This is a genomic window from Breznakiella homolactica (genome assembly GCF_016616095.2).
In the GTDB taxonomy this organism is placed as follows: domain Bacteria; phylum Spirochaetota; class Spirochaetia; order Treponematales; family Breznakiellaceae; genus Breznakiella; species Breznakiella homolactica.
The window spans coordinates 2877622-2935292 of record NZ_CP067089.2; the positions used below are offsets into that span (position 1 = coordinate 2877622).

Sequence of the window (57671 nt, forward strand, 5' to 3'; positions counted from 1 at the left end):
CGGAAATACGTGCGGGATCAACATTATAATTTTCAATTATTCTGCTTCGGCTGAATTGGGAAACAGTAATAACATGCCTGGCTCTTCTCGCAATTACCCCGTACATAAAACAGTCAAAAAGCCGGATCAGTTTATCCCGCCGTGACTTAAAATCTTCAGGACAGTCTTTAGCGTAAATATCATGCAGAAAGGCGATTCCCGGTTTAAAAACCGGACAAGTATTTGAAAAACTAAGGGGAATAAGTTTATGCAGCAGAACGAAACACTGAAACGGCCCCTGCACCCAAAGGGGAAATATAGTACACTTCATGCGGCTTCGGATAACGGAAATATTAGAGTATTCAGGAATTACTGGGGCATTTTCCGGGATAAATATCCCAATTTCACCAGTGGGAACTAACTTGTCCAGCCGTGCGCAGATTTCATAGGCGAAGCGTTCCATCCCTGTCCTGCTTCGGCACAGAAAATCACCGTTAATCAGATACCGCATCACCATTCCTATGGAAATAAAAGTAAAGATTTCTCACACTGGTATTTTCTATCTTCCTGTTTTGGAAAAGAACAAAATTGACAAAGGCAGGCTTATTATACTGAGGATTGATTTTTTCTGCTAAGACAGTTCCCGGACGAAAAAGCCCCTCAAGATCATATGTTTTTTCCGCAAAAGATATCATTGGATCCCATATCCAGGTTAACCTGTCCGCATCCATGGAAATGATCATCAGTATACTGCAAAACGAACTTTTCATATTATAAAGATTTTTCATTCTTTATCTCAAAGAAACCAAAGTACTATTGAGCAGAATGCATTTTATTATATTCGCCAATCCACATGACAAAAATATTCCAGGCTTTCGCAGATAAACAGATAAGGGTTCCCGGGAATTGCGGGTATATTCGACGGAAAAATCATTCTCTGTCAGAGTGTCATGGAGGGCATCACTAACGACGAAAATATGGTGGGTATGCTGATGGCTGTCAATGTGAAGAGGAAGATGAACCAGACCACTGTCAAGAAGCCGCCAGATCTGCGCGTAAATTTCCATTGACAGTTTTTTCTGAGATGTTTCCGTTTTTTGATGGTAAAGAAATATAAAAAGAGGGAAATCCAGGTTGTTTTAAACAAGTCCTGTCCATCAGCGAGATCAGGAAGTAATTCCGGAGAAACGATGGAGGTACCTTCCAAAAGATTTAAATGGACTGAAATTTTTATTGTATGGGGAAAGGATGATTCGGCATTTCGTAGTTTTTCCGCACAGGTTCCGAAGCACGGCAAATTCGGGATTACACTGATGCTGTCCAGCAGCCCTTCCGAACACAGATCCAATATATCCTGTGACGCATGTTCGGAAACCGCAAAATCATCGGCGTGTATAAAAATCTCTCCCATATTTCTATTCAATCCGCCGGTCAATAATATACGGAGGCTTTGAGGCCTGAAAAAAGAACCGTTTCCTTAAGAATCGCCGATACGGAAGACTGTTTGTAGTTGGAATTCCCCAGAAACAGAAAAAGGCAAACTGCCTAAAGCGCTGCGATTTCGTCAAGGAACCTCTCCGTTATGGCCTTCCACTCCCGGCCTTCAAGGTTAAAGGAATAGTTTTTTGTATGCTCTGCGGCGGCTACTTTTACAGCGGCAATAAAATCATCGTATGAATACGTTACACAAACCCCGGATTCTGCCAGCTTCGGAGTATCGTGATACGCTACAATCGGTTTCCCCGCGGCCATTGCCTGATAATACTTGGCTGTGATTCCCAGCGGCCGGTCCTCATAGAATCCGGTTTCATACGGAACCATCACAACGGAACAATTTGTAATCCACGCGGGAACCTCCGCAGGTGGGATACCCGGAACGTACAGCAAATTCTTATATTGAAGCGATTTCTTTTTTATTTGTTTCGGCGGATAGTTCGGACACACTACAATATAATTAAAATCAGGGGTTGCATCGGCGGCTCTGAAAAGGAGCTCCCATTCGACACCCCAGGCGCCTACATACAGAATGGTATTATTCCGCCGCAAGATGTCAGGGACGGGATAACTTTTTTTGTAGGATTCGATATCAATTCCATTTGAAAGAATCTTATAGGAAACGCGGCAGTCGAATTCAGGTAGTTCCTTCCGGTACGCCGAGAGCCCTTCCTCATTTACAAGCAGTACCAAATCGGCCGCGAAGAGCATGATTCTTTCCAGTTTTTTTACCCTCTCGGGCACTCCGCCGTATACCATTGGATCCGAAGGGCGGTAGACAATCTTCGCGCCGGGAAACCGTTTTTTAATTTTGTCAATTAAAGCAATGCCCTCACAGGATTCGAACACAAAACAATCCGTACCGGCTAAGAACTTCCGAGAGAAGCGGTTGAACGACTGGAGAGAAGTACGGAGGAAGAAATTCATTAAAAAATCGGGAAGCAGTTTTCCTGCGGCATCGGGAAGCCTGAAGGTTGGCAGTGTTATATTCAGTATGGAAGCTGTGGAGGCCGTATCCGTGGTTGATTTTGTATCAACTGAATAATTATCCTGTGACTGGATAATTTTATAAGACACACCTTTTTTTAATTTTTTAATTATGCCGGGATTTATCTGCTCCCGGTTCATCAAATATCCGTAATATGGCCGGGGAAAACTGAAAAATACAGTTTCAATTCCATGAAGCGCTGAGGACTCGGCGAATTTATGAAACCCGCCCTGCCGCTTCGTGTCCCAGTTATGAGCTGTCACAAAAGTGATTTTCCGCATAAAATATTAATCCCTTTTGTATATATCCCGGGAATAGACTTTCTCTTTTACATCCATAATTTCTTCTGTAATCCTGTTCGCGAGGATCACATCGGATTGCCGCTTAAACTCAGCAATATCATCAATAATGGGAATATCACTAAAGCTGGTTCCGCCGGCGGAGGGTTCATAAATCATGATTGATACTCCGGCTTTTTTCAGCCGGTCAATAATACCCTGAATAGCCGACGCCCTGAAATTATCGGAACTCGCTTTCATGGTCAGACGGTAAATTCCAACCGTATGCGGCTGCCGGCTAAGTACCATCTCGGAGATATGATCTTTTCTGGTTTCGTTTGATTCGACAATTGCGGTGATAAGATCATTGGGAATATCCGCATAGTTTGCCCGGAGCTGTTTTGTGTCCTTCGGAAGACAATATCCGCCATATCCGAATGAGGGATTGTTATAGTAATCACCGATCCGGGGATCGAGACAGACGCCGCTGATTATTGAATGGGTATCAAGCCCTCTGAGTTCAGCATAGGTATCCAGTTCATTAAAATACGCCACCCGGAGCGCGAGAAAAGTATTGGCGAATAGCTTTACAGCTTCGGCGTCGGTTGGGGCCATAAACAAAGTCGGGATATTTTCTTTTTTCGCACCCTGCTGCAGAAGAGAAGCAAAAGTTTTCGCTTCCTCCGTGGTATCACCGACAATTATGCGTGAAGGGTACAAATTGTCGTACAGCGCCTTTCCTTCCCGCAAAAATTCCGGTGAAAAAAGAATACACAGCCCGGGATGTTCTTTGCGCATCCGTTCTGTAAACCCGACGGGAACGGTTGATTTTATAACAACTACCGATTGCGAGGATATAGTTTCTATATCACTTATTACCGATTCTACACTGACAGTATTAAAGAAATCTTTATCAGGATCATAGTCGGTTGGAGTTGATATGATTATGTAATCAGCGTTGGTATACGCTTCATTTTTATCAGTAACTCCACGAAAATCAATCTTTCCGGAAGACAAGAATGCCTCTATGTCGCTGTCCGCAATCGGCGAATGGCCTTTATTAAGCATGGAAATTTTTTCTTTAGAAATATCATAGGCAGTTACACGGTTATGCTGAGCAAGAAGCATTGCATTCGCAAGGCCGACATATCCGGTACCGACAATGGTTATATTCATATTTTGAACTCCTACACAAACATATTAAATAATTTATTATAAAGTGAGGCAATTACCTCAATTGAATTTTTTTCTTTAACAATCAGAAAAGCTTCTTCACCTTTTTGTTCCAAAAGGCTAGGATCTGTTAAATAGTCATTCAGCACATGCAGTATTTCTTCTGTAAGTTTATCTTTATGATCTTCTGGTGAATTATATTCGTAAGAGTAAAAAAAGTCATGGGATTCATACTCTTTCAAAGTTCCGATTAATGGACTGATAACTGTTTTTTTATTACTGAATGCAAGAAAGATAGTTCCAGAATTCAAACTGCTTTCAATGTCATACGGAAGAACAACGACATCATTTTGAGAGAGTAAATTGCAAATCTCATTATCAGGTATAAAATTAAAAAGACATTTTATTTTTTCATTTTTTACGGATTTAAGCAATTGTGATCTATAAGCCGGATCAGTACAGTTACCTGCAATTAACAATTCAATTGGCTTATCTTTTAAAGGATTAATAATATCTATTAACAAGTCTACATTTTTGTACTGATTAATATGACCAATATATAAGAGCTGTAAATTCCCACGTGGCAATTCTTTGTTAATTATTTTACAAGAAGGGTATGCCTCAATATAATTGGGATGAGGAATTTTATAAATTTTTTTCTCAAGGAAGCTTGTTTTTGGATAAATATTCATTAATACCTGTTTCGTTTCGTCTGACAAAATAATAATTTTATCAGAAAAAAAAAGCAGTATTTTCATTATAATTAATGATAATTTTGCACTGTTATCTTTTTTACTTTTTATATGCGGCTTTTTGTTATGTACTACCCAAAATATTTTTTTTTTAAAGAGTTTTATTAAAGATAATTTTAATAATTTCTTAAAAAACTCTGAAATTTTATTTTTACCTAAAGTTTCGAACCAGTTAAGAAGGAAAAAATCTGTTGAAAGAAATTCCCTGAGGGAATGTGCTATACAGACACCAGCAATTTCTATTGCTTTTTTCTGTATATTAATGTACTGGTTTTCAGAATTGTCAGGTGGATAAATATATATTTTTTTCATATAACAAAGGTTTTTATTTTGCGAACCCATTAAGTCGATTTAAAATTTTATATTCATTTTCAATATACATATCTTTATTAAAAGAGTTATTATTTACCAAATTAAACAAGGCTAATAATTTTCGAAATTTATATACTATTAGTTGTTTTCCGCGATACTTGTGAGTTATCTTAAGATTGTGCCATTTTGTTTTTCTGAGAAAATAAAACCAGATGTTTTTCAGAGGATAAAGGCATTCACAATGCCAGGGTTTTTCATAACCGGTAAAGTGAAGAAGACAAGGATTTAAAACCGCTTCATCAATATCCGGATGGTATTTTTCATGAATAAACATAAGGTTTTTATCACCAAAATATTTAAATTGAACATTATAGCGGGGATGTATATATTTCGTTTTTCCATTAAGGATAACATTAAGGGCATCTTGGTCATGTGCTATACACCGATCTGGATATTCAGCAATAAAATCAAGTGTCTTTCTTTCAATATTATGAGTTCTCCAATATTCAAGATTAATAAGCATAACACCAGCATTAAAATACCCTGAATTTATTGGGATTTTCAGGCGGTTGTTGATGCGGATATCATCATTGTAAATATCAGGAACAACACCCGCCGCAGAATCAGATATATCTATATTCCAAAGATCCAGAATTTTGTCTATGCAGATTATATCACCGTCAAGATACAGGATTTTATTAATTGATTGGGGTAGAATCGTAGGGAATACGATTCTAAAATAGGTTGCAATTGTTATATGGTCATGGACACGGATAGGGCAATGTTCCAGTGTTTTTTTATTAACAATATAATAAAATACTTGAGAATACTTTTTAATCAGACATTTATTTAAATCTTCTTTACTTTTATTAGAAAGTTCTTCAGAAACAACATGAAAGGTAATATTAATATTGGGATTTGTATATAATAAAGAAGTGATAAGAACTCCTGTCGGAATAATATAATTATTATCCGTACAAAGCACTATATCGACTGTTTGCATGAATGAGTTGCTCTCCTTTTTTGAGTTTCTCAGAAAATATTTTTACATTAATAACTGTTTCAGTATATTGTTGCTCTGTTATAGTGTTTATTTTTTCCTGTAATTCAAAAAGACTATCTATGACAAACCCTAACTTCTTCTCAAGAATGAAACCCGCAAGAGCACTTTTAGCCCATAAAATCACAGGAATACCACTTACAATATAAAGGGAAACCTTATGGGGTGAGTTTAATTTTAAATATTCACCTATAGCCCCACTACATGTTTCCAATGATTCACCATCCCATACAAGACCAAAGCCACCGATAATTACAGCAGGCAATTCATCCGGACGAAAGGATCCATTATAGAAAACATTTTCCCTGTTGGGAATTTTTTTATTAAAATCACCATACAAATTAAATTTAATATCATTACCCAACTCAGGAATTTTATTAATAAAACCAGCTTTTGCTAAATTTCCAGCAAATGCGATTCCATCTGATTTTTTATGTTCTCCGGCCTTATTATCAAAAAGATAGTCAAACAAAAATACAGGCGTCAGCTTCTTAAGCTCAAATCCATTTCCAACATAATATTGCACCATTCCCTGATTATGGACAATCAAATGACTACCAAGTTTCAAGAAAGACAAATCATTTTTTTCCTTTATTGGATCTTTATATCTAACGCCATCTATATCATGAATTATAAATGTTATTTCAATTTTTTTATTTTGCATCAGATATTCAAATATTTTTATTTGCCATGCAATTTTTAACTGAACCCGTTCAAATGGATATTGAATAAAAAGGGAAGAACCCATAGTGAGGCATGAGAAAAAACGTCGAAATGCAAAATAGGATTTAATATTCGCTAAAATTTTACTGAAAAAAGTCAGCAGAGGCCCATGCGGTTTTCTAACGAACTCAGGAATTCTCACTTTTAATGAAACCGGAATGTATCCACAGGAAAGCAGGATATCAAGTACATCATTTCTAGCTTTCGGGCCAGCGTGGTTTTTTTCCGCATGGGGTTCAACCATAATATAGCGGCTAGAATATTTTTTCTGTATCATTTAGAACCTTTTCAATCACATCATCCATGTCATAATACTTGTAATCTGCCAGTCTTCCTCCGAAAAAAACATCTTTTTCGTGACAAGCTAATTCTTTATACTTATTATAAATAGCATTATTAGTATAATCGTTAACCGGATAAAAGGGATCTGCATTTTCAGTCCAGTCACTAGAGTATTCTTTTGAGATCACAGTTTTGTTTTGAGCAAAAAAGGGTGATTCTGGCTCAAAGTGTTTATGTTCAATAATTCGTGTATACGGTTCATTCATCGATGTATAATTTATTACAGCATTGCCTTGATAGTTCGAGCAATTCAGTATTTCTGTTTCAAAACTTACTGTTCGGTATTCAAGTTTTCCAAATTGACAGTTATAAAATTCATCTATTCTGCCGGTAAAAACAATTTTATCAGACACAGTTGACCAATAATCTCTGTCGTTAAAAAAATCCGTATTTGTCCTCACTTCAATATCTTTAAGTAAATCATCTATAAGTTTATTATACCCACCAATGGGAATCCCCTGATAAGTATCATTAAAGTAATTATTGTCAAAAGTAAATCGTACGGGAAGACGCTTTATGATGAAAGCCGGCAGCTCATTACATGGATGTCCCCATTGCTTTTCTGTATATTCCTTAATCAGAATTTCATAAATATCTTTCCCCACAAGGGATAATGCCTGCTCTTCAAGATTAAGCGGTTCTATAATACCGGAATCTTTACGCTGTCTATCTATTACAGCCATCGCTTCATCGGGAGTTCTGGTACCCCATAGTGAATAAAAAGTATTCATATTAAATGGCAAATTAAAAAGCTTCCCATGGTAACTGGCTAAAGGACAATTGGTATAACGATTAAACGAAACAAAATTATTTACAAAATCCCATACCATTTTATTTGATGTATGGAAAATATGTGCGCCGTACTTATGAATATTAATATTCTCTATCTTTTCACAAAAAAGATTGCCCCCATTGTGGGGGCGTTTATCTATAACAAGAACACGTTTCCCAGATTGTTTTGCTTTATAGGCAAAAACACAGCCGTAAAGGCCGGAGCCTACAATCAAAAAATCATATTTCAACACTGACTCCATCCTCAAATAATAAATGTCAGTTTTCAAGATAGGAATACTGAACATTATTTCTGATTAACATTCTTTTAAATTGTTTCATTCTTTCTTTGGAGACGGAAGGGAAAGTGGGCATTTTTTTTTCTAACATCAAATACTTCTTCTCTGCCATGCGGTGTAATTCAAAATATTCAACTTTTATTGGTTTGTATTTCTGTAAGATTTTTTCAATCAGATTAATATTTTCTTCTGTTGCTGTTATTCCTTCTACTAAAGCGATTCTGAATATAATATCTTTTTTATGGGAAAAAAGCAGATCCAAATTTTGGAGAAACTGCTCTATCTCTCCTCCAAGAATCTTAAAACAAATTTCTGGATTTAATATTTTCAAATCAACAAAATATAAATCTATTTCTTCATAGACAGGAATTATTAATTCCATTGGTACAAAGAGTGAAGTTTCAGCACAAAGATGAATGTTCTGCTTACGAAGATTTCTAAGAACATCGGTAATAAGATATAATTGGTAAAATGGTTCTCCACCCGAAAAAGTTACACCGCCACCATTGTGGTAGTATAATTCATCAGACATCAACTCTTCAAACAATTCTTCAGATGTAAAAACTGTTCCAACAGGCATAATAGCATTAGCGGAACAAGCTTTTTTGAATCCGCTACTTTTTTTAAGAATAGGGCAGTTTATATCAAGCAAACATTTATTATTTTCCTTAATACAGATGGACTCATTATAGAAAAACTCTATATTAAAAGAGATATTTTCCGGATTGGCGCACCAAGGGCATCGTAAGGAACATCCTTTAAAAAAAACGGTAGTCCTGACTCCAGGACCATCATGGAAAGATGAACGTTGGATATTAGTTATGAGAATACTCATAATTTAAGGCTCGTTCGATTAATACCTCTTTATATATTTCCGGAAGGTCATTAAAATAGGCACTGAATCCCCAAACACGGACAATCAAATTTGGAAATTTATCCGGGCTATTCTTCGCTTCAATTAATGTTGAAGCAGATAAAACATTAAACTGCATTTGAAAAACACCTTGTAAAAAAGCGGCCCTCACCATTTGATGAAATGATTCATAATTATTCTGTATAAATTTTGGTGCGACCATTACATCAACAACATTTCCATTAAATCTATTTCCACTATAATCAAGTTTTGAGGCAAATGAAAACAGCGATGTATAATCAGAGGAGTTTTCACTTGAAATATGTACAGAAAAAGGATCATTCTTCCTTCTTCCATCAGGAGTCGCAGGAAAACCAATTGATTCTGAAAGATAATTTGGAGAACTGACTCCGATTTTTATTTTTCGCTTTTTATTTTCAGGGATTGATGTTAATGTTGTTTCTGATGCAAAAATGAATATATCATTTACAAGTTTAATAACATCTGGATTATCTGAACCATAATAGTTGGCATTATTTTGTAATAATTTTCTTATACTCTCTTTGTCAATAAAATCATTAATTAATATAGTGTTCAATTCTGATAATGTTATCACTTTCTCATCATATACATATTTTTTTATATTAAACAATGAATTTATTGTATTTGGCAATGCAACTGTGGTAAACCCATAATTATTATAGACAGCTCCACCATCAGCGATATCAAGACGATTCTCTAAACAATTTCCGGTAAAAAGTGAAAGCAATGGGGCTTTTTCCCATTCCATGGAAAATGCTTCTTGTACTAATTTTTCACAATAAAGAGCAAGTGTATTTTTATATACATCAATAAAATCAGAAAAAGTTTCTAGTGAAGGATAAGAATTCAAAACATCCACCAATGGCCGAGCAAAATTGATGGATTTTAAATTATTGGCATCCGAAGATTTACCAATAATGAACGGTTCCCAGCAAGCCGAAGTCCCATATTCAAAACAATCAGAATAATCATATCCAAATTCTTGTAACAACGGAATGATAATATCATCATTGGAAAATAGTGGATATCCTATACCAGTCTGAATACATCCCATGCAATCATTTGAAAGTGCCATTGGCCAATTCTTTGATATTCGGACCAATAACTTAGGATCAGGAAGGTGTAATTCTTTCGTCGCCTGTATAAAAAAGTGGGTTATATCGTTACAAATATATGTACCGTCTTCCTGAAGGCCACCCAAAATAACTATTTGACCAGTGTCTCCTAAAAAAGAACTGCTTTTATAAATATAGTCGCGGTGCAAAACTTTAATAAAATCTTTTATCAAAAGAAAAGCCTTATCAGAACTGAGTGATCCACTACTTAAATCATGATAATAATATGGTGAAAGGATTTTATCTAAATGGCCCAAACCTATTAATCTATGCCCTTCCTGCCACATAAATTGGTTTATTAATAATATTCTTTGTAATGCTTCAAAGAAGGTTTCAGCTTTATTCGTTTTAATGCGCTTCAATGCTGATATTTTTTCTTCATTTTCTCTGGATTTCTTGATTAAAAGAGCTAAACATCGGTCGATATATTTCTCGATATCATTCAGTACAACAACCATTTTATCGCTAAGGTTTTTCTTTTTAAGGTCCTGTATGGAATTATGCAACAACATTGTGTAATCTGGTGTTAAATTGCCAAATACAGAGTGCTCATAAAGTATGATGGTTTTTGTATCAATAGAGTAAAAGAAAGGCGTTCCTGTATTTTCAATAATCCGGATCTTCCTTAATAATTTACTAGTACGCTTATATTCGTCACGGCTTGATATGAAAGTGTATGAAAAGTATGTTTTAAGAAAAAAAATAATTTTATTTATTCTCAAAGTGGTATTACTTAAAGTCTTGCTTTTTTCATTTATAAAATAGTAAACCGCATTTTTATAAAAAGCAAAACTTCTTAAAAAGGGAAGAGACTTTAACCATGATTTAAATCTTAAATTCATCTTATATCTTTTTTCAAGGCTTTATTCAAAGTGGATAAAACAAATTCGTCTCTTAAAACGAATAAGAAAATAACATAGAATACAACCCCGGAAATAATCATAATAGCCAATCCAGCTATATTCAAAGGAAGCAAACTATTCAACAGCTTCAAAATCACTAATATAAAGAATGATGCAGCAAAATACTTCCATGATCCTTTTATTAATTTCTTAAAACTGAATATTTTTCGAATATAAATAAATTGCATGATGGTAATAACGCTTTCTGCGATTACAGAAGCGATTGCAGCTCCCATGGCCTTAAACCTAGGAATTAAAAAGAAATTAAATAAAATGTTAATTATCGCTCCGGAAGTTACAGTTATAGTAAAAATATTCTCCTTTTTTAAAGGAATAAGATACTGTATGCCAGTAACATTATTTAGACCAATTATTAAGAAAAGACAACTTAATATTTGAAGCAATATTATTGAATTTTCATAACCTTCTCCAAAAAATATCGGTACAAAACGTGATGCAATATTCTGTATCCCGATCATCATTGGAAGTGATACTAAAAGTACAAAAGAAAAAGATCTGATAAGATATGCCCGGATTTCTTCATGCTTATTATTAGCGTTTAAATTCGAAATACGAGGGGTCATGACTGTACCTAATGATGTTACAATCACCATCAAGAGTCGGATAATTTTTATTGCCTGTTCATAATAACCATTCTCTAAAGAAGATTTTGTAATAAAACCTATCATAGTTTTATCGAGTACAGTATAAATTTGCATTGCAATCTGAGGAACGAATAGGTACAGTATTTTTCTTAAATGCTTGAATGGTTTAATCTTTTTTAGATTAATGTTTTGTTTAAAAATATCTTTAATTACAGAAGGAAATAAAAAGAAACTAGTAAGAAAACTGCACCCGACGATAATCCAAATATATTTATAAAGGTCATGTGAATTCTTAACAAAGAGGAATACTAAAACAATCCCTAACAAACGGATAGATATGTTTCTTATAGAAAGAATTTTAAATTTTTCTTGTCCTTGGTAATACCAGGCTATATCAAAAATTACAGAAATAATTTCTAGACTTTGAATTAATAAAAATACTTTATATTCAGGTAACAACTGAATAAAAAGAAAAAAAAGAAGAACACTGATCGATACGGTAACTAAACGAAGTAAAATTATCTCACAAGCTACTTCTGCTTTTTTCTTTTGATCATCCCGATGATAAGCTATTTCCCGTTGTCCATATAAATTACTCCCCAATAATCCAAATAAAATAAAATACGAAGCAATAGATGCAGTAAAACTGTAAATTCCAATTCCTTCAGGTGTAAGAATCCTCGATACGTATGGGACTGTAATTATTGGTGCAATTATTAATAGTATTTGATAACTGAGATTATAAAAATAATTTTTCTTAATAGATATTGCGGACACGGCCTTTCCTAATTAAAAGGAATATTTAACTCTCGCGGAAAAAGAGCAGTTAAATCTATGGGTTGAATCCCCATTTGATTTCCCATTATATAATGGATTATGTTCATCTTCAAAAACAAACTGTCCGAAAACGGATAAATTCTCAGTGATGTAATACAAACCGGAAATTCCAAAATCAAGAAGCAGTCTAATATTCCGTTCAGCAACAAATATATTATTTTTAAAGTCCTCAGGATAAGCTTTTGAATCAATAAACATTGTGTAATCGAGGTCAGGATTCCTTCGCTGGAAGAATATCTGGCCATATCCTTTTGGGTAATACAGCTTAAATCCAATATACTGGCTGTTTCCACCCGTTCCGATACCGGCTCCCAGCCATTGTCCACGATTGGTATGACCTTGTGTTATTATGTGATGTGCATAAAAAGTTGAGGACCAGCTTATCAACCTATCATAATCTTGGGAACATTCCAGACTGGTAACTTCTAAAAGGATCTCACCTTTAAAACGATCGGAAATGTTCAGGGATTTTTTTATTCCAATGGTATAACCTGCTGTATGAAAAGGGTATCGGAGTACATAGTCTAAACTCGGGCTGAAATCATTCCGCCCCCATTCAAGATAAATATTTAATCCTGCAGCAGGTAAAAGATAATCCAGAACAATCGATGCCCTCTGGTCACTTTCATCCGACCCTGCACCCGTATCCATAAACGGCCACAGCAGGGTAAAGATATCAGATGCATCCATATTATCCCACTTTGAAAGCATAATCCGGTTTAATCCGATAGTTAGCCCGGGAAGGAAAGGCACTCCATAAGCAATTGAGAAACCAGTAATCAAATTATGGTCATTCGAGGAATCGTTATCAAAATAATCGGACTCACTGAGATATCCCCACCACGCGCGGGTTTCAATATCACCCCAATGGATCCCTAAGAAATCTATGGATTGTTTTCTCAACCCGATATCCAATTTGGGATATGAAGCGGCGTTATTTGAGTGTATAATAGGATTGATCTGCGCAGGGCCAAGCCAAATCGGCTGGGTTCCGAATCCGACCGTAAGTGTTTTCCAAGAATACCGTATCTCGGAATCTCCCCAGTCAAATGTAAAGAAAGGTTCATCCCCGAAGCGCTGGGGAGCATCGATGCTTGATACCCCATAATATCCATACATTTCTGCTTTGTCAGTATAGTTAGCTCCAGAATAATTAGGTTTCATGTAATCAAATGACAAATTCTGGCTGAAGCTTATCTGTGGCTTAAAGGTCGCTTCAATACCATAGGCTTCAAACCGGACACCGGCGGTCAGGCTGGAGTTAAATCCTTTTCCCTGCCATAAAGCGCCGTCATTCTGGCCATAGGGAGCGGCAGTGTTAACGGACATAAAAAGTTCCGGGCCGTATATACGGGTATCAATAACGTTGAAAAACCGGTGTGTTTTTCCTAGATTGTTTTCCTGCCAGATATGGGTAACACCTGGTTCTATATTCCATATGGAATCGGAAAGTGTTCTGTAATTCAGAGTCGGCCGTTCGACTTTACCCTGCAGAGCAAGGAAATCGTAATACTGTTCCGTCTGTGATACCAGGGCTTCCTGGGATACGGCTATTGCTGCAGGTATCAGCAATAAAAAGAGAAAGCAAAACTTTTTCATGTTTAAACATCCATTGATCAAATATGGTAATTAATGTTCATACCAGCCGTACCGATAGTTTCCGGAAACCTGCACCGCCAGGGTTACACCGAAGGGGCGGTTCCGTTTGTCCTCATTCTGCCGGTAATACGTTCCATCATAACTGCCGAGAGCTATATTTCCTATAAGGTACACTGTCATATTCTCAAAGGGGCTGAAACTGATACCCGGAACAAATAAGCCGGTATTTTCTTCATACCCATACAGGAAGCGTCCATAGATCCGGAAACTCTTCCAGTTTACCGGCCGCCACACAACATTCAACGCGGTATTGATACCGCCCACCAGGCTCGAAACTTCAGCTTCTTTTATATCATTTTCCGGCTCATACCAGAGCGCGTTTTTTTCACCGTTGTAGAAAAACTCGGCGTTTACGGTAAGTTTATCCGCGAGGAAATCCTGTATGAATCCGATATTGCCGGAGAGCCGGACGTTATCCCAGTTTTCATGGGAAACAGAAATCAAACCTTCGGCGTAAACTTCGGTTTTTCTAAAAAGGGTGCTTTTTACGGAAAACGCCCCATATAGCGGCAAAAGGTCGTGGTAGAAAACACTGAGATCAATATCGGCGCGCCGAAACGCAAGATTGTATTTCCCGCCGTAGCCGATTTCCTTAAAACTTGGATCACTGTTCCCGTCGTAATCCATAAACCCCCGCCGGGTCAGAGCTATAAGCTGCGCTCCCCCTATACCGATGGGAATATCCAGTTTGAACATATAGGGGTCGCCGGGACTCGTGATTACCGAAGGTATGCGAGAAAGAAGGTTGGCGAATTCATAGTTCCGGGAAATACCCCAGTTCGCAGTAAACTTTCCTGCCCTGGCAAATACCCTCTCAGAAAAATTATAATCCAGAAAAAATTCCTTGATTTCAAGATTAAGAGACGGAAAAGAAAATCCTGTTACCTGCCGGACCCGCATAGAATTTGAAATTTGGAAATCCAGGGCCAGAGCGGCGCTTGCCTCAATTCCCAGAACATAGGAGTATTCGGAATCCCGTTCCGCGTCGGCCCAGGGAACTTCGGATAAGCCCGGTGAAAAACCGCCGATAAAAGAATATGAAGCGTCGATCGAAAATCCCCGGGGCCGGAAATTGGTACGCAGCGCACTAGGTTCAGCCGGCTCGGAAGAACCCTTTTCCGGCGATGATCCATCTTCTGGAAGAGGCGGCGGTTCATCAAAAAGCGAATCAAAGTCAAATTCAAAAAGCTCTGATCCCGCTTCCTGGGAAAAAATCGCAGGACCAGAGAAGAGAAAGATGAGAAGAAAAAGAATTATGACAGGGCGGGTCATCAGCGGTTAACCGTTTCAAGGAAAGTTTTAGAGTAGACCGAATCGGGGACCTTTTCAAAAGACGGCTTTGTAATGGTGATCTGGGTTTTTTCGTTCACGAATGTTCCATTTATTGTTGCACCACGGAGGGTATCCACAAAAAGAATTCTCCGGGGAACTAAGCGGCGTCCGATCTGCTGATAGTCGGGAAAAGCCGACGTACGGAGCAGCTGGCCGGAAAGGCTGTAATCTTCCGTTTTCCGGACGAGCCCATCCTCGCTGATCCAGATTTTCATCTTGGGGTAGGTTAGTTCATCGGTTAACCCTTCCAGGGACAGAACACGGCAGTTAAAACGGCCAAGCATCTCGTCCTCCCCGGATACGATCCGGTAATCCTCCGCCAGGGTAGACCTGGTAAAGTCGGAATTGCGGGCATTGGTATTCTGGAAGCGGTCCTGGCTGCTGGTAGTGTTAAAACGCCGGCTTTCAGGATCGTAAAACCAGAGAGTCTTCCCCTGTTTAAGGTAACCTTGGCCTTTGCTGACGGTGGGCTGCATGATAACAATTACATACATGTCCTGAGAATCCCGGCGGAAAACCCCCGCTACAGTGGTGGACCGGCTCTGTCCGGGTTTATCCTGGACAATGGTATACTCCGCGGAAAAATCCGTATCGTAATAACTGGCCAGGGAGTCAGCCTGCTTGAGCAGTTCCAAGTCGCTGATTGCCCAGACAGAGGGATATATACATAGCAGCATGCCGATTATCAGTTTTATTCTCATGTTTATTTCATACCTCCGGATAACATATTCGGTAGAGGTGACCGGGAAGCCCTATATGATGGAAACCAGACAGCGGGAAAAAGGATACAAAAAACCGCGATAATATTGGTAAAGATAGTTCTGGGCATATACCGGGCCGAGAGGCGGCCTTCTTTCATAAAAATTTCAAAACTGGGAAACCATGAGAACGAAAGAAACCCCGAAAAATATATAATGATCCTGGCAAGAATAAAACCTGCCGCCAGCGAAATCACCCCTAAAAAAACCGTTTCCATGGTGAGGAGAAAACGGATATCTACTTCATAAAACCCAATGGCCCGCATGGTACCGACCTCTTTCATACGTTCATGGAGAATAAGACGGTAAGTGACCATAGCGCTAACAAAGATTATCATCAGCATCATTATGTAGAGAAAATAAGTAAGTATATCCATGGCATTCAGAAGTTCTGAAACTTCAGAAAGATAAACCGGGATGGTAAGTATCATATACTTAATTCCGGACCAGGAAAGATTGTTTTCCTGTTCCAGCTCATCCCGGTTTGAGACAAGAGGCCCCATCTGCAATTTGTCTTCAAGGGCATTCTGAAGGATTATCTTTTTTTCATCCACCCTGCTCCGGTCACTAAAGAAAAGTCCCACAGCGGAACAATCATTGTCCCCAAACCGGAGGAGCCTGTTGAGGGTTAGCCGGGAGACATACGCTTTGTAATAGCCAAAAATACTTGTATCTTCCACGATTGCCCGAACAATGAAGACCCCAGTATTTTTCTGGCCGGTTCGGGTTTCCGTCTCCAGGATCAGACTGTCACCGATTCTGGTTCCAAGCTCTTCAGCCACAGGCATAGAAAGAATGATAGAATCATCCCCCTCCAAATCATTTATTGGAGGAAATGAATAATTCAATTTCTTGAAAAATCTGGCTTCATTTTCCCAGTCTACACCGATAACGTATTTCAGACGAACAGCTTCCCCATTAAAAAATACAACACCTTTGTTTCCGGAATGAGTGCGCAACACCATCTCGGTAGGATTAAGCGCTGTTTCTTCAATGGCGCTTAAAATTGTTTCAACTCCAGCAGAATTAATATAGGCTCTCTGTAAAGAACTTTGGTCATCTCCAGTTATTACAATATCCCCAGCGTAATGGGACTGAGCGGAATTGTAAACATTCTCCGCCATACCATCCTTAAGAGCGGTGATGAAAGTGACAATGCCAAAGCCGAAGATCAGCGCCGCCGCCAGGAATAAATAGCGGCGGCGGTAGCGGTACAGATACTTAAGAGCCAGCTGAAATATTTTAAGAACTTTCATCCGTTATCCTTGCCCTACCGCAACCACTGGCTCAATATGAACAGCTGCTTCCACGGGATACAGAGACGCGAGAAATCCCAAAACCAAGGAAATCCCTAAAGAAAAAGCGGCCACTGAAGGAAGGAATTCGATGGTCAGTATTGTCCCTCCTAAAAGGGAAGCAAGCAGCGCATTCGGAATGATTATTTCCAATCGATTAACAATAGTTATGCAAAGAATCCCGGCTATAATGCCGATTACTCCCGCAAGGAACGAAAGCATACAGTTTTCTTTCAGAATAAGCCCGCGGATATACCCGTCGGACGCGCCGATGGCTCTGAGGGTTCCTATTTCTCTGGTCCTCCGGAAAACGGAAATCAGCAGTATATTTACCACCGCGATAATCCCCGCGATACTAACGAGAAAAATGCCGGCGTTAAACAGAGTCTGAATAAGCAGCACCAATATGGCGGAGTTTCCCGCGGCGATCCGCCATCCCACAGCCATGGCGCCGTAGGGTTCCAGCATTTTATTCAATCTGCTTATAACGTTCTCAGGCACTGTCCCCTGGTTAAACCGGATTATAATAAAATTCCAATCCCCGCCTTCGGGAGCAGCAATTTCTTCGGGAACGGATTCATTAAGAAATAACTGAAGGGAATCTATGGAAAAGAGATCATCCCCGGATATGGTACTTTCTCCAGTTCCCGGAAGATAATCACCGAAAAGGTCATCCAGGTCACCACCCAGTAACCCCAAGGCATCATCGCTGACCTCAACTTCCGCGGAAGCAACCTGAATTGACGCCAGAGTTCTTACCGTCTGAGGATCCAGAAGAACAATTTCTTCCATAAATTGGCCGGGATTTTCATAGGAATAAATTCCAACCAATGGAACTTCCCTGATTTTAAATCCAATGCCGCCGGCGGAAGTAAAAAGCAAGGGAATTCCTATAGAAGGCCTGGTCCCGGTTCGGGTTTCAATACGGTCCGCCCGTTCCTTTGTGATCATGGCGCCGAATTCCCCGGATCTGAGAAATTCCCCTTCCACCAAGTGAATCCCCGGAAAAATTGGGAAATATGAATCTCCATCCACTCCCGCCAGGAGAACAGGCTCCCGCAGACCTAATACATCAAGATACGCTTTGCTGGAAACCTGGCTGGTTAGTCCCTGAATCTCAGGCACTTCTGAAAGTAATTCAATAATCGCATCATAGACAGGGAGAGAGGGGATAGAAGAAAATTCATCAACAATAGGAGTATTGGCTCCAAAGAGATTCATGGTTACATCACCGGATCTTTGGATTACTGCGTCTCCGGTAATATTATCGGTAAAAGTCTTTCGGAGTCCAAACTCAGAACGGCTTAAAACACTGTTCCCGATAAAAAACAGAAAGGTTATCACAAAGATAAGAAAGATAACAACAATACTGTTTTTCTTATTTCTTATTATATTCCGAAGGGCCAAAAGCCATGTCATCGGCGCTGCTCCGATTCAATTGCGCCATCATGAAGAAAAATTACATGGTTAGCCATTTCCCATATACTGGGATCATGGGTGGAAAAAATAAAAGTTGTCCCATCTTCCTGGTTAACCCGTTTCATAAGTTCCAGTACCCGTTCGCCGTTTGTGGAATCAAGATTCGCGGTAGGCTCATCAGCTATAACAATTCTCGGATGGTTGACCAGAGACCGGGCAATAGCGACCCTCTGCTGCTGCCCGCCGGACAGTTCCGAAGGTTTATGATTCTTTCTATCAGAAAGGCCTACCTGTTCCAGAAGATGTTCAACCCATTCTTTCCGCTCGGATTTAGTTAGCATGTTTCTGCCTATAAGAAGCGGAAGTTCAACATTTTCAAATACATCCAATACCGGAAGCAGATTGAATGACTGGAAAACAAAACCGATGACTTCCTGACGCATTCGGGTTAGCTCATTTCTTTTTAATTCGGCAGTCTCTTTTTCTTCTATTATAACATTACCACTGGTTGGATGGTCAATGAGTCCCGTAATATTCATAATTGTGGTTTTTCCTGAACCAGAAGGTCCGGCAATAGCAACAAAATCACCGCTATCCAAAGATAGATTAACACCTTTCAATGCGTGAACTTCCGTTTTTCCAAGGAAATAACTTTTCCACAAATTTCGCAGTTCAACAATCATTTATTCCTACCCAAGGCAGAATAAATTTTCTTCATAGACCTAGAATCATTTTTAATATTGTTAATCGCATTTAGTATAAAAGCTATTAATAAGGTGATAATGAAAAAACCAAGAAATAAAATAACCCCTCCTTTGATATATTTTTTAGAATAACTTTCTAATACCAAGCCTAATTGTTTTATTGATGGTCCCTGAACAATTAAAACAGCTGATGATTCTTGATCGAAAATAGACTTGTAAAAAATATACCTATTGTATTCATTCTCTAAGATCTTTATGATAGAATCAGATGGATGAGAAATATTAAACATTAGTTCATAATTCAAAATATATCTATACAAGGAATTAGAAATAGATTGAAAAACTAATTCATCTCCATGTTGATGTAAAGCATATAGAAAAGCACTAACTTTTTCTTTATCCTTATCACGGAACATTATTTTTATAACATTATTTTCATTATTATTTGTATTACCAGCAACCATAGTAACAGAAAATATTTTATCTTCAGGGTTTTTTAAAGGCTTCCCATCAATATCAAGATTTTTAATAAACCTGTTTTCAATCAAAAAAACTGATCTTGCATATTGCATTTCATCAACAAAAGAAGCAACTATGTTTTTTTCAATTTCATACTCTTTAATACCAATATCAAGAAAAGAATTTATAAGAATATCAGATTGATTAAAAATAGCTACTAATTCCGTTGTCGATATGACATCAACAATAGCAGGGTTTATTGCTATAGTCATAGTGCCTTCTATATATTGATTTTTTGATGCCCTAACATATTGATTTTTTGGTATAAAGAAAAACCCACAAAAAATAAGAAGAAATAACGAAAGAGAAACGCTTACAAGTAGCACGCGGTAACGTAATAAAACAACAAAAATATCAATCAGACCGAAATCATCATTGTTATTTTCTTCTTTCATAATACCTCACAAATAAAAATCTCTCATAGTTTTTTTCTTTTAAACCCAAATTATTAACTTATAATTTACTTTTACCAACTTCATTATTTATAAAATCATTATATGCAATTCTTAATCCTTCATCAAAACTTGTTTTATTATTTATTCCCATTTTTGATGCTCGAGAAATATCAAGTAATTTTTGAGGCGTACCATTAGGTTTTGTTTTATCCCATTGAATAATACAATTGCGGTTTGGAACATCAGCATATACGATATCACGTATTTTTTCAGAAAGTCTTTTGATTGAATATTCAATACCGCTACCAAGATTAATAAAATCTCCAGCTTCATTGTTTAAATCAGATGCATTATATTTTTCCATTAAATAGACAACAGCATCAGCAAGATCAGTACTAAATAAAAACTCTCTTAATGGCGAACCATCTCCCCACAAAACAACTTTATCGGTACCAGAGATTTTTGCTTCATGAAATTTTCGAATCATTGAAGGTAATACGTGAGATTCATTAGCATCATAATTATCTCCAGGCCCATAAAGATTAGTAGGCATCACAGAAAGATAATTAGTTCCATATTGATGATTATAGGCACTACAAAGTTTAATAACACTTATTTTTGATAATGCATATGCATCATTGGTTTTTTCTAAAGGTCCGGTCAAAAGGTACTCTTCTTTCATTGGCTGTAGGGCTAATTTAGGGTAAATACAAGAAGAACCTAAATTTATCAGTTTCTTAACTTTATTTATATATGATGCATGAATTACATTAAATCCCATTAACATATTCTCATATATAAAATCACCGGGAAAATTAGAATTTGCCCAAATGCCGCCTACTTTTGCCGCTGCTAAAAAAACAAAGTCTGGTTTTTCACTTTCAAAAAAAACATTAACATCATTTTGATTAATTAGATTTAATTCTTTATGCGACCGTGTAATAATTCTTTTGTAGCCCAAAAGAGTCAATTTATTGATAATTGCACTTCCGACAAGCCCAGTATGACCAGCTACATAAATTTTAGCATTTTTATTCATATTCTTATCTCATTCAAAAAAGTTTTCTATTTTATATCCACCTTTCTGCAGGTGAACTATTTTTTGTGCATGCAAGATATCATTCTCTACCATCATTTTAACTAAATCCTGCAATTGTACTTTAGGTTTCCACCCTAATCTTTCCTTTGCTTTTGTGGGGTCACCAATTAATATATCAACTTCTGCAGGACGGAAATATCTCGGATCAATTTCCACAAGGATTTTTCCGCTTGAGGTTTCAATTCCCCTTTCATTAATACCAGAACCATCCCAGGTAATATTAATCTCTACCTCAGAAAAAGCCATGGTTATAAAATCTCTCACAGTTGTTGTTATCCCTGTAGCTATAACATAATCATCTGCCGTTTCTTGTTGAAGCATCATCCACATTACTTCTACATAATCACCAGCGTACCCCCAATCGCGTTTTGAATCAATATTTCCAATAAATAATTTTTCTTGTAATCCTAATTTTATTCTTGCTACTGCACGAGTAATTTTACGAGTTACAAAGGTTTCTCCACGAATTGGACTTTCATGATTAAATAATATTCCGTTACACGCATAAATCCCGTAACTTTCTCTATAATTTACTGTTATCCAATATGCAAATAATTTTGCACATGCATAAGGACTACGGGGATAGAATGGGGTTAATTCATCTTGAGGCAACTCCTGAACCTTGCCATAAAGTTCGGAAGTTGATGCTTGATAAAAACGGACTTTCTTATCCATCCCTAATATACGGATCGCTTCCAGGAAGCGAAGAGTTCCAAGTCCATCAACATCTGCCGTATATTCGGGAACCTCAAAGGAGACTTTAACATGGCTTTGCGCGCCAAGGTTATATATTTCATCAGGTTGTACCTGTTGTAAAATACGTACTAAATTTGATGTGTCAGTTAAATCACCATAATGAAGAAAAAAATTTTTATTATTTGCATGGGGATCTTGGTAAAGATGATCAATACGCTGTGTATTGAAACTTGAAACACGTCGTTTCACACCATGAACCTCGTACCCTTTTTTTAACAAAAACTCAGAAAGATAAGCTCCATCCTGACCAGTTATTCCTGTAATTAGTGCTTTCTTTTTAGTAGTCATGAAATAATCTCTCCTGAAATTACTTAACTTCTTATGGTTTCATATTATTCTATATCCTTTTTAAGGAAAGAAAAAATAAAATGAAATAAAAATTTAGGATAAAATAAGAGTATTCGCTTTATTACTTTTGGTTCTTTTATTATTCTATATAAAAAACGCAAATTATATTTATTTATATAGGACGGATAAAATATTTCATTCATTGAGGTCTGGTGAATAAAACCACCACATGTGTATATTACTCCTAAATACTTTTTATTAATAAATCTAACTGCGACTTCATCCTGTTTTCTCGCACCCATGCCTATTAAAATTACATCTGGTTTAATGGTATTAATAATATTTAAAATAAATCTATCATTAATATCTATAAAGCCATTACAATAAAAAACAACTTTGCTATCAGGATACTTTATACTATAAATTGAAACAAATTTAGTGAGTGATTCTTCAGTTGATCCTAAAATAAAAATCGTTTTTTTATTACGATTCATATACGCAAAGACATTAGTTGCTACAGATGTAAAATCAAAGGAGTATCGTATTATACGTTTTTTTAAAAAAATCCAAACTAATTTCTTTATAAAAAAACCATCAGAAGCAATAAAAGTAAATTTATTATAATCAATATTTGCACCAAGACTCTTTTCAAGAGTAAAGGGATTTAAAAAGGTAATATATTTTGTACCATCAGGTAAAAAATCTTTATTCGCCTCAGGCTGCTTAGCTAGAAAAATATTAAACAATTCTTTAAAAGACAAATTCATATTATTTTTTCATAAAATTACTTGATTCAAAAACCACGAATTTTTCGTAAAATACTTATGATTCCCATCTTATCCAAGAAAAAGACAAGTTTTTTATATAAAAAGTTTTTTTTATATCTTGGTATCCATGAGCCCCTATACCAGTGAATACAATATGTATTCTTAGTGGTTTTTAATTCCCCGCTTTTTTTTTCTTCATCCCATAAAAAGGGATTAAAGTACTCTGCAGGCAATAATAACAAGTCTTCTTTTTCGATAGGTATTAATTTCTCTCCCCATTCATCGAAAGCTTGCCGCATTACTACAGGCAAAGGCATCAAATTTGTTTTTGATTTTAGAATTGTAAAAACCTTATCAATAAAAATATTATTTGGAATCGCTGCTATAAAATGCCCTCCGATATTTGTGCCTTCAATACCAATAATTAAACTTGTTTCTTTTTCGAGCAATGGTCTAAAATCCTTTAAAACTTCAACATCCATATCTAAATAAATACCACCAAACTCCTTTAAAGCCCAAATCCTGACATAATCCGCAGCAAATGCCCATAATTTTTTTCTCACGAAATATTGAAAAGACTCAGAATTAATTACTTCAATTGGCAAATTCTGCATTGTCCAAAGAAAAAAATCATAATTTTTTAGATTTTTTTTCCATGATTCCAAACATTTTTTAGTTTTCAAATCATATTCAGATCCTGAAAGCCAACAGTAATGGACTTTTTCTGGTATCAATTTTTTCCCCCACGATCACGAATCTTTCGCATAAAATTTATAAAATTTGGAAATAACTTTGCTATCAAAACAGAAAAAATATTTACTATCAACCTTCCTGAGACCAATGGTAATCGGAAAAATACATGGCTAAGTTTTTTACTTTCCAGGAGAACCGTTTTTACTACTTCAAAACGAGATAAAATACTATGTTGTGCGGAAAAGGAATTTAAATTATATGAGACAGTAGCCATAATTTCGGAAAAAGAATCTTTTTTAAAATCAGGGTCTTCTAATATTTTGTATATCAAATTAAAATCGGCAGCAGATTTATATCGCGTGTCATACAAACCTATTTTTTTATAGGTGTCATTACGTATATATGTTGCTTGGTGACAAAAGCCCTTCCACAAGTTCTTTTCAGAGTAAACTTTTTTTTCAAAATCACCCCAATAGCTTTCTACATAAAATGAACAAAAAATAGCGTCAGAGTTTTTTACTGTTTCTGAATAGTCAATAAAGAGTTTTGATAAGCTAGCCTCATCGTAGAAAGTATCACCAGCATTCAGGAAAACAATCCACCTCCCTGTTGAAACTATCAAACCCTTATTCATTGCATCATATATACCATTATCTGTTTCGGAAATACCAATAGAAATAATATCTTTGTATTGTTTAAGTAAATCAGTGGTATTATCGCTGCTCTTTCCATCAATAACAATAAATTCATAATCCTTAAATGTCTGAGCTTTAATACTTAAAATCGTTTCCTGTAATCCAGAATAATCATTTCGAACAACAGTAATAATACTAACCATTTTTCCCACAAAAAACCTCTAGTTTAATCATCTTATTATGGTTTATTTTACAAAGAAAAACATGTTTTTATTGTTTTGCAATTCATTTATTGCAATCCTAAAAAAGAGAATAAAGAAAGCTGAGTACCCAATAGAACTTAAATAGGGTCGCTGTAAAAAAAGAAGGATCATAACAAAAATGAGCATTCGTTTTGAAGAGAAAAAAACAGCTATAGACATTATTAAAACACCGAAATAATAGGGTAATGAAACAAAAAGCCCATCTAAAGCAAGTCTTGTCAAAGGATTTTCACCAATTGTACCATACTCTTTAAAAACATTATCGTATCCATATGCTCCCCAAAATATTCCATTTTCGGAAAGGAAATGGAAAACAGCCTTTAATTGTATAGATCGATTATCACCAACAAAGCGTCCTGTATTAGAATTAAATTTTAGCCGTTCCAAAACAAGCGCATTTATTGCATCAAACATAACCAAAAAAAATATAATTATTGAAATAATCAATACGATATCATATAGCACTTTTGATTTAAAACTTATTCTTTTATGAATATAAAAATAAATCAAAACACTAAACAATAAATGCGCTAAAGAAAAAGTTACACATCCCAATATAAGCAGTAAAATATTTTTTTTATCTATTTTATTTAAATATAAACGCAATAGCACTATTGAAATAATAAAAAACGATAAAGCCCCGGGTTCATCATATATCCCAGAAGGACGAATAAGCTTTCCAAATCTAACATTAGAAAATGTTGTCAAATACCAATAATTAGGTCTTGTATCAGGGTTAATTATTGTCCCTGTTGGAAGGCCTCCCTTCAGGCTATAAATAAGCCCAACCCAGCAAAAAATAAGCATAACTAAAAAAAAATTACTTGCCAGATCAACAAAATCTTCCAATGTCTCATGATTTAAAATATTATGCAAAACCAAATAAGATATTAAAATGAAATTAATTATAATAAGTTTGATATCTTTATAGTAAAAGGCGGTAATTGAACAAATCATTAACATAAGCAAGATTGATAAAATTACCCATTTTTTTCCTTTGTATAAAAAGAAAAAAAATGGGCTGCTTAATATAAGGATAATTATACTTTCAGACATACCGGTTAACCCGATATAATTTAAAAATGGAGATGGTAGAATTAAAACACAAAAAAAATAAATATGCAGACTATTTTTTTTTATACTTTCTGATTGATACATACTTTTAATTTCTTTTAACCCATTCAATCATTTCGAAATGTTTGTTTATTATAGGAACAGCAGAATAATTAGAAATAGAACTAAAATCAAAAAAAAGTTTACTGGAATATAAACATTTCATTATGCCATTTTTTAAATCATCTATATCTTTATAATTCGCCAAATAACCAGTTTTTAGGTTAACAAGATCAGGAATTCCACCAATGTTAAAACCCACGACCGGGGTATGTGTAGCTAAACTTTCTAAAATAGTATTGGGAAGATTATCCGCTAAAGAAGATACACAAAACAAGTTAGCTGCATTATAAGCCAGATTAAGAGAATAGACATCGGAAAGTTTACCGAGAAAATGAGTTTTAAAAGGTAAAATTTCGGCAATAGTTTTATTATAACTACTGCCGAATATCAATACTTCAATATCATCTCTTTTTATTTTAGGATCGATAGCCAAAGCCTGTAAAGCAAGCGAAAAATACTCAAATCCTTTATATGGATTTGAAAGTGCTGAATCTGCCCCAAAAAGTATTATCTTTTTATTATATTCCAATCCAAGGCAATCACGTGAGAATAAAGTATCCACGGGCTTAAAGTTATTTTCTGGAATTATGTTAGGTATATGAAAAACTTTATTTGTTTTGGTAACAAAACTCTTTTTTATTGAATCGAACAACCACTTACTCGGTGAGATAAAAAATAAATTTTTATATTTATTAAATATTTTTGCTTTTTTCTTTTGCTGGTAGAACGAAATATCCTTTTTTCGTTTTTTCTTTATATATGGGCAGTAATTACAAACAGACTGATATTTATCACAATCAAAAGAATGATGACACCCTCCTGTTATTGGAAACATATCATGCAAAACCCAAAAAACAGGTTTTCCCGATTTCAAAATTTTTTTTAAAACCTGATAATTAATAAAGGAATCATTCACCCAATGTAAATAAATAACATTATATTTAGAAATATCAATATATTTTGTTACTTTAATTCCGAATTTAAACCTAGAAAAGCGACCTTGCTTATTACTTAGGTATATTGTACTCCAAATTTTTTCTTTCAGTCGATGATAAAGATCAAGCGGGGTAAGAGTTTTAGGTAAAGTTAATATATCCCCCTGATCTTTTATTGATTGATGCAATGCTAATAATTCAGAATCAATATTACAATTCCGCATGGCCTTATGCAGGCGATAAGCAGCAATAGCAGCACCACCAGAAATATCATTTGTATTTATATGTAATAATTTCATTTTAAAAACCCAATCGAGTTAATTATATTTATTATTTTCAATTTTTTGAGTTAGCTAAATAATCAATTACCGGCCTAATTGCAACATTGATATCACATCTTGCGAAACCATATGAACGAATGATTCGTGAAATCTCTTCACTGTTATTATTTTTGTATACTTTATTAAAATAATTAACTACAGAAATTATATCAATAGGGCTATCATCTTCAGGAACTCTAAGCAAATAAGGCCATTTATCATCAACGAAGTCAATTTTAACACTTGATATCATAGGTAGCCCATATGCAACGTATTCCCGAGACTTTAACTCACTAGATAAATAGCATTTTTTTCTATGCGCTCCTAATGAGCAGACTCCAATATCACAATGATTTGCAATTGCATCTAAATCCTTTCCAGATTTCAATCCATAAAAAAAACAGTATTGGTCCAATTTTGATTCTAAACATATATTTTTATATATTTCATATTCTTTTCCATCCCCTACAAAATGTAATTTTACAATAGTTTTTGAATTAATAATAATATCTCGAACATATATCTCTAATCCTTTTAAGATCCTATCATAGCCATGCCAAAAGGAAAATTGAGAAATAATAAGTAAATTAATTTCATTATTTTTTATTTCATTAATTCGCATTGGTATCCTGGAAAAATTCAATCCATTTGATATTTTAATCGTTGAAATATCAAAAATCTGTTCATCGCCTGAATATGTCGAAATAGCATTGACATATCTTTTTATTTTTTTCCTAATCAGTTTATCTATTAATAAAAATATCTGTGATTTTAAATCTGTTCTTCTGTATTCATCATCATACGGATAAGTGGGGATTTCTAAAATTATTAGAATTTTTTTTTCTGCTATTTTTTTTAATAAATTCAAAAAGGGGAATGTTAAAAGCCAATATCTAATATAGAAAAAATCACAGTTGTAGTAAGAGTTCGGAATATTCTTTGTATATTCTTTTTTATTTAGTAGCAAGTTTATTTTTCTAAATCCTTTTTTTTGAGGTAAAAAATCAGCAATATTTAAAACTGAAATATCTATTTCATGGTTTTTAAATGCATCAATCTGATCTAATACTTTTTTATAAACACCATTATTTTTATTTTTATGAAAAGATTTTTCAAAAAACACAAGATAATATCCCGTCATAGTTTAAAAACCTTTCCATCTTCAATCGCTACACTTTTAACACAATTACGCATGTCAACAACAAGGCTGGCGTTTTTAACAATATAATCCACATCAAACACCTTATGATTTGTGGTAAATACAACACAGTCAGCATTCTGAATTACTTTATCTGAGAGTTCTACACTATTATATTGGTTACCGGCCTTATCTTTTATGTAAGACACATAAGGGTCATGGTATTTGATGATGGCCCCCTTTCTTGCTACCTGTTCTATTACAAGTAGAGCAGGACTTTCACGGGCATCATCAATATCAGGTTTATAAGCCACTCCCAAAAAAAGAATAGTGGATCCGTTCATAGGTTTTTTGTGCCGGTTAAGAGCATAAGAAATTTTATTCATCATTCGATATGGCATCAGGTCATTAATTGCCCCTGCGGTATGAATCATTGATAAATTAAAATTATAGTTTTTTGCAATATATTCAAGATAAAAAGGATCGAGAGGGATGCAATGACCACCAATACCTGGACCGGGGTAAAATGCCTGAAATCCGTAAGGCTTTGTTTTTGCAGCCTCAATCACTTCCCAGATATTTATATCCATTTTGCCAGAAAGAAGTGCAAGCTCATTAATCAGAGATATATTTATTAATCTATATGTATTCTCAAGTATCTTAACCATTTCAGCAACACGAGGAGAAGAAACAGCATGAAGATGCTGTATTGCAATTCCATATATAGCCAGAGCAATGTTCTGAGCCTCCAAGCCAAGAGCACCGACAACTTTTGGAGTATTTTCAGTCTTATAATCCTGATTGCCCGGATCAACCCGCTCAGGACTAAAACAAAGCCAGAAATCTTTTCCTTCGATCAAAGAAGATTCGCGCTCAACTATAGGCTTCATAAAAGTTTCTGTAGTTGTCGGATAAGTAGTGCTTTCCAAACTGATAAAAGTCCCAGGCTTCATATTTCTGCCAATATCGATACAGGATTCTTCAATATACTTCATATCGGGTTTCTTGAATTTATCTAGCGGCGTCGGAACACAGATAAAAAGAGCGTCACACTCTCTGATTCTTAAAAAATCAGTAGTAGCAGACAATTTTTTTGTCTCTTTTACGACTACCTCAAAATCCCGATTATTTACATCACCGATATAGTTTTTTGCAAGATTAACTGCTTCTGCTTTTTTTTCGCTTTTTTCAAATCCGATAACATGAATATTTTTACAGGCAAAAGTAACAGCCAAAGGTAATCCTACATATCCGAGCCCTAGTACACCAACTTTTATTGTTCTATCACTGATTTTTTCCATTATTACATCATAACTTGTCATATTGTATCCTTCAGTTTTCAAGAAATAATTAACATAACCACCTGTTACAGATTTTAAATCACACTGCATATTCTACAAATCAAGTTTTTGCTACTTATCATACTTTCAACAGAATGTGAATCACTTCCAATCCAAACTTTAAGTCCGGGACTCTGCCAGAATGATTCTGTTACACAATCATTATACTTACTTGTATTGTATTCTAGATATTTCCCCTCACTAAGAGCGGCAGACTTGAGGCGGGTACAGAATTCTCTTGAAAAAAAGGCGGAAAAAAACTGATTTTGCCCCAAAGAAAATGGATGTGCAAGAACATCAACAAGGGGGTTTTTCATCACATTTAGCATTGCAGATTCTACAGAGGTCAAAACCCTATCCTTATTATTTTGAGTTATTTCGGCGGTTCGAAAATATTCATCGTTACCCAATGGGATACGGTGAATGGCAGCAAGAATAATTTTTAACCGGTCCCGATATTGCGGGTTGAAATCAATTTCCCCATCAGGATTTATTATTTTTGCTTCAGCTCCAATATCAATTACAAGGTAATCAGAAAACTCTTTTTGTAATTGCTCAATTTCAAGAATATATGTTTCAATCCAAGAGGAGCTTCTTCGGATATGATCAGTAAATGTTATCTGTCTATATCCAAGCTGTACAGCCGTTTCTGCCATAGACCTAAGTGTATTATGTCCATCAGAAAAAAGGGTATGTAAATGATTGTCCATTAGCATCAAAATACACCTCCTCCCAATATCGGCACATGCGAATTCCCCACTGCGGCTCAACTTGAGGAACTTTCTGTCCCGAGCACAGGAGTATACCATAATAAGGAAGATTTACACCTGCAGCAACAGAAATAACAATCGATCCCTGCAACCTGGGATTTATTTCCAATATCTGTGGAAGTCCATTAATATCTTGCTTAAACTGAATACCGATGTTTCCATTCAATTTAAACATGCGGCATATCCTCTCAGAAAAATCTATAATAGAAGGTTCCTGTACTGTAGTAGCATCAATACTTATGCCACCATTCATCCGATTTCTCAACCGTGGGATACAATACAAAAGCGATCCATTATCCACAAGGCAATCAACACTCCACTCCGGCCCAGGAAGATACTCCATTACAACAAGATTAGGAAGCACGCGATCAATAAATAAATTTATTGCTGATTCATAATGAATATAAGCAGTATTTGGTTTTTCTTCAAAAAGAAGCCTGAACTCATCTATATCACGAGATAACACACGGAAACCTCTACTTCCATTTGACAAAGCAGGTTTAAAACATACGGTTTTTTCGGGATAGCCGAGCTTTTCACAGGCTTTTTCAAACTGATCAACATCATTGCATAAATAAAACTCCGGTGTCTGCAGTCCATTTCTTTGTAATGTTGCGAGCAGCTTGTATTTATCATTAATAATATGAAGGATTTTAGCATCCTGAACACAAATATTTATTCCCAGTTTATAAAAATTGTGTTTATTTGCGGCAAATAGAGATAATTCTCTTGTTACAAGAGGAATAATTATATCTATAGATTCCTTCTCACATATATTTTTTATTTCTGAAATAAATTTTTGGTCACCTGCCCCAGGCACTGTATAAAATTTATCTGCCAAAACCTGACCATATGCATATGGGTTAATGTCAACACAGGTAATCTGTATTTCAGGATTTCCATTTCGCAGACACTTAATAATTCCCGCAGCGCCTGGAGCTCCTCCGCCGGTCAATAAAATATTCATATCCACTCCTTGAATAGCTATTTATAAAAAACCGGGTGTTTTTATTTATCAAAATCATCAGAGGAAATAAACTCTTGAAGATTTTTAAAATTGTCATTCATATTTATGTATCTATTTTTATTCCCAGCAGAAATAAAATGAAATAATTTATTTCTACATGTATCCTTTTCTGTAGTATACCAAAATGGATGTGTCAACAAATGAATTTTTTTAAATTCACCGGACAAAACAAGGTCTTCAACATTTTCACACCAGTTATGGCGGGAATCTGAAAGATATTTAAATTTCCTAAAAAATTGCTGGCTATAGCTATTAATAATTCCGGGAATAGAAATATTCGCTTTTAATACAAATTGCGATGGTCGATGCATTGATACTGTTTTTACAGGAATATCCACCGCAGCAGAAAGGATATCCACCTCCTTTTTTATATACTTAATATATTCTTCAACATTTTCATTAAGAGAATATTTAGTTTCATCAAAATGGAGCCCTACTTCATGCCCCAAAGTGATAATTCTTTTCAGGGAATCAGAATATCTGGTTGAAAAGACATTATAAAAATCTGTGTTCAAAAGAATAAAGTAAACAGCCTTTATAGCCCCATCAAATTCCGAAGCCTCAAACTCGGCCATATCAACAGCTTTTTCAATACTGTAATCAACATCATGACGGAGAATACAGATTTTTTTCTGCTTAAGATTTATTTCGGTTGATTCTTTTAAAGAGTATTCATGATAACCTGAAAACGAATATCCCTCTGACAATATATCATGTAGAAGTTCCCCATATGCAACATAAGTAAAGTCAGTAATTTTCAGTTTCTACCTCCTTTTTCTATTTCATAGTTCTTTCAAGAAATTATATTGGATAGAGCAATTTTATATATTCTTCAAATGTTTTATTTGTAAACTGTTTATTCTTAATTTTTTCAAAAGAAATCTCATTTACATCTTCATAAAGCAAACCATTCTTATCAGTAAGAAAAATATCCTCTAAAACAAAATTAGTATTCTTCTTAAGTAGTGGTACAACTCCTGCAATCTGATATTCATAAAATCGATGAGGAATATTAATCTGGTCAAACGAGAAAACCGAAGTATCAGGAATGAATGCGTGCAGTATACCGACATCATATTGGCTCAATATCTTATACGCATTTTCATAGTCAGTCTCAAAATCAAGTTTTTGTTCTATTCTAAAATTGTGATTTTCTTGTGCGAGCTCACAATAGGGATTATTTCCATTTATAGGTATTATATTACCGGTATGTAGATGCACAACCATTCCCGCATCAAGATATTCCTTTATTAGTGGAATATAATAAAGTCGACCACCACTTCGAGGTTCATTTTTATCAGATAAAACTCGTCCGGCTAAAATAACAGCATGAACCAGATTGTCTTTCGCAGACAATTTAGGCAAGCGAATTACTGAAGCAACAATACTAGCTTTACGCACATCTTCATCCAAACCGATTAAAATCTCTTTGTTTTCGAATATTCTTTTATACTTCTTTTTAAAGAAAGAAACATTTTGATTTGCGTTAAAAATTATTCGATAGCTTTTTTTCAGACAGCTCATCTCAAGATAATTATAATACTCTCGTGTCTCTTTCTGTGCGCGAGTTATTCTTTTTTTTGTTTTTATAAGAAGAGTAAGTAAATTTGAATCATCAAAATCATTATAACTTGAATGAATATATCCTACATCCATCTTTTCTATTCTCTTTAATTGCATTAGATTACAAATTCTTAGAAGAAAAATTAAAAAAGAAGAAATAACATCAAACTTCATGTTCAGTTTAGTTTTATTTAATAGTCTGAGTAAAATTCTGTTTCTGTAGGAGCCGTTCTTAAATTTAATATAATGGATATGTGGATCAGATAACTCAACTTCTTCTTGAAATGAAAATATATATATTTCATCAAAAACAGCCAAAGCATCCAACCATCTATTACGAGGTATATTAAGTGATCCAATCTTTAAGAGTACCTTTTTCATAATATATCAAACCCCTGCTCTTCGGCTTTAGCAAAAGCCTTTTCTATCACTTGATGCATATCATAATATTGATAATCCCCGAGACGCCCCCCAAAAATTACTGAATTATGATTATCAGCCATTTCTCTGTATTTCGTATAAAGAGAATTGTTTTTCTCATCATTCAATGGATAAAAAGATTCAGCACCTTCCATCCATTCAGAGGGAAATTCCCGAGAAATAACAGTTTTAGACTGGTTTCCGAATTCAAAATGTTTATGTTCGATTATCCTAGTATAGGGGACATTTAGATCCGTATAATTTACAACCGCATTTCCTTGGTAATTATCACAATCAATAGTAATTGTTTCAAATTTAACTGTACGGTATTCCAATTTTCCGAATTGATAATTAAAATATTCATCTATCTTACCCGTAAAGACAATATTATTTGCACATTGCTCCCAGTATTTTCGATCCGCAAAAAAATCAGTTTCAATTTTTGTTTCTGTATTTTCCAGTAGTATATCAATAATCTTATTATATCCTCCAATAGGAATTCCTTGATAATCATCATTAAAATAATTATTGTCGAATGTAAATCTCACAGGCAATCGTTTGATGATAAAAGCAGGAAGCTCTGTACATTTTCGCCCCCATTGTTTTTCAGTATATCCTTTTATGAGAATTTCATAAATTTCTTTACCAACTAAAGAAATTGCTTGTTCTTCTAGATTTTTTGGATTACTAATGCCTGCTATCTTTCGCTGTAGATTAATCATCTGCTTAGCTTCTTCAGGAGTTTTTACTCCCCATAGTTTATAAAATGTATTCATATTAAAAGGAAGGTTATAAAGACACCCTCTATAATTTGCTAGTGGTGAATTTATAAATCTATTAAATGGAGTAATATTATTTACAAAATCCCATACCTTTTTATTTGATGTATGAAAAATGTGAGCACCGTATTTGTGAACATTTATACCCTCAACATTTTCACAATAGATATTTCCACCAAGATGCGGCCGTTTATCAATAACTAGACACTTTTTTCCTGCTTGTTGAGCTTTATAAGCAAATATAGCGCCAAATAAACCAGAACCAACTATTAGATAGTCAAAAACACTCATATTAATCCTACATTTTCATGAAAATAAATGGAATATTCGCTTCAACACAAACTTTTTTTATTTTTTTTGCTACATCTTCTGATGGAGGAATAAACCTAGGCATTGTTTTTTTTAAAAGTTTATATTTCTTTTCAGCCAGTTGATGTACATTAAAACATTCAACTTTTAATGGCCGATATCTCTGTATTACATTACAAATAAGATCTATATTTTGTTGCGATGATGTCAATTCATTAACTAAAGGAATTCGAAAAATCATATCAACTTTTTGCAAAAACAAGATTTCGAGATTATTGTAGAAAACCTTTATATCTCCGCCTAATAGATTTTTACATTCTTCAGAAGACAGAATTTTTAAGTCAACATAAAATATGTTAATGTATTCAAAAACGCTTTTTAAAAAAAAATCTGGTACAAATAAAGATGTTTCAACACATATATGTATTTTGGCATTAATAAGTCTTCGCAATAAGTCTCGAATTCGATGAAGTTGCAGCAAAGGTTCTCCGCCTGAAAAAGTAACTCCGCCTGAATCACGAAAAAAAGGCAAATCTAAAATAATTTCATCATAAAGGTCTCTAGATGAATATTGAACACCGAAAATATTTATCGCATGTATGGGACAATTAAAGTTAACAATTGACCCTCCACGTAATATTGGGCATTTTTCATTACAAATACACGTATTATTATTTTTAACACACAAAGACTCATCATAATAATATTCTTTCTGGAAAAAAATGGTTTCAGGATTAGCACACCAGGGACAGTGAAGTGAACATCCTTTAAAAAAAACTGTAGTACGAATGCCAGGGCCATCATGCAAACATGTACGTTGTATATCAGTTATAAGAACACTCATGTTCCAATGCTCGCTCAATTAAAAAATCCTTATAATTATCCGGAAGGTCATTAAAATAAGCACTAAATCCCCAGACCCGAACAATCAGATTTGGGTAACTTTCAGGGAACTCCTTTGCCTTAATTAGAGTTGAACTGTTAGTAACATTTAACTGTATTTGAAAAACACCATTTATAAAGGCTGCCTTTAAGAGAGAAGCAAACTGGTCAAAATTATTTGATATAAACTGAGGCGATACAATAAAATCGACTACGTTTCCATTAAATCTATTCTGTGCATAATCAAGTTTTGAAGCAAAGGAGAATAAAGAAGTAAGATCGGATTTTTTTTCATTAGAAATATGAACAGAAAATGGAGTATTAGCATTTCTGCCATCAGGAGTAGCCGGAAAATTTTCTGAAGCACCAATATAACTTGGAGAGCTTAATCCAATCTTTATTTTATGCAAAAAATTATCAGGAATTGCCGATATTACAGCATTACTCGCGGTAATAAAGATTTCATTTGTTAATGATATAACTTCATCAGTATCACAACCGAACCTATTTGGTTCATTTCGAAAAAGCTTCTGAATATCATCTGCCCCTTTAAAATCAGCAAGCAAAATACTTTTCAGTTCTTCAAGAGAAAAAAGTTGCAAGCTAAAAACATACTTCTTAATATTTAAGAGAGAATTAATCACATTGGAAAGAGCAACAGAAGTAAACCCATAATTATTGTACTTGGCTCCACCATCAGCAATATCAATTCTTTTTTCGATACAATTATCAATAAACAGAGAAAGCAATGGGGATTTTCCCCAAGTATATTTCATTACTGTTTTCACTTGCTGAACACAGTAAACACTTAATTGGATCTTATAAGCCTGGATCATTGCATTGAATGAAATATAATCTTCATCTGAAAAAATTATTTTCCTGAATGGCTCTGCAAAATTTAAATAACAAACATTATTGGCATCGGAAGATTTACCAATAATGAAAGGTTCCCAACAGGCTGATGTACCATAGTTGTAAGCATCTTTTTCATCATATCCAAAATTGATCAACGCAGGAATAATAACTTCATCATTTGAAAAAAGGGGGTATCCGATCCCTGTCTGTAGACATTTAATGCTTTCGTATAATGGTTCAATAGGCATTTTTTGACTTACACGAACAAGAAGCTTTGGATCAGGAAGTTTAAGTTCTTTAGCTGCTTGTATAAAATAACTCGTTAATTCACTGGAAAAATAATGCCCATCTTCATTTATGCCACCCAAGATTATTATCTGACCAGTATCACCCAACAACATATTACTTTTAAATGCATAATCTTTATGGAGTAAAGTTAAAAAGTCTTTAATAAAGGAAAGTGCTGTTTCCCGATTAATAATTCCATTTTCAATATCATGCCTATAATAGGGATCAAGCATTTTATCCAGATGGCCGAGACCAATCAGTGTATGACCTTCCTGCCAAATCAACTGATTAGTGAATAAAATACGTTGCAGGGCTTCATAAAAACTTTCTGCACGCTCCGAAAACAATCGTTGTAAATGATTTATTTTAAATGTATTAAATTTACTGTTTCTTTTTTCAAGGTATTTTATACATCTTACAACATAATCTTTTATATATCCCCAGATTATTGACCTTTCTTCCAATTCAAAAATAGAATGATTAATCAAAACAGAATAATCTGGAGTTAGGTTACCAATGACACGATCAATATAAACAACATAAGTTGATGTATCAAGAGAATAAAAAAAAGGAGAATTTTCATCATCTGATATTTTAACTATCTTTAAAAGTTTCCTTGTTCGCTGTAATACATCTTTCATTAAGAGGAAATTATTAGAAAGAAAGAGAAACATAACTTTTAACAAAGTTCTACATTTAGATTCAGATATATTTCCATACTTTTTAACATACAATTTTACTGCTGCGTTTCTATATAAAAGCAAAGTAGCCATTCCTGGAATAGCTTTTATAAACATTTTTAATCTACTAAACATTTTCAACTCCTCTTAAGAATCTTAGTTAGAATAGAAAAAATAAAAGGATCTCTCAATAGGAGCAAAATAAGAATATAAACAGTTGAACAGGCGCCAATAATAACAAATAAAGCAATCGGACCTGACAATAATACATTTTTTAAAAAAAACAATAGCAAAATCATAATAAATGAGGAAAAGAAATAACGCCACAATCTTTTCAAAATCAACATAATATCTATCAATTTGTAAATATAAAAAAACTGTATTAGAACAATAATTGACTCAGCACAAACAGATGAAATAGCCGCACCAACTGCTTTATACTTAGGAATTAATATTAAATTTAATAAAAAATTTGAAAGTGCACCGATAATGACAGTAATGGTAAACGTTTTTTCCTTTTTTACAGGTATCAGATATTGCATACCAATAACATTATTCATTCCAATGGCCAAAAACAGCCCACTTAGTATTTGTATAAGTATTATTGACTTTTCATATCCCGGACCAAAAAAAACGGGAACAAATAAATCTGCAACCCCAATAAGACCAAACATCATTGGCAAACCAATAGCAAACACAAATAAAAATGATTGAGTAAGAGACTTCTTTATTTCATTATATTTTTTATTAGCATTTAAATTAGCTATTCGTGGAATTAATACAGTCCCCAAAGATGTTATAATAACAAGTAACAATTTTATAATTTTAATTGATTGTTCATACCATCCATTCTCAAGCGGCGAATGAGTAATTATCCCAATCATAGTTTTATCTAAAACAGTATAAATTTGTACTGCTATTTGTGGAACAAAAAGCAGTATTATTTTATTAAAATGTTTGAATGGCCGAAGAGTCTTTATATTAACTTTTTTAATCTCTTGGTATAAACCCTTAACAGCAAAAAATGCAAGATAAATATGCCCTATCAAGAAGGTACCAGAACCAATAATCACAGATATATACAAATCATCACTGCTTTTTATGAATAAAAAAATCAAAACTACAGATAATAGTTTAAAAAAAATATTCCGAAAGGCGATATTTTTAAAGTTTTCCATACCCTGGTAATACCAAGTAAAATCAAAAAGGCATGCAATAATATTAGCACTTTCAATTATAAAGAGAAGTTTATATTGGCCATACAAAATCACAAAAATGAAATAACAAAAAAGACTCATTAATACAGTAATAAACCGTATCAAAGATAATTCTAAAAAAACCTTTGTTTTCTTCGTTTCATTGTCTCTATTATAGGCAATCTCTCTCTGGCCATAGAGCCCAATACCTAATGATGCAGCCATAACAAAATAACTAACAACAGAATTTGTATAGCTTTGAATACCGATACCTTCCGCAGTCAAAACACGGGAAAGATAAGGTACAGTTATTAACGGAGTTAGCAATTGCAAAATCTGATATGAAAGATTATAAAAATAGTTTTTTTTTATTGATTGCTGAGGCATTCTTGACGATTCCTTATCAACATAACTATTAAAATATTTTATAAATTTCTGATTTGAGAAAAAGAAAGAAAGTTGGCCAAGCTATCAACATTTTTACTCAGTTTATAATCATTCTTATCTACCCTCCCTCTTATCATAAGCAGGGCAGCAGTAAACTAATATGGATGGATAGAAGATTTTTTCACTACCACACATCCCACACCTACCAAAGCATAATCCTCTATGGTAAACACCAAACACAATGGTTACAATGGAAGCACCTTTTTATACAATGGCATTCCGGTATTTATCCTTCTGCTCCACAAAAACCCGGGGGTTGATGACATTTGTGATCAGACAAGAGGGGCCGCGGAAATCATAATCCTCAATAATTTCATCTTCATACAGAGATACATTGTTCTGAATTTTTACATTACCTCGGGTTATATTTTTTCCATGATAAAACACCATAACTAATAATTCCTTCCGATAAAAGATCGTAACTTGTAGCCTAGGTTAGTTAAAAGATAATCTTGTTCTTCTGGTATTGCCATCATTACCCGACACTCAAAATAAACAAACAGATTTTAACATATAAACTTTTTTTTATAATCTACAAATTTGATTTCAATCTCTTCTTCTTTAGAAGGCGGCATTTTTTTATTATAATCTCCTAAGACAATTGGAGTAAAATTGGTCTGCATAAAAACTTTGTCAAGGGTGGTACTTATCATTGCTAATTGAGTCTCATAAATTCGCTCGCTAACATCAAGCAAAACATCATCTTTATATACACAAATATGCTGCTTCTCAATAATTCTCCCCGCATCAATATTCTGATCAATGAAGTGCGATGTAACACCCAAAGGAATTTCATTGTATATGGACCACAACATTGCATCTAATCCCCGGGCCTCCGGAATCAACCCAGGATGAAAATTGACAATTCCTTTAGAAAAGGCATCAATAATATGTTTTTTTAGGATTCTTGCCCCAGAGATAACACCAACTTCAATTACATTATCATATATAAACGATACAATCTCCGGAGAATTATGCGGCATTGAAAAATACGGAATATGTAATTCTTTGCATAGCTGCTTAGGATGCAGTAATCCTATATGGTGTATTTTTGACCTAATTACTGATTTGGGAATAGTCAATTTAACAGCATCTGCGGCAAAAACTCCTGCAATTTGCACACCGGAACTTATTAAATATAGGATAAAATCCTGGGTTTTTTTATGCGGGAAATTATACGCAAATAAAACTATTTTTTTTTTCAACATCCGTAAAATCTCCTGATTGACTCACACACATAACTAACCTCATCTTCAGTCAATTCTGGAAACATAGGCAATGCCAAGACATGTTCACACAGTCTTTCGGCCACAGGGAAATCACCTTTTTTGTGACCTAGATATTCAAAACACTTCTGTAGATGGAGAGGAACCGGATAATAAATCGACGTTCCGATTCCTTTTTCCTTTAAGTGTGAATCCAATCCGTCCCTTCTTTCCACCTGGAGGCAGAATACATAATTCACTTCTTTATTCGGCTTTTTAATAACCGGGAGTTTTATCCCGGGCACATCCTGCAGAAGTTCGCGGTATTGGGCGGCGTGTTTTGCCCGCTGGTAAATCACATTATCAATATGGGATAACTTAATGTTGAGTATCGCCGCCTGCAAGGTATCGAGCCGTGAATTGTAACCGATATAGTCGTGATGATATTTTTTGACGGCCCCATGGACCCGGTAGCTCTTTGCTTTTTTGTATAGCTCTTCATTATCCGTAATAATCATTCCCCCATCACCATATCCGCCCAAGGTTTTCGTCGGAAAGAATGAAAACACACCGAAATCAGCCATGGTCCCAGCATGTTTCAAGGAAACACCGCACAATGTCTGCATACCAAAAGCTTCTGCGGCATCTTCCAACACCGACAATCCGTGCCTCCGGGCGATCTCTGTACATCGTTCCATATCTGCTGTTTGAAGAAAAAGATCCACCGGCAGGATACCTTTGGTGTGTTTTGTAATCCGGTTTTCCGCGTCGGCCATATCCATACAGAAGGTATCTTCATCAACATCACAGAAGACCGGCTTCCCGCCAACTCGGGCAATACACGACGCAGAAGCAAAAAAGGTAAACACCGGGGTCACTACTTCGGCACCGTCCTTAAACCCGAGGATATCCGACGCAATTACCAGTGCATCACTGCCGTTTGCAACACCTACAGCGTATTTTGCTCTGGTATAATTCTGAATAGCTTCTTCGAATTCCTGAACTTGTTTTCCAAGAATAAAGCCGCCGGAACATATTACATCTGATATCGCTGTATCGAACTCATTTTTATACAGTTTATATTCCCGTGTAGCATCATAGAAGGGTACATTCATTTTTCAAAATACTCCATCATTTCAAGAGTCGAAAAATCACAAGGCAGATCCACGGGCATGCCTGTCTTCTGTGATCTATATATGGCCAGAATTATTTCCAAGGCTTTCTTTCCTTTCTCTCCGGGAACAAGAGGCTCCCGGTTTTCTGTTATTGCATCGACAAAATCCCTGAACAGGGCAGCGTGCCCGAAACCATATACAGTGGGAGGATCTTTTTCATTGGGATTAAGGACTTTCTCCTCGTTGTCACCAATAGTATCGGCATCGGAAAAGCGCCAGGTCTCGAGTTTATTGACTGCTATACCACCGATAACAACGGACCCTTTTTCACCGAAAACTGAAAGCGTCTCATTCAGGTTCTTCGGGTAAATATCCGCGGAACCTTCAATAATGCCCACAGAGCCGTTTCTAAATTCTACTATAGCCGCCCCGAAGTCTTCCGCTTCAATAGGCCGGATAAACCGGCGGGTCTGGGCCTGCACCCGAACAGCATCTTCCCCCATCATCCACTGAAGAAGATCAATACCATGGGTACACTGGTTCATAAGGGTTCCGCCGTCCATCTCCCAGGTCCCGCGCCAAGGGGCTTCGGCGTAATACGCATCGTTCCGATTCCATCGCACCTGGATCATACCATGGAACAGCTTTCCGAACCGGCCGGCTTCAAGGGCGGTGCGCAGCTTCTGCACTGGTGCGTTGAACCGGTTCTGGAAACAGACTGCCAGTTTTCTTCCAATCTTATGGGCTGCTTCATTCATGGCGTCCGCATCCCTGGTCGATAGGGCCATGGGTTTTTCGCAGATCACGTGGGAGCCTGCCTCCAGTGCAGTGATGGCAATCTCCGGATGTATCCCGGATTCGGTAGCAATGGTAACAATATCGGGAGACAGTTCCGATAGCATTTGTTTATAATCACTGTAAATTTTAACTTCACTGTCTGGGATGTTTTTTTTGTATTCAGTTGCCTTTTCCTCCGCCCGTTCAGTCAGAGGGTCACAAACTGCAATCAGTTTCATCACATCCGAGTTTTTTACAAACCCCTCAATATGCTTGAAGCTGATTCTGCCGCATCCAATTAATGCTACTGTATACACCTATATGCCTCTGTTTCTTAGTTATCCACGCTTCCCGTAATTCTTCTCAACCCAGTTCTTATACTCACCGCTTCTGATACCGTCAATCCACTCCCTGTTTTTCAAGTACCAGGCTACGGTTTTTTTCAAACCATCTTCAAAGGTTGAGCCGGGTTCCCAACCCAATTCGTCTTTTATTTTTGAGAAATCTATCGCGTACCGTCGGTCGTGCCCCGGACGGTCCTTCACATAGGTAATTGTTTCCCAGATTTTATCCGGATCAAGACCGGCTTGATCTGCAACAATATCAATCAATACAGAAAGAAGTTTAATGTTTTCCCATTCGTTACCGCCGCCGATGTTGTACTTCTCACCGATTCTGCCTTTTGCTATAACAGCCCACACCGCAGAATTGTGATCCTCCACATAAACCCAGTCACGGATATTTTTTCCGCCGCCGTATACCGGGAGATTTTTCCCTTCCAGCATGTTAAGGATCATCAAAGGTATGAGTTTCTCCGGGAACTGGTACGAACCGTAATTGTTTGAACAATTGGAAAGTGTCACTGGCAGCCCGTAGGTATGGTAATAGGCCATTACGAGATGATCACTGGATGCCTTGCTGGCCGAATAGGGCGAGCGGGGATCATACGCTGTTGTTTCCGTAAAATAACCTGTATCGCCGAGAGAACCATATACTTCATCAGTGCTAATGTGATGGAAAAGCACATCCTCTCGCATGGAACCACCGGCTCTCTTCCATATATTTCTCGCCGCATCGAGAAGCGTGTAAGTCCCCATCACGTTCGTTTTAATAAACGCCTCGGGTCCCAGAATGGAACGGTCCACATGGCTTTCGGCGGCAAAGTGTATTACCGTATCGATTTCGTATTTGTCAAAAATACTTTCCACAAAAGGCCGATCACAGATATCACCGTGTTCAAAAAAGTACCGGCCGCCGCCATGTTTGGTATCTATCTCCGCGAGACTCAATGCGTTCCCGGCATAAGTGAGTGCGTCCAGATTAATAATGCGGCCGTTAAAATCCGGAGTTTTATTGAGAAGAACACGGATAAAATTACAGCCGATAAAACCGGAGCCGCCGGTAACCAGGACATTCTTTAAGCTTCGCATGTATTAGGAAGAAACTTCGTCGTGACTGGCTGGAGGATTCCCGCCCGCCGCGACTTTCATTACCCGCCGAATAACCACCCAGAACGCACCCGCTCCCAGTGCAGCCCCGAGGGTATCCGCCAGCCAGTCCCATACGGAACAGCTTCTGCCGGGGACGAAGTACTGGTGGATTTCGTCGGCAGCTCCGTAAGCAGAGGCGATCAGGGCGGTAAAAATGAATGTCCGCAGGGGATGGTTTTTCCACTGATTCCCGGGAAACCAGAAACCAACGGCGGCGGCAAGCGCGGCGTATGCGAGCAGGTGCTGGAATTTATCGAATCCGAATATTCCCTTAACCGTGGGCAGGGTACTCTGGGATGATAGAATCCAGATGGCTGCGGCCAGAATGGGGGCGAAAGATCTGAGCAGTATTTTTAATCCTGTTTTTTTAAACAAAAAGAATCCTTTTTTTGCCCCTCAGGGCAGACCTCTTCCATAATAATTTAAATAATAATTGAGAAACTGAAAAACCTTGGCCGCCGCCGGAACAGGCTTGCCAAGTCCGGGGATCACGGAATGTCCTCCGTATATTTTTAACAATATCACATGCCCAGGGAGATGACAACGGTTACGTGATTAGTTGTTCAATTTTTGAACAAATATAATACTCAAAATTCATTTTTTGCTATTAAGAACCGGAACTTGATTTACCGCGGGAAATACCGGTACTGTGGGGTTACGGAGGGATCATCCATGGGCATTTTTGAAGCGATCATTCTCGGGGCTGTCCAGGGGATAACGGAATTTCTGCCGGTCAGCAGCTCCGGCCACCTGGTACTGCTCCAGAGAATTCTGGGTATTTCCGAACCGGCCCTGCTGTTCGACACCCTGCTCCACCTGGGAACCCTGGCGGCGGTATTTGTTGTCCTCTGGCAGGATATCTGGAATATCCTCCGGAAACCGGTGCAGAAACTCACGGGAATGCTCATTCTCGCCACCGTTCCCACGGTTATTGTGGCGCTGCTTTTTAAGGATACCATTGAAGGAGCCTTCCATTCGGGGAAGTTCCTGGGTTTTTCTTTCCTGATTACCGCCGCCGCCCTGGTAACATCGGAGCTGCTTTCCCGGCGGCCGGGAAAAACCCGAAACGAAGGTGAAATGAACTGGATTGACGCCCTGGTGATCGGCATTATGCAAGCCCTGGCCATCCTTCCGGGGGTCTCCCGGTCGGGATTTACCCTGTCGGGGGCGCTTTCCCGCAAGCTTGACCGGGGTTTCGCCGCCCGTTTCTCCTTTTTAATGTCGATTCCGGCCATTCTGGGGGCCCTGGTTTTTCAATTAAAGGATCTTATCACCGGCTCCGAGCCGGTTTCCATAGGAATAGGTGCGGTTCCCCTGATCGCCGGGACCCTTACGGCGGCACTGGTGGGGGTGGTTTCGGTAAAACTGATGCTCAGAATAGTCCGGGAACGGTCCCTTTTCGGCTTCGCGGTTTACGTGGCGATCCTGGGAGCCCTGGTCCTGATTGACCAGTACGCGACCCATTTCTTTTTCTGAATCAACAACCCCGCCCTGAAGCTCGCACGCGAAAGCGTGCCGAGGGAATGTACCCCTCGCATACAATCAAAGGGAGGACAGAAACTCCGCCGGCGGCTCCCACGCGCGGTCCCCGTACCCGCCGGCCATGACCCAGGCGGAAGGGATATTCCTCCGGGTTACGTAATCGAAGATCGTCCGGTCCCGGGCCAGGCACTGCTCCAGGGTAAGGGTCAGGGTACTGCTGGAGGGGAGGCCGTCGTTTTCATAGGGATCGGCCCCGTCCACCACAATAATCAAATCCGGCTTGCCCTCCGGGGAAAGGTCCTCGAGACGCCGCAAACCGGCGGTTAATTTTTCTATATACTGCGGTTCTTCCCCGTGGTTTACGGGAATTTCGACATCCGAAGGAATCAGAGGCGCCCGTCCGGGCCCCGCCTTTTCCAGGGTTTCCGCGTCCAGGGGCCACCCCTGGGCCATGTGGATTGAAAGGGTCAGGATGTTTTCTCCGCCGGATTTGCCGCCGAGCTCACCCCGGTCCCGGGCGAACCGCACCAGTTCGGCGCTGCCGTCCCCCTTGTGGGCGTCCACGTCAACAATCCAGATGAGTTTGGCCCTGCCTTCAGCCTGAATTTTCCGGGCGGCAATCACCAGATCATTGATAACACAGAATCCGGCGCCGCTGTCGTACCGGGCGTGGTGCATGCCGCCGCCCAGATAATAGCAGAATCCCTCTCCGCCGGACAAAGCGATCCGGCAGGCGGTATAGGTCCCCCGGACCTGGTTCAGCACCGTATCGAACAGGGCAGTCAGGGGTTTTATTGCCCGGTCCGGTTCGTACCGGTTCGGTTTTCCCTCGTCATCGATAAGTTCGTACGCGTTGAGAAGGGCCTTTTCCAGCCCCTTTTGGCCTTCCGGACCTTCTCCCAGAAGATCCCGTACAAATCCCGCGTCATGGACCCGTTCAAGATCTTCCCGGGTGACCACCAAATCACCGGCACCTTCCCGCAGACGCTCCGCGGCGCCGGGTATGTCAGCGGCGCTGAGCGGCCCGGTCAGAGTACCGCGCCGTTCCTGTACGGCACGGAAAACCCGCTCCGCCCGGGACTTCATTATAGGAAGCATTATGCCGTAATCCTGGAATGCCATATCCAGCGTTGGGTCGAACAAAATCATAATTACACTATACCGCAAAAAACGAAAAACCGGTAGGCAGGAATCACACAGGGCACCCTGCTTGGGCGGAAGCTGGGCACAAAAGCCTCGGAACCAGGAATGGAGCTGGGGTCAGGGGTCGGGTCCATCGGACACGCGCAGCTCTCCAGCGTTGGGCAGCACCGGGCCGGTTAAGCCGGAAAGCACCTGTCCGTATTGGTAACGCCGGGTGTCGAATGAAAAGAAATACCGCTGTGCGGTGTTTTTTTCATTCGACGGGCCCCGCGGAACCGATAATCCGGGTGCTTTCCGGCTTGTCAGATCCGGTACTCCCCCGCATAATACCGAAAATCGGCAATTTCTTTCATATAATGAATGGAAAAACCTTGACCTTCTATCGGGTATATCAGTATTTTTTTATACGGATATATAATTTTAAAAACGGTAGATTACTGTTTTCTTTTATCAAATATATTAGGAAGATTTCATGTCAAAGCATTCATCTCACGGTAAAAACCACAACCAGGGAGATCATCCGGCGGGGGAAAACACCAAGCCGGAACATGAAGAACAGCAGACGGGAACGGCGGAGGCATCCCCGCAGCAGCCTGAAAAGACCGGGGAAACCGGTGCCGTCAGCGCGGACGACCGCATAGCGGAGCTGGAAGCTGAGCTCGCGGATTCCAAGGACCAGTACCTCAGGAAGGCCGCGGAATTTGAAAATTTCCGGAAACGGATGACCCGGGAAAAACAGGATGCCATTGATTACGCCAATCAAAGCCTGCTGCTGGACCTGATTCCGATTATTGACGACTTTGAGCGGGCGATAAAATCCTCGGCGACCTCAAAGGATTTTGACAGCTTCTACGAAGGCGTAACCATGATAGAAAAGCGCCTCATAAGCCAGCTCGAAAACAAGTGGGGGCTTGTACGGTTTGAATCCCAGAGCCAGCCCTTTGACCCGGAAAAACACGAAGCCATTATGATGGATAAATCCCCCGATATTGATGAACCGGTGGTGGAGGAAGATTTCCTCAAGGGATACACCCTCAAAGGCCGGGTTATCAGGAGCGCCAAGGTAAAGGTACTCATGCCCGAAAACCCCAAACCGGCCGGGAGCAGTGAAAGCAATGATTCCGGAGACGCCCCAAAGGGCTGACGGAAAACATAGAACGCACAATTACGTGACGTTCATTTAATAATTTTAGTATATTTTAATTAAGGCGAGCATTGGAAAATGCAGGAAAGGAGTCTGTCATGGGAAAAATTATTGGAATTGACTTAGGAACCACCAATTCTTGTGTGGCCGTTCTGGAAGGGGGCGAACCGATCGTCATCCAGAACTCCGAAGGGGGAAGAACCACCCCTTCAATTGTTGGTTTTACCAGCAAAGGCGAACGGGTTGTAGGCCAGCCGGCTAAAAACCAGATGATCACCAACCCGGAAAATACGGTTTATTCTATAAAACGTTTCATGGGACGCCGCTATTCGGAAGTTACCTCCGAGATGAAGCTGGTTCCCTATATTATCAAGGAACAGGGTGACGATGTCCGGATAGATATTGAAGGAAAAATGTACTCACCCCAGGAAATCTCGGCCTTTGTTCTTCAAAAAATGAAAAAGACCGCCGAAGATTACCTCGGCGAGCCGGTGACCGAAGCGGTTATCACCGTGCCGGCGTACTTTAACGACGCCCAGCGCCAGGCAACCAAGGATGCCGGAAAAATCGCCGGACTTGAGGTAAAGCGGATCATCAACGAACCCACCGCCGCGGCCCTGGCCTTCGGCTTCAACAAGGATCAGAAAAAAGAAAAGACCATCGCCGTATATGACCTCGGTGGCGGTACATTCGACATTTCCATCCTCGAACTCGGGGAAGGGGTTTTTGAGGTAAAATCCACCAACGGCGATACCCATCTCGGGGGCGACGATTTTGACCGCCGCATAATGGAATGGCTCATAGAAGAATTCAAGAATGATACCGGAATTGACCTCGGTAAAGACCGGATGGCCCTGCAGCGGCTCCGGGAAGCTTCGGAAAAAGCGAAGATTGAACTGTCCGCCATGCAGACCACCGAGATAAACCTGCCCTTTATCACCGCGGACCAGTCCGGACCCAAGCATCTGCAGAAATCCCTTTCCCGGGCGAAATTCGAGCAGATGGTATCGGACCTGCTGGAGCGGTCCAAGGATCCCTGTAAAAAAGCGCTGTCCGACGCGGGCTTAAGCGCCGACCAGATTGACGAGGTCATCCTCGTGGGCGGTTCCACCCGCATTCCCGCGGTTCAGCAGATCGTTAAGGATCTGTTCAAGAAAGAACCCAACAAGGGCGTAAACCCCGACGAAGCGGTCGCCGTGGGCGCCGCGATCCAGGGCGGTATCCTGGGCGGAGACGTCAAGGACGTTCTGCTCCTGGACGTTACCCCGCTGTCACTGGGAATTGAGACCCTGGGCGGCGTTATGACCAAGCTCATCCCCCGGAATACGACCATTCCGACCAGGAAGAGCCAGATCTTCTCCACCGCCGCGGACGGCCAGACCGCCGTATCCATCCAGGTTCTCCAGGGTGAACGGGAAATGGCCGCGCAGAACAGAACCCTCGGCCGGTTTGACCTGGTGGGTATTCCGCCGTCGCCCCGGGGCGTTCCCCAGATCGAAGTAACCTTCGATATCGACGCCAACGGTATTGTCCACGTATCCGCCAAGGATCTGGGCACCGGCAAAGAGCAGAAAATCCGCATCGAAAGCTCCTCAGGTCTGAATGAAGGTGAAATCGACCGCATGGTCAAGGAAGCGGAACTGCACGCCGAGGAAGACAAGCGGGAACGGGAGAAGGCCGAAGCCCGCAACGAGGCGGACACCCTGATCTACAGCACCGAAAAGAACATCGCCGATCTCGGCGATAAGGTGAGCGCCGAGGATAAAGCAAAATCCGAACAGGCGGTGGCCGAACTGAAGCAGGCCCTTGAGGGCGGCGATGTTCAGACCATTAAGGACAAAACCGAAGCGCTTAAGCAGGTTTCCTATAAAATCGCCGAAGAAGTCTACAAGCAGACCGGCGCGCAGCCGGGAGCCCAGGACGCCGGCGGCGCGGCCCCCGGAGGTGAAACCCAGGCAGGCGGCGGGGACAATACCAAGAGCGCCGAAGACGTGGACTACGAGGTAGTCGACGACGATAAATAAAAAACGTATCATAGCGGCAGGTTCCGGCAGCGCCGGGGCCTGCCAATTTTTAACGAAAGGGTGCCGATGTGGCTAAGCGTGATTACTATGAAGTCCTGGGACTGCAAAAGGACGCGTCAAAAGACGATATAAAGAAAGCCTACCGGAAACTCGCTATTCAGTATCATCCGGATAAGAACCCGGGCAATAAGGAAGCGGAGGAGAAGTTCAAGGAGGCCACCGAGGCCTATGAAATCCTTTCCGACGACCAGAAGAAATCCGCCTACGACCAATTCGGATTCGCCGGTGTTGAAGGCATGGGCGGGCCATCCAACGCGCAGGACTTCGCTTCAGCGTTCCACGGATTTGAGGATATATTCGGGGATTTCTCCGGCATTTTCGATACCTTCTTCGGCGGGGGCCGGCGGTCATCCGGAGGCGGAGCCGGCGGCGTGCGCCAGGGAGCGAACCTCCGGTACGACATAGAAATTCCTTTTAAAGACGCGGTGTTCGGCACCAAGGTTGAAATACAGTACACCCGGAACGAGGCCTGCGCCGCGTGCAAAGGGACCGGCGCCGCCAACGGGGCCGGCCGCAAGATGTGCCCAACCTGTTCCGGCACGGGACAGGTCCGGCGCAGCCAGGGATTCTTTTCCGTCTCCACGCCCTGCCCCACCTGCGGCGGCGAAGGTTACGTGATCGAACAGCCCTGCAAGGAATGCGGCGGTTCGGGTATTCAGAAAAAACGCCAGAAAATCATGGTTACCATTCCCGCGGGTGTGGAAAACGGCAAGCGGGTGGTCATTCCCAAACAGGGGGATGCCGGCCCCAACGGCGGACCTCCGGGAGACCTATATGTGTTTATCCGGGTCAAACCCCATGAGTATTTCGAACGGGACGGCATGGACCTGTACTGCGCCGTACCGATTTCCATAACCCAGGCAGCACTGGGAACCGAACTGTTCGTAACCACCCTGGAAGACAAAAAAATAAAGGTAAAAATTCCTTCCGGTGTGCAGAACGGCAAAATGCTGCGTATTAAAAACGAAGGCGTCCCGGCGGGAGGCCGCCGCGGAGATATGTATATAAAGCTCATCGTTCAGATTCCGACGAAACTGTCGAAACGGGGAAAGGAGCTTCTGGAGGAACTATCCCAGACGGAAGGTGAGGTAAACTCACCCAAACACATTTCCCTGTCGGAATTGTCCAGAAACTGAAAAAGCGGCCATTAGGCCGCTTTTTTTATTCCTCCGAAGATCCGGCACTGTCCTCACCGGAACCGGTAATAGTGTATGAAAGCAGGTTGTGGTGGATGGAACCGAGTTCCTCGGCATTCCGGCTGACCAGTATGGATATTTCCTCGGTCATGCTGGTGATCGTATCGGCGCCGTCCCTGATACCGCCGATGGCGCCAACCACCGCGTTCGCCTGATCCTGGGTCTTCCCCATTTTTTCGACCAGGGCGTCATTATCCTTCTTCATTTTGCTGAACCCCCGGGCAACCTCGCCGGAACTTTCTCCAAGCTGTTTAAGCTTTGAGGAAACCTCATCACTCAGGCGGGCCTGCTCTCCGATATGTTCCGACATTTCGGTAAAGTTTGTTTCCACGGACGAAATGTTTTCCACCATCCCGGAAAAAACCGCCTTGGTGATATTGGAGCTGTCCACCGCGGTGCCGATTGCCCGGATTATTTCCTTTATAACCGTATCAACCTGTTCCGACTGGGACCGGGTTTTTTCAGCGAGAACCCGGATCTCCTCGGCCACCACCGAAAATCCCCGGCCCGCCGCGCCGGCGTGGGCGGCTTCGATAGCCGCGTTCATGGCCAGCAGGTTTGTCTGCGCCGTGATTGACGCGATGAGGTGGTTGGCGTCGAGGAGCTGTTTGGAGTCCTGGGAAATTTCCTGGATCTGGCCGATCACGGTACCCAGCCTGGCGGTACCCTGCTCGGAACTGCTCAGAAGTTCGTTCATATTAACCGAAGATGTTGAACGGATGCGTTCAAGCTCATGTACCGAACCAAGCAGGGCAGATATTTTTTTTACCGATTCATCGATATGCTCTATCTGTTCATTGACGATGGACTCGAAGCTGTGAATATCCGAAACATTCTCCGAAATCGTCGCGGCCACTTCCCGGATGATTCCCTGCTGGGATTCAACCTCACTGTTCATGCCGGCAATCTGCTCCCTGATCTGCTCCGTCACCTCCCGGCTTTTCTGGATATTCTGTTCCGTCCGGGCGGTATTTTCCTCCGCCGAACTGAACTGCCGCCGGATATCCGTGATTATCCGCGAAACAGCCTGGGTGATCTGGCGCAGGCTGCTGCTGAGGCTGCCGATTTCATCCTGTTTGCTGTATGAAAAGGAGGTTGAAAAATCCCCGGCGGCGATAACCGACATGGTTTCCCGGAGGCCCGTGAGAGGCCGGAGGATTCCCTGAATAAAGAGATTGAAAATAACAAAGATGAACAGGATGATTACAATCATCAGAAGCCCGATTCCGGTGATCGAGCTTTCCCGCATCATGGCAAACGTGACCGGCATGGACGCCAGCATGTACCAGTCCAGCCGGTCAATGTGGGTAAGACTGTATTCCATATTGTCCCGCCGGAAGGTACTGGTCCCATCCGCCGGAAGAGAACTCATAGCCGAGACAATTGTATCAGCGTTGGCCTGGCTGTAATCGGTGATCAGCGCCTTGTTGGTTACCAGATCCTTGTTCTGCGCCCCGGTAATTTCCATCGCGGAATTAAAAAACACCACATTCACCCGGGGATCCATTCCCCGGTACAGGGATGAAACGAAATCATCCAGCACTATCCCGGTCCCCACCACCCCGATGGGCGTGGTTCCTTCAAAAACCGGGGCATTTACCCACAGAAAGGTTTTCCCCAGATTGGGATTGTAATTTATATTGAAATTGTACAGATCCGTTTCGTACAGGGTCATCTTATACCAGTATTCATTGGGATCGTCCGGGTCCAGGGTGTAGACGAGACTGCCGTCGGAATAAAAGCCCTTGTCCACATCGTTTATCCAGAATACGGAATTTCCCGCGAAGGCCCTGCGGTAGCCGGCAATTTCCTCCAGGGCAAGATCCCTGAGCACCGGGTCGGTAGGGTTCATAAAAAACCGCTTGATCAGCGGGGAATCCGCCATTTTCAGGGCGATTACGATTTCATTGTCCACCGAGGACACGAGTCCAAGCTTTTTCGTTTCCCCGATCTGGAGCAGAGTCTGGGCCGCGGTATTGCCGGCAATACTCCGGGCGGTAAAAAAGAAAAGTAACGTTCCGCTTATGAGAATAACCACAAAGAAAATAATGGAAAACAGCAGAACCTTATTTTTAACTGATCGCATTTTCATGGGAGCCTCCATTTCCCGGCCAGGTCAATTTCATTGGCGTTCAGCCGCTGCAAAACATTCGGGTTTTTTGTATTCAAGGCCATTGCCTGAATCCCGTATCGGGTTTTATACTGTTAAAAAGTAAAGGTACAGACATGGGTGATGTAACACTTATCGGCATAACAGGCGGTTCCGGTTCAGGAAAAACCACAATAGTACAGAAAATAACTGAATTTATTACTGATTTTGTCTTCCTGCCCCAGGACAGTTACTATAAGTCGGCGGAATTCATGTCCAATGATAACATTACCGCCTTCAATTTTGACCACCCCGACGCCTTTGACAACGATCTTCTCATAAAACATCTCACTTCCCTCAAAAAAGGCAAACCCATTGATATGCCGGTCTACGACTTTGTGCACCACCGGAGGAAAACCGAAACCGTCCGGCTGGAGTCCAAGCGGATCGTTATTTTTGAAGGCATCATGATTTTTACGGACCGAAAGATCAGAGATCTGATTGACCTTAAGATTTTTGTGGATACCCCCGACGATATCCGCTTTATCCGCCGGCTCAGCCGGGACATCAAAGAGCGGGGCCGGACTGTGGACTCCGTAATAGAACAATACCTCACGGTCGTCAGACCGGGCCATTTTGAATTCATTGAACCGACCAAGGCCTACGCCGATATTATCATCCCCGAAGGGGGCTTCAACGAAAACGCCCTGTCGCTGCTGGTATCCTTTATCCGGGAAACACTCCGGCCGGTTTAGGAAGCTCCGCGGGAACGGCGGTTCGTCTATGAATTTTCAGCCTCCGCCGACCGGAACGCCGATGGTGTAATGCCGGTGTGTTTTTTGAAACAGGCGGAGAAATAATACTGATTTGAGTACCCAACCCGTTCACAGATATCCTTTATCGGAAAGCTTGTATTCGACAGGAGCACCCGGGCTTCGTTAATTCGGGCTGCGGTTATCGCATCACTGATTGTTATTCCCGTTACCATTTTAAAAACAGTACTTAAATGGGAGGAACTGATATTTGAATACGAAGCAATATCACTCAGGGAGAGATCCTGGTTGGAATAATTTGAGTCGATAAATTCCTGCACCTGTTTACAGAGCTGATTCTGGTAACTTTCCCTGGACTGGTGCATGGTTTCACAGATATCCAGGCATATATGTTTGAATTTTGTACATAACTCATCACTGGAAGCGTAGTCATCGATATTCCGGTACAGCGATAATAGATCGTTCCGTATTTCGCCCATATTGATATCAATGTCATACAGGAATTTAATAATTTTCCCTGTCAGGGAATACAGAATAATAAAGACGTTTTTTTTATCCTGCTGCATTGAGAATAAAACCGCCAGCTGCTCCATGTACTGTTCTATTCCTTCACTGTCTTTTCGGCAGAGAAATTGAATTAATTTTTCTTCGAGTGATGAGTTCCATGAATCCTGAGGAGGCCGCCGGTTTGAGAAATCCCGTACGTCAAAGATACTTTTCTGGGGGAAGAAAAAGCGGTATTCCAGAGCCCTGACCGCGGCCTTGTATGACTCGGAAAGGTGCCAGATTGACGGAACCGTACTCCCGATTCCAATATTGATTTCCAGCGTATGGTACGCTGTCCGCTGAAGCAGAGCAGTCAGCCGGTCATTTACGAATGCCGCCGCATCGTTTCTGGATTCTCCGTCCAGGCCGAGAATGAGAACCAGGCAGTCGTAGTCAAATAAAACACGTACAAAGGGAACCGAAATAAAAAGCTGTTCCATTTCGTTTTTAAGGCCCATCTGACAGATAAAAGCCGCTTCCAATCCGGAACGTTTTTTTACGGCATCTATGTTGTGTGTCTCCGCAACCGCGGTAAGGTAAAACCGCGCGGATAACGGAACCGTCAAAAATGGTATATAGTCCGACAGGCGATACTGTGAGGCCTCAGGATTGCTGTGGATAAGATTATAAAAGAAACTCTGCACCAGCGCATCCCGGCTTTGATGCAGTTCCTCAAGAATCCGGTTCTCCCTGTCGATGGCCTCGGCCGCCTTTTTTAAAATGCCGTACAGATAGTCGTAATCAACCGGCTTTTCAAGATAATCGAAGGCGCCGATCCTCAGGGCGTCCTGTACATACTGAAAATCACTGTAAGCGCTTATAAGGATTATTTTTATTTTATGGCTATCCGCGGTTATTCTTTCAACCATCTCCAATCCCGACATACCGGGCATCCGTATATCGGAGATGATAATATCGGCGGAAAAATCCTTTAAGTATGAAAGTACACTCTGGCCGTCGCAGAAGCGGCCTGATATTTCGATCCCAAGGCTCTCCCAGTCAATGCTGTGGATTATGCCATCCACCGCCAGGGGATTATCATCCACAACCAACGCGCGTTTCATGGCAGCAGTTCCTCCGAAAACATCTGGGGCATAGTAATAATCACCATGGTTCCTGTCCCCTCAGAACTTTTTATTTTTAAATCCGCCATTCCCCCGGAATACAGATTGAGTCTGGTACTGACATTCCACAGACCATAGTGGCCTTCCGGTTCGGGCTGAGATCTAAGCAGAATACCGGTAAGTGCGGAAACCTGTTCTTTGGACATTCCGACCCCATTATCGGCAACGGTAATTCTGATCTGGTCGTCGGCATATTCAACAGCGACGGATATGACTAACGGAATCTGTCCCGGAAGGGATCCGTGGATTATACAGTTTTCCACAATGGGCTGGAGGGTAAATTTGCAGATCAGAAAATTCCCGATTCCCTCATCAAGATGTATACTCCATTCAAGACTGCCTCTCCGGCAGAGGGATTCAATTTCAAGATATGTTGATACCATTTCGGCTTCGTCATGTATTGGAATAAGGTCGTCTGATCCCCGGAGGAGCTGGCGGTAGAACTTGGCAAGTTTGGTTATCATTGAATTCGCCATGGATATATCACCCATAGTCTGGGCGGTTTTAATCGACTCAAGGATGTTATACAGAAAGTGCGGATTGATTTTTGACTGAAGCAGTTTGTACTTGAGCCGGGACTCTTCCATCTTCATATCCAGAATTTTTCCGAAGCTTTCCTCCAGTCTTTCAGACATTCGGACAAAGTCAACCGCGAGCTCGTCGATTTCATCCCGTGTACGCGGCGGCTTAGAAGTCATCCCGGAAAGGCTTTCTATCAGTTCCGTATTTTCCGATGTCTGAAAATCCCGGATTGTTTTTCCCAGGGTATATATTCTGCCGGTAACCATCCTGGAAAGCCGTATTCCAAGCAGGAATAAAACCGGTATCAGAAGAATGAGTGCGATAAGGAGTATCCGTATCAGGACAAAAGAACTGTCCCGGATATAACTATCCGGAATAAAGGTGACCATAATCCAGTCGGAGATCCCTAATGTTTTCATAATGATATTCTGCCCGGACCCCAGAGAAAAAAGCTCGCCCTCTTCCGCCTTCAGAACAGTCCGGACAATAGTATCCGGCAGCCCTGTTCCGATCTGCGACTCATCAGAATGGGCGACCACAATACCGCTGCGGTCAATGATGCAGGTTTCGAGACCGGGAGCGATAGGAAGTTCCGCCAGGATACCGCTCAGTTCACCGCAGCTAATATTAACAAAATAAACCGCATTTATTTTCTGCGTTGCGATATTGCGGATGGACCGGTAACAGGAAATATAATTTACATTTCTCAGGCGGCCCAGATTCACGATCAGCAGTTCCTGTTCAAGGAAAAGCTTCCATTTTAAATCTATTCCGCTCTGCAGCAGATGGTCCGGCGACAGCCCAAGCTGTTCAATTGAGCTGAGAGTACGGAACATAAAACCCTCTCTGCTGATAAAATTATCATCCGGAAGATATACCACAATATTGAGAAGATTGAATGAATATTCCAAGGAAGAAATAAACCGCCGGATATGTCCGTACAGCGAGAGGTACTGGGTGATAGACTCTTCAGGAGTCGCGGTCAATGTATAAACGTAATACTGCAGGGATTCCGCCACTCGCTCCATCTGGGAAATACGTTCATTGATACTGTAAAAAAGCTGATTGTTGGCCGACTCAACAGTCCCGAGAATACGTTCACGGGCGATCGTAAACGCGGTCCTGTAGCTTAGGTATCCCACAAGAACAAGAGGTATAAATGAAAAAATAAAAAATGCCAGCAGAATTTTTTCCCGGAATCCGTGAAACCTAAAACGGCTGAGCGGCGGCAGATCGATCATAACTACCCTACATCTTCACAACACAATAGTATTATTGTCAACAAAAAAGTTTTATACCCCGGATACAGCCAATAAAAATATAAACGTATCGAAAAAAATTATATTTACATATTGGAAATCGATGGTATACCTGGGGTATCGATTGCATTATTTCCACGCGAAGGAGGAGTATCCATGAAAAAAAGAAAATTGCATCCAGCAATAGTAAGCGCAGTGATTGCAGTATTAGTTATTACCGGCTGCTCAAAAAAAGAAGCATCGGGAAACGGAGGAGCATCGGCTTCACCGGATCAGACCCTTACCCTGACCATTATGAGTGTCGACTCAACGAAATCAGGCTATGCAGACTGGATTGCGGACATTGAAAAGGCATGTAATCTGAAAATAACCACCATCGATATGCCCACAAACACCCATGACCGCCAGGCTAAAATCACGACCATACTTTCGTCAGGTGACAGCAGTGTGGATATTTTCACAATAAATGATGAGATGTATACGGCCTTTA

General features: G+C 39.4%; 52 protein-coding genes (2 of these 52 only partly in view). 6 read left to right on the plus strand and 46 right to left on the minus strand.

What is annotated here, in order from left to right:
• The 42 genes from JFL75_RS12995 to JFL75_RS13195 all read right to left on the minus strand — a co-directional run.
• Positions 1–442: the 5' portion of a glycosyltransferase family 4 protein gene (locus JFL75_RS12995; RefSeq protein WP_223292651.1), read on the minus strand. 590 nt of this gene lie to the left of the window's left edge; 442 of the gene's 1032 nt are visible here — the first part of the coding sequence; the start codon lies at positions 440–442; its stop codon lies beyond the left edge, outside the window.
• Between the two features lie 31 nt (positions 443–473).
• Positions 474–722 (minus strand): hypothetical protein, encoded by a 249-nt coding sequence (locus JFL75_RS13000; RefSeq protein WP_215627102.1) that lies wholly within the window; start codon positions 720–722, stop codon positions 474–476.
• 48 nt (positions 723–770) lie between these two features.
• Positions 771–1028 carry a hypothetical protein gene (locus JFL75_RS20980; protein WP_432756665.1) on the minus strand — a complete coding sequence of 86 codons (258 nt, stop codon included), beginning with the start codon at positions 1026–1028 and terminating at the stop codon, positions 771–773.
• Complete coding sequence (locus JFL75_RS13005; RefSeq protein WP_215627103.1) at positions 920–1390, minus strand: ChbG/HpnK family deacetylase; 471 nt, start codon at positions 1388–1390, stop codon at positions 920–922. Before JFL75_RS13005 ends, JFL75_RS20980 begins: the two co-directional genes overlap by 109 nt.
• Positions 1391–1524: 134 nt before the next feature.
• Positions 1525–2742, minus strand: a complete 1218-nt coding sequence (locus JFL75_RS13010) for a GumK N-terminal domain-containing glycosyltransferase (RefSeq protein WP_432756657.1) — start codon at positions 2740–2742, stop codon at positions 1525–1527.
• A 6-nt stretch (positions 2743–2748) separates the two neighbouring features.
• Entirely contained in the window at positions 2749–3915 is a 1167-nt protein-coding gene (locus JFL75_RS13015) for a nucleotide sugar dehydrogenase (RefSeq protein ID WP_215627105.1), read from the minus strand.
• Positions 3916–3926: 11 nt separating this feature from the next.
• Complete coding sequence (locus JFL75_RS13020; RefSeq protein ID WP_215627106.1) at positions 3927–4976, minus strand: glycosyltransferase family 4 protein; 1050 nt, start codon at positions 4974–4976, stop codon at positions 3927–3929.
• A gap of 13 nt (positions 4977–4989) precedes the next feature.
• Entirely contained in the window at positions 4990–5979 is a 990-nt protein-coding gene (locus tag JFL75_RS13025; protein WP_215627107.1) for a glycosyltransferase family 8 protein, read from the minus strand.
• Positions 5945–7036: a glycosyltransferase gene (locus JFL75_RS13030; protein ID WP_215627108.1), complete on the minus strand. Its 1092-nt coding sequence runs from the start codon at positions 7034–7036 to the stop codon at positions 5945–5947. Before JFL75_RS13030 ends, JFL75_RS13025 begins: the two co-directional genes overlap by 35 nt.
• On the minus strand, positions 7014–8126 hold the full coding sequence (gene glf / locus JFL75_RS13035; RefSeq protein ID WP_432756658.1) for a UDP-galactopyranose mutase: 1113 nt from the start codon (positions 8124–8126) through the stop codon (positions 7014–7016). Before glf (JFL75_RS13035) ends, JFL75_RS13030 begins: the two co-directional genes overlap by 23 nt.
• A gap of 25 nt (positions 8127–8151) precedes the next feature.
• Positions 8152–9006 carry a glycyl-radical enzyme activating protein gene (locus tag JFL75_RS13040; protein ID WP_215627109.1) on the minus strand — a complete coding sequence of 285 codons (855 nt, stop codon included), beginning with the start codon at positions 9004–9006 and terminating at the stop codon, positions 8152–8154.
• Positions 8987–11023 carry a pyruvate formate lyase family protein gene (locus tag JFL75_RS13045; RefSeq protein ID WP_215627110.1) on the minus strand — a complete coding sequence of 679 codons (2037 nt, stop codon included), beginning with the start codon at positions 11021–11023 and terminating at the stop codon, positions 8987–8989. Before JFL75_RS13045 ends, JFL75_RS13040 begins: the two co-directional genes overlap by 20 nt.
• The gene (locus JFL75_RS13050; RefSeq protein ID WP_215627111.1) at positions 11020–12465 is read right to left on the minus strand and encodes a flippase; all 1446 of its coding nucleotides are present in this window, start codon (positions 12463–12465) and stop codon (positions 11020–11022) included. The genes JFL75_RS13045 and JFL75_RS13050 overlap by 4 nt, the downstream gene beginning before the upstream one ends.
• A gap of 12 nt (positions 12466–12477) precedes the next feature.
• On the minus strand, positions 12478–14124 hold the full coding sequence (locus JFL75_RS13055) for a capsule assembly Wzi family protein (protein ID WP_215627112.1): 1647 nt from the start codon (positions 14122–14124) through the stop codon (positions 12478–12480).
• A gap of 30 nt (positions 14125–14154) precedes the next feature.
• Positions 14155–15456 (minus strand): hypothetical protein, encoded by a 1302-nt coding sequence (locus tag JFL75_RS13060; protein ID WP_215627113.1) that lies wholly within the window; start codon positions 15454–15456, stop codon positions 14155–14157.
• Positions 15456–16217 carry an outer membrane lipoprotein-sorting protein gene (locus tag JFL75_RS13065; protein ID WP_215627114.1) on the minus strand — a complete coding sequence of 254 codons (762 nt, stop codon included), beginning with the start codon at positions 16215–16217 and terminating at the stop codon, positions 15456–15458. The genes JFL75_RS13060 and JFL75_RS13065 overlap by 1 nt, the downstream gene beginning before the upstream one ends.
• Positions 16218–16219: 2 nt before the next feature.
• A complete protein-coding gene (locus tag JFL75_RS13070; protein ID WP_215627115.1) occupies positions 16220–17530 on the minus strand; it encodes an ABC transporter permease in 1311 nt (436 codons plus the stop codon).
• A 3-nt stretch (positions 17531–17533) separates the two neighbouring features.
• Entirely contained in the window at positions 17534–18790 is a 1257-nt protein-coding gene (locus JFL75_RS13075; protein WP_215627116.1) for an ABC transporter permease, read from the minus strand.
• Between the two features lie 194 nt (positions 18791–18984).
• Positions 18985–19671, minus strand: a complete 687-nt coding sequence (locus JFL75_RS13080) for an ABC transporter ATP-binding protein (protein WP_215627117.1) — start codon at positions 19669–19671, stop codon at positions 18985–18987.
• Positions 19668–20606: a hypothetical protein gene (locus JFL75_RS13085; protein ID WP_215627118.1), complete on the minus strand. Its 939-nt coding sequence runs from the start codon at positions 20604–20606 to the stop codon at positions 19668–19670. The genes JFL75_RS13080 and JFL75_RS13085 overlap by 4 nt, the downstream gene beginning before the upstream one ends.
• 58 nt (positions 20607–20664) lie before the next feature.
• The gene (locus JFL75_RS13090; protein ID WP_215627119.1) at positions 20665–21645 is read right to left on the minus strand and encodes a GDP-L-fucose synthase family protein; all 981 of its coding nucleotides are present in this window, start codon (positions 21643–21645) and stop codon (positions 20665–20667) included.
• A 9-nt stretch (positions 21646–21654) separates the two neighbouring features.
• The gene (gmd, locus tag JFL75_RS13095) at positions 21655–22749 is read right to left on the minus strand and encodes a GDP-mannose 4,6-dehydratase (RefSeq protein ID WP_215627120.1); all 1095 of its coding nucleotides are present in this window, start codon (positions 22747–22749) and stop codon (positions 21655–21657) included.
• Between the two features lie 44 nt (positions 22750–22793).
• On the minus strand, positions 22794–23516 hold the full coding sequence (locus JFL75_RS13100; protein ID WP_215627121.1) for a WecB/TagA/CpsF family glycosyltransferase: 723 nt from the start codon (positions 23514–23516) through the stop codon (positions 22794–22796).
• Positions 23517–23542: 26 nt separating this feature from the next.
• Positions 23543–24250: a glycosyltransferase family 32 protein gene (locus JFL75_RS13105; protein ID WP_215627122.1), complete on the minus strand. Its 708-nt coding sequence runs from the start codon at positions 24248–24250 to the stop codon at positions 23543–23545.
• Entirely contained in the window at positions 24247–25047 is an 801-nt protein-coding gene (locus tag JFL75_RS13110) for a glycosyltransferase (RefSeq protein ID WP_223292843.1), read from the minus strand. Before JFL75_RS13110 ends, JFL75_RS13105 begins: the two co-directional genes overlap by 4 nt.
• 42 nt (positions 25048–25089) lie before the next feature.
• Positions 25090–26265, minus strand: a complete 1176-nt coding sequence (locus tag JFL75_RS13115) for a hypothetical protein (RefSeq protein ID WP_215627124.1) — start codon at positions 26263–26265, stop codon at positions 25090–25092.
• A 4-nt stretch (positions 26266–26269) separates the two neighbouring features.
• Entirely contained in the window at positions 26270–27517 is a 1248-nt protein-coding gene (locus JFL75_RS13120; protein WP_215627125.1) for a glycosyltransferase, read from the minus strand.
• A 37-nt stretch (positions 27518–27554) separates the two neighbouring features.
• A complete protein-coding gene (locus JFL75_RS13125) occupies positions 27555–28661 on the minus strand; it encodes a glycosyltransferase family protein (RefSeq protein WP_215627126.1) in 1107 nt (368 codons plus the stop codon).
• A gap of 14 nt (positions 28662–28675) precedes the next feature.
• Positions 28676–29998, minus strand: a complete 1323-nt coding sequence (locus tag JFL75_RS13130; RefSeq protein WP_215627127.1) for a nucleotide sugar dehydrogenase — start codon at positions 29996–29998, stop codon at positions 28676–28678.
• Between the two features lie 53 nt (positions 29999–30051).
• Positions 30052–30732 carry a PHP domain-containing protein gene (locus JFL75_RS13135; RefSeq protein ID WP_215627128.1) on the minus strand — a complete coding sequence of 227 codons (681 nt, stop codon included), beginning with the start codon at positions 30730–30732 and terminating at the stop codon, positions 30052–30054.
• Positions 30695–31753 carry an ATP-grasp domain-containing protein gene (locus JFL75_RS13140; RefSeq protein ID WP_215627129.1) on the minus strand — a complete coding sequence of 353 codons (1059 nt, stop codon included), beginning with the start codon at positions 31751–31753 and terminating at the stop codon, positions 30695–30697. The genes JFL75_RS13135 and JFL75_RS13140 overlap by 38 nt, the downstream gene beginning before the upstream one ends.
• A 41-nt stretch (positions 31754–31794) precedes the next feature.
• The gene (locus JFL75_RS13145) at positions 31795–32520 is read right to left on the minus strand and encodes a polysaccharide deacetylase family protein (protein WP_215627130.1); all 726 of its coding nucleotides are present in this window, start codon (positions 32518–32520) and stop codon (positions 31795–31797) included.
• Positions 32521–32614: 94 nt separating this feature from the next.
• A complete protein-coding gene (locus tag JFL75_RS13150) occupies positions 32615–33757 on the minus strand; it encodes a hypothetical protein (protein WP_215627131.1) in 1143 nt (380 codons plus the stop codon).
• Positions 33754–34866, minus strand: coding sequence for a UDP-galactopyranose mutase (gene glf, locus JFL75_RS13155; RefSeq protein WP_215627132.1), 1113 nt, complete (start codon positions 34864–34866; stop codon positions 33754–33756). The genes JFL75_RS13150 and glf (JFL75_RS13155) overlap by 4 nt, the downstream gene beginning before the upstream one ends.
• A 7-nt stretch (positions 34867–34873) precedes the next feature.
• Positions 34874–35728, minus strand: coding sequence for a glycyl-radical enzyme activating protein (locus JFL75_RS13160; protein WP_215627133.1), 855 nt, complete (start codon positions 35726–35728; stop codon positions 34874–34876).
• Complete coding sequence (locus JFL75_RS13165; RefSeq protein WP_215627134.1) at positions 35709–37724, minus strand: pyruvate formate lyase family protein; 2016 nt, start codon at positions 37722–37724, stop codon at positions 35709–35711. The genes JFL75_RS13160 and JFL75_RS13165 overlap by 20 nt, the downstream gene beginning before the upstream one ends.
• A 2-nt stretch (positions 37725–37726) precedes the next feature.
• A complete protein-coding gene (locus JFL75_RS13170; RefSeq protein ID WP_215627135.1) occupies positions 37727–39172 on the minus strand; it encodes a flippase in 1446 nt (481 codons plus the stop codon).
• A 566-nt stretch (positions 39173–39738) separates the two neighbouring features.
• Positions 39739–40440 (minus strand): formyltransferase family protein, encoded by a 702-nt coding sequence (locus JFL75_RS13175; RefSeq protein WP_215627136.1) that lies wholly within the window; start codon positions 40438–40440, stop codon positions 39739–39741.
• Complete coding sequence (locus tag JFL75_RS13180; protein ID WP_215627137.1) at positions 40434–41552, minus strand: DegT/DnrJ/EryC1/StrS family aminotransferase; 1119 nt, start codon at positions 41550–41552, stop codon at positions 40434–40436. The genes JFL75_RS13175 and JFL75_RS13180 overlap by 7 nt, the downstream gene beginning before the upstream one ends.
• Positions 41549–42646, minus strand: coding sequence for a Gfo/Idh/MocA family protein (locus tag JFL75_RS13185; RefSeq protein WP_223292652.1), 1098 nt, complete (start codon positions 42644–42646; stop codon positions 41549–41551). Before JFL75_RS13185 ends, JFL75_RS13180 begins: the two co-directional genes overlap by 4 nt.
• 21 nt (positions 42647–42667) lie before the next feature.
• Complete coding sequence (rfbB, locus tag JFL75_RS13190; RefSeq protein ID WP_215627138.1) at positions 42668–43759, minus strand: dTDP-glucose 4,6-dehydratase; 1092 nt, start codon at positions 43757–43759, stop codon at positions 42668–42670.
• A 3-nt stretch (positions 43760–43762) separates the two neighbouring features.
• A complete protein-coding gene (locus JFL75_RS13195; RefSeq protein WP_223292653.1) occupies positions 43763–44194 on the minus strand; it encodes a VanZ family protein in 432 nt (143 codons plus the stop codon).
• Between the two features lie 297 nt (positions 44195–44491).
• Between JFL75_RS13195 and JFL75_RS13200 the strand changes: the two genes are divergently transcribed.
• On the plus strand, positions 44492–45295 hold the full coding sequence (locus tag JFL75_RS13200; protein ID WP_215627139.1) for an undecaprenyl-diphosphate phosphatase: 804 nt from the start codon (positions 44492–44494) through the stop codon (positions 45293–45295).
• Positions 45296–45361: 66 nt separating this feature from the next.
• Here the strand turns inward: JFL75_RS13200 and JFL75_RS13205 are convergent, their stop codons facing one another.
• Positions 45362–46450, minus strand: coding sequence for an arginase family protein (locus JFL75_RS13205; protein WP_215627140.1), 1089 nt, complete (start codon positions 46448–46450; stop codon positions 45362–45364).
• Between the two features lie 466 nt (positions 46451–46916).
• Here JFL75_RS13205 and grpE point away from each other — a divergent pair, with 466 nt between their 5' ends.
• From grpE to dnaJ, 3 genes are all read left to right on the plus strand, one after another.
• The gene (grpE, locus tag JFL75_RS13210; protein ID WP_215627141.1) at positions 46917–47588 is read left to right on the plus strand and encodes a nucleotide exchange factor GrpE; all 672 of its coding nucleotides are present in this window, start codon (positions 46917–46919) and stop codon (positions 47586–47588) included.
• 98 nt (positions 47589–47686) lie between these two features.
• Positions 47687–49612, plus strand: a complete 1926-nt coding sequence (gene dnaK / locus JFL75_RS13215) for a molecular chaperone DnaK (RefSeq protein ID WP_215627142.1) — start codon at positions 47687–47689, stop codon at positions 49610–49612.
• A 68-nt stretch (positions 49613–49680) separates the two neighbouring features.
• A complete protein-coding gene (gene dnaJ / locus JFL75_RS13220; protein ID WP_215627143.1) occupies positions 49681–50808 on the plus strand; it encodes a molecular chaperone DnaJ in 1128 nt (375 codons plus the stop codon).
• A 25-nt stretch (positions 50809–50833) separates the two neighbouring features.
• On the opposite strand, the gene JFL75_RS13225 is transcribed toward dnaJ, so the two are convergent.
• Positions 50834–52960 (minus strand): methyl-accepting chemotaxis protein, encoded by a 2127-nt coding sequence (locus JFL75_RS13225; protein WP_215627144.1) that lies wholly within the window; start codon positions 52958–52960, stop codon positions 50834–50836.
• A 134-nt stretch (positions 52961–53094) separates the two neighbouring features.
• Here JFL75_RS13225 and udk point away from each other — a divergent pair, with 134 nt between their 5' ends.
• The gene (gene udk / locus JFL75_RS13230; RefSeq protein ID WP_215627145.1) at positions 53095–53712 is read left to right on the plus strand and encodes a uridine kinase; all 618 of its coding nucleotides are present in this window, start codon (positions 53095–53097) and stop codon (positions 53710–53712) included.
• 26 nt (positions 53713–53738) lie between these two features.
• On the opposite strand, the gene JFL75_RS13235 is transcribed toward udk, so the two are convergent.
• Positions 53739–55340 carry a response regulator transcription factor gene (locus tag JFL75_RS13235; RefSeq protein ID WP_215627146.1) on the minus strand — a complete coding sequence of 534 codons (1602 nt, stop codon included), beginning with the start codon at positions 55338–55340 and terminating at the stop codon, positions 53739–53741.
• Complete coding sequence (locus JFL75_RS13240; RefSeq protein ID WP_215627147.1) at positions 55337–57163, minus strand: sensor histidine kinase; 1827 nt, start codon at positions 57161–57163, stop codon at positions 55337–55339. The genes JFL75_RS13235 and JFL75_RS13240 overlap by 4 nt, the downstream gene beginning before the upstream one ends.
• 213 nt (positions 57164–57376) lie before the next feature.
• Here JFL75_RS13240 and JFL75_RS13245 point away from each other — a divergent pair, with 213 nt between their 5' ends.
• Positions 57377–57671, plus strand: the 5' portion of a protein-coding gene (locus JFL75_RS13245; protein ID WP_215627148.1) for an ABC transporter substrate-binding protein. It continues 929 nt past the right edge of the window; the window shows 295 of its 1224 coding nt (coding positions 1–295); the start codon lies at positions 57377–57379; its stop codon lies beyond the right edge, outside the window.

Bases quoted from the DNA above. Each gene is read 5' to 3' on its own strand.
- dnaK (WP_215627142.1), top strand. From the start codon at position 47,687: ATGGGAAAAATTATTGGAATTGACTTAGGAACCACCAATTCTTGTGTG.
- JFL75_RS13065 (WP_215627114.1), bottom strand. From the start codon at position 16,217: ATGAGAATAAAACTGATAATCGGCATGCTGCTATGTATATATCCCTCT.
- JFL75_RS13015 (WP_215627105.1), bottom strand. From the start codon at position 3,915: ATGAATATAACCATTGTCGGTACCGGATATGTCGGCCTTGCGAATGCA.
- rfbB (WP_215627138.1), bottom strand. From the start codon at position 43,759: ATGCGAAGCTTAAAGAATGTCCTGGTTACCGGCGGCTCCGGTTTTATC.
- JFL75_RS13120 (WP_215627125.1), bottom strand. From the start codon at position 27,517: ATGAAATTATTACATATAAATACAAATGATATTTCTGGTGGTGCTGCT.
- JFL75_RS13240 (WP_215627147.1), bottom strand. From the start codon at position 57,163: ATGATCGATCTGCCGCCGCTCAGCCGTTTTAGGTTTCACGGATTCCGG.
- JFL75_RS13130 (WP_215627127.1), bottom strand. From the start codon at position 29,998: ATGACAAGTTATGATGTAATAATGGAAAAAATCAGTGATAGAACAATA.
- JFL75_RS13010 (WP_432756657.1), bottom strand. From the start codon at position 2,742: ATGCGGAAAATCACTTTTGTGACAGCTCATAACTGGGACACGAAGCGG.
- JFL75_RS13085 (WP_215627118.1), bottom strand. From the start codon at position 20,606: ATGAAAGAAGAAAATAACAATGATGATTTCGGTCTGATTGATATTTTT.
- JFL75_RS13005 (WP_215627103.1), bottom strand. From the start codon at position 1,390: ATGGGAGAGATTTTTATACACGCCGATGATTTTGCGGTTTCCGAACAT.
- glf (WP_215627132.1), bottom strand. From the start codon at position 34,866: ATGAGTGTTTTTGACTATCTAATAGTTGGTTCTGGTTTATTTGGCGCT.
- JFL75_RS13075 (WP_215627116.1), bottom strand. From the start codon at position 18,790: ATGAATCTCTTTGGAGCCAATACTCCTATTGTTGATGAATTTTCTTCT.
- JFL75_RS13110 (WP_223292843.1), bottom strand. From the start codon at position 25,047: ATGGTTAGTATTATTACTGTTGTTCGAAATGATTATTCTGGATTACAG.
- JFL75_RS13055 (WP_215627112.1), bottom strand. From the start codon at position 14,124: ATGAAAAAGTTTTGCTTTCTCTTTTTATTGCTGATACCTGCAGCAATA.
- JFL75_RS13025 (WP_215627107.1), bottom strand. From the start codon at position 5,979: ATGCAAACAGTCGATATAGTGCTTTGTACGGATAATAATTATATTATT.
- JFL75_RS13170 (WP_215627135.1), bottom strand. From the start codon at position 39,172: ATGCCTCAGCAATCAATAAAAAAAAACTATTTTTATAATCTTTCATAT.
- udk (WP_215627145.1), top strand. From the start codon at position 53,095: ATGGGTGATGTAACACTTATCGGCATAACAGGCGGTTCCGGTTCAGGA.
- grpE (WP_215627141.1), top strand. From the start codon at position 46,917: ATGTCAAAGCATTCATCTCACGGTAAAAACCACAACCAGGGAGATCAT.
- JFL75_RS13080 (WP_215627117.1), bottom strand. From the start codon at position 19,671: ATGATTGTTGAACTGCGAAATTTGTGGAAAAGTTATTTCCTTGGAAAA.
- JFL75_RS13175 (WP_215627136.1), bottom strand. From the start codon at position 40,440: ATGTTGAAAAAAAAAATAGTTTTATTTGCGTATAATTTCCCGCATAAA.
- JFL75_RS13030 (WP_215627108.1), bottom strand. From the start codon at position 7,036: ATGATACAGAAAAAATATTCTAGCCGCTATATTATGGTTGAACCCCAT.
- JFL75_RS13150 (WP_215627131.1), bottom strand. From the start codon at position 33,757: ATGAAAAAGGTACTCTTAAAGATTGGATCACTTAATATACCTCGTAAT.
- JFL75_RS13140 (WP_215627129.1), bottom strand. From the start codon at position 31,753: ATGAATATTTTATTGACCGGCGGAGGAGCTCCAGGCGCTGCGGGAATT.
- JFL75_RS13045 (WP_215627110.1), bottom strand. From the start codon at position 11,023: ATGAATTTAAGATTTAAATCATGGTTAAAGTCTCTTCCCTTTTTAAGA.
- JFL75_RS13225 (WP_215627144.1), bottom strand. From the start codon at position 52,960: ATGAAAATGCGATCAGTTAAAAATAAGGTTCTGCTGTTTTCCATTATT.
- gmd (WP_215627120.1), bottom strand. From the start codon at position 22,749: ATGACTACTAAAAAGAAAGCACTAATTACAGGAATAACTGGTCAGGAT.
- JFL75_RS13000 (WP_215627102.1), bottom strand. From the start codon at position 722: ATGATCATTTCCATGGATGCGGACAGGTTAACCTGGATATGGGATCCA.
- JFL75_RS13165 (WP_215627134.1), bottom strand. From the start codon at position 37,724: ATGTTTAGTAGATTAAAAATGTTTATAAAAGCTATTCCAGGAATGGCT.
- JFL75_RS13205 (WP_215627140.1), bottom strand. From the start codon at position 46,450: ATGATTTTGTTCGACCCAACGCTGGATATGGCATTCCAGGATTACGGC.
- JFL75_RS13090 (WP_215627119.1), bottom strand. From the start codon at position 21,645: ATGAATAAAAATGCTAAAATTTATGTAGCTGGTCATACTGGGCTTGTC.
- JFL75_RS13070 (WP_215627115.1), bottom strand. From the start codon at position 17,530: ATGAAAGTTCTTAAAATATTTCAGCTGGCTCTTAAGTATCTGTACCGC.
- JFL75_RS13180 (WP_215627137.1), bottom strand. From the start codon at position 41,552: ATGAATGTACCCTTCTATGATGCTACACGGGAATATAAACTGTATAAA.
- JFL75_RS13235 (WP_215627146.1), bottom strand. From the start codon at position 55,340: ATGAAACGCGCGTTGGTTGTGGATGATAATCCCCTGGCGGTGGATGGC.
- JFL75_RS13020 (WP_215627106.1), bottom strand. From the start codon at position 4,976: ATGAAAAAAATATATATTTATCCACCTGACAATTCTGAAAACCAGTAC.
- JFL75_RS13200 (WP_215627139.1), top strand. From the start codon at position 44,492: ATGGGCATTTTTGAAGCGATCATTCTCGGGGCTGTCCAGGGGATAACG.
- JFL75_RS13060 (WP_215627113.1), bottom strand. From the start codon at position 15,456: ATGACCCGCCCTGTCATAATTCTTTTTCTTCTCATCTTTCTCTTCTCT.
- JFL75_RS13040 (WP_215627109.1), bottom strand. From the start codon at position 9,006: ATGAGTATTCTCATAACTAATATCCAACGTTCATCTTTCCATGATGGT.
- JFL75_RS13100 (WP_215627121.1), bottom strand. From the start codon at position 23,516: ATGAATTTGTCTTTTAAAGAATTGTTTAATATTTTTCTAGCTAAGCAG.
- JFL75_RS13115 (WP_215627124.1), bottom strand. From the start codon at position 26,265: ATGTATCAATCAGAAAGTATAAAAAAAAATAGTCTGCATATTTATTTT.
- JFL75_RS13160 (WP_215627133.1), bottom strand. From the start codon at position 35,728: ATGAGTGTTCTTATAACTGATATACAACGTACATGTTTGCATGATGGC.
- JFL75_RS13135 (WP_215627128.1), bottom strand. From the start codon at position 30,732: ATGCTAATGGACAATCATTTACATACCCTTTTTTCTGATGGACATAAT.